This is a genomic window from Prevotella sp. 20925_1_30, assembly GCF_041433025.1.
Classification (GTDB): domain Bacteria; phylum Bacteroidota; class Bacteroidia; order Bacteroidales; family Bacteroidaceae; genus Prevotella; species Prevotella vespertina.
The window spans coordinates 115,343-157,885 of record NZ_JAPWAR010000003.1 but is presented as its reverse complement, the minus strand read 5'-3'; the positions used below and the strand labels follow the sequence as shown (position 1 = coordinate 157,885).

Annotated in this window: 33 protein-coding genes and 4 pseudogenes (1 of these 37 running past the window's edge); 9 read left to right on the top strand and 28 right to left on the bottom strand. The window is 39.3% G+C overall.

Features of this window, described 5'->3' with window-relative positions:
• Positions 1-131 precede the first annotated feature (131 nt).
• The gene (locus O3603_RS02685) at positions 132-2,321 is read right to left on the bottom strand and encodes a S9 family peptidase (protein WP_371520308.1); all 2,190 of its coding nucleotides are present in this window, start codon (positions 2,319-2,321) and stop codon (positions 132-134) included.
• A gap of 56 nt (positions 2,322-2,377) precedes the next feature.
• Here O3603_RS02685 and O3603_RS02680 point away from each other — a divergent pair, with 56 nt between their 5' ends.
• Positions 2,378-3,283 carry a TIGR01212 family radical SAM protein gene (locus O3603_RS02680; RefSeq protein ID WP_314520131.1) on the top strand — a complete coding sequence of 302 codons (906 nt, stop codon included), beginning with the start codon at positions 2,378-2,380 and terminating at the stop codon, positions 3,281-3,283.
• A gap of 623 nt (positions 3,284-3,906) precedes the next feature.
• Here O3603_RS02680 and thrS read toward each other — a convergent pair.
• From thrS to O3603_RS02655, 5 genes are all read right to left on the bottom strand, one after another.
• Entirely contained in the window at positions 3,907-5,856 is a 1,950-nt protein-coding gene (gene thrS, locus O3603_RS02675; RefSeq protein WP_371520304.1) for a threonine--tRNA ligase, read from the bottom strand.
• A gap of 185 nt (positions 5,857-6,041) precedes the next feature.
• Entirely contained in the window at positions 6,042-6,683 is a 642-nt protein-coding gene (locus tag O3603_RS02670) for a tetratricopeptide repeat protein (protein ID WP_371520301.1), read from the bottom strand.
• A 6-nt stretch (positions 6,684-6,689) separates the two neighbouring features.
• Positions 6,690-7,250, bottom strand: coding sequence for a peptide deformylase (gene def, locus O3603_RS02665; RefSeq protein WP_004382705.1), 561 nt, complete (start codon positions 7,248-7,250; stop codon positions 6,690-6,692).
• Between the two features lie 77 nt (positions 7,251-7,327).
• Entirely contained in the window at positions 7,328-7,747 is a 420-nt protein-coding gene (gene ruvX / locus O3603_RS02660; protein WP_009434622.1) for a Holliday junction resolvase RuvX, read from the bottom strand.
• The gene (locus tag O3603_RS02655; protein WP_371520297.1) at positions 7,748-8,245 is read right to left on the bottom strand and encodes an SPOR domain-containing protein; all 498 of its coding nucleotides are present in this window, start codon (positions 8,243-8,245) and stop codon (positions 7,748-7,750) included.
• Positions 8,246-8,468: 223 nt separating this feature from the next.
• On the opposite strand from O3603_RS02655, the gene O3603_RS02650 reads away from it, so the two are divergent.
• The 4 genes and pseudogenes from O3603_RS02650 to O3603_RS02635 form a co-directional block, all read left to right on the top strand.
• Positions 8,469-8,684 (top strand): YtxH domain-containing protein, encoded by a 216-nt coding sequence (locus O3603_RS02650; protein WP_004382708.1) that lies wholly within the window; start codon positions 8,469-8,471, stop codon positions 8,682-8,684.
• A gap of 9 nt (positions 8,685-8,693) precedes the next feature.
• Positions 8,694-9,047, top strand: a complete 354-nt coding sequence (locus tag O3603_RS02645; RefSeq protein ID WP_371520294.1) for a phage holin family protein — start codon at positions 8,694-8,696, stop codon at positions 9,045-9,047.
• Between the two features lie 4 nt (positions 9,048-9,051).
• Complete coding sequence (locus tag O3603_RS02640) at positions 9,052-9,363, top strand: hypothetical protein (protein ID WP_004382710.1); 312 nt, start codon at positions 9,052-9,054, stop codon at positions 9,361-9,363.
• Between the two features lie 807 nt (positions 9,364-10,170).
• A pseudogene (locus O3603_RS02635) lies at positions 10,171-10,457 on the top strand (transposase); the annotation flags it as partial.
• Positions 10,458-10,559: 102 nt separating this feature from the next.
• Here O3603_RS02635 and O3603_RS02630 read toward each other — a convergent pair.
• A pseudogene (locus tag O3603_RS02630) lies at positions 10,560-10,661 on the bottom strand (HlyD family secretion protein); the annotation flags it as partial.
• A gap of 604 nt (positions 10,662-11,265) precedes the next feature.
• Positions 11,266-12,363, bottom strand: a complete 1,098-nt coding sequence (locus O3603_RS02625) for a leucine-rich repeat domain-containing protein (RefSeq protein WP_371520291.1) — start codon at positions 12,361-12,363, stop codon at positions 11,266-11,268.
• 237 nt (positions 12,364-12,600) lie between these two features.
• Here O3603_RS02625 and O3603_RS02620 point away from each other — a divergent pair.
• A pseudogene (locus tag O3603_RS02620) lies at positions 12,601-12,936 on the top strand (virulence protein); the annotation flags it as partial.
• Between the two features lie 25 nt (positions 12,937-12,961).
• Here O3603_RS02620 and O3603_RS02615 read toward each other — a convergent pair.
• From O3603_RS02615 to mtaB, 11 genes and pseudogenes are all read right to left on the bottom strand, one after another.
• Positions 12,962-13,446: pseudogene (locus O3603_RS02615) on the bottom strand (transposase); the annotation flags it as partial.
• 250 nt (positions 13,447-13,696) lie between these two features.
• Positions 13,697-14,905: a glucose/galactose MFS transporter gene (gluP, locus tag O3603_RS02610; RefSeq protein ID WP_009434965.1), complete on the bottom strand. Its 1,209-nt coding sequence runs from the start codon at positions 14,903-14,905 to the stop codon at positions 13,697-13,699.
• A gap of 76 nt (positions 14,906-14,981) precedes the next feature.
• Complete coding sequence (locus tag O3603_RS02605) at positions 14,982-15,911, bottom strand: 4-hydroxy-3-methylbut-2-enyl diphosphate reductase (protein ID WP_371520288.1); 930 nt, start codon at positions 15,909-15,911, stop codon at positions 14,982-14,984.
• A 25-nt stretch (positions 15,912-15,936) separates the two neighbouring features.
• On the bottom strand, positions 15,937-21,510 hold the full coding sequence (locus tag O3603_RS02600; protein WP_371520285.1) for an alpha-2-macroglobulin family protein: 5,574 nt from the start codon (positions 21,508-21,510) through the stop codon (positions 15,937-15,939).
• A 70-nt stretch (positions 21,511-21,580) separates the two neighbouring features.
• Positions 21,581-22,228, bottom strand: coding sequence for a radical SAM protein (locus O3603_RS02595; protein WP_371520282.1), 648 nt, complete (start codon positions 22,226-22,228; stop codon positions 21,581-21,583).
• Entirely contained in the window at positions 22,213-22,905 is a 693-nt protein-coding gene (locus O3603_RS02590; protein ID WP_371520280.1) for a membrane receptor RagA, read from the bottom strand. Before O3603_RS02590 ends, O3603_RS02595 begins: the two co-directional genes overlap by 16 nt.
• On the bottom strand, positions 22,902-23,612 hold the full coding sequence (locus tag O3603_RS02585; RefSeq protein WP_371520277.1) for a membrane receptor RagA: 711 nt from the start codon (positions 23,610-23,612) through the stop codon (positions 22,902-22,904). Before O3603_RS02585 ends, O3603_RS02590 begins: the two co-directional genes overlap by 4 nt.
• Positions 23,613-23,642: 30 nt before the next feature.
• A complete protein-coding gene (locus O3603_RS02580; protein WP_371520274.1) occupies positions 23,643-24,320 on the bottom strand; it encodes a membrane receptor RagA in 678 nt (225 codons plus the stop codon).
• Positions 24,321-24,573: 253 nt separating this feature from the next.
• Positions 24,574-25,386: a gliding motility protein GldB gene (locus tag O3603_RS02575; protein WP_273541609.1), complete on the bottom strand. Its 813-nt coding sequence runs from the start codon at positions 25,384-25,386 to the stop codon at positions 24,574-24,576.
• A gap of 107 nt (positions 25,387-25,493) precedes the next feature.
• Positions 25,494-26,534 (bottom strand): glycosyltransferase family 2 protein, encoded by a 1,041-nt coding sequence (locus O3603_RS02570; protein ID WP_371520271.1) that lies wholly within the window; start codon positions 26,532-26,534, stop codon positions 25,494-25,496.
• A complete protein-coding gene (gene mtaB, locus O3603_RS02565; protein ID WP_371520268.1) occupies positions 26,531-27,895 on the bottom strand; it encodes a tRNA (N(6)-L-threonylcarbamoyladenosine(37)-C(2))-methylthiotransferase MtaB in 1,365 nt (454 codons plus the stop codon). Before mtaB ends, O3603_RS02570 begins: the two co-directional genes overlap by 4 nt.
• 319 nt (positions 27,896-28,214) lie before the next feature.
• On the opposite strand from mtaB, the gene O3603_RS02560 reads away from it, so the two are divergent.
• Complete coding sequence (locus tag O3603_RS02560; protein ID WP_371520265.1) at positions 28,215-28,409, top strand: entericidin; 195 nt, start codon at positions 28,215-28,217, stop codon at positions 28,407-28,409.
• A 764-nt stretch (positions 28,410-29,173) separates the two neighbouring features.
• On the opposite strand, the gene O3603_RS02555 is transcribed toward O3603_RS02560, so the two are convergent.
• The 3 genes from O3603_RS02555 to O3603_RS02545 form a co-directional block, all read right to left on the bottom strand.
• Positions 29,174-29,956, bottom strand: a complete 783-nt coding sequence (locus O3603_RS02555; protein ID WP_371520262.1) for an MBL fold metallo-hydrolase — start codon at positions 29,954-29,956, stop codon at positions 29,174-29,176.
• A complete protein-coding gene (murB, locus tag O3603_RS02550; RefSeq protein WP_371520259.1) occupies positions 29,953-30,957 on the bottom strand; it encodes a UDP-N-acetylmuramate dehydrogenase in 1,005 nt (334 codons plus the stop codon). Before murB ends, O3603_RS02555 begins: the two co-directional genes overlap by 4 nt.
• Before the next feature lie 126 nt (positions 30,958-31,083).
• Positions 31,084-31,938, bottom strand: a complete 855-nt coding sequence (locus O3603_RS02545; protein ID WP_371520256.1) for a DUF4348 domain-containing protein — start codon at positions 31,936-31,938, stop codon at positions 31,084-31,086.
• Positions 31,939-32,077: 139 nt separating this feature from the next.
• On the opposite strand from O3603_RS02545, the gene pheS reads away from it, so the two are divergent.
• Entirely contained in the window at positions 32,078-33,115 is a 1,038-nt protein-coding gene (gene pheS, locus O3603_RS02540; protein WP_371520253.1) for a phenylalanine--tRNA ligase subunit alpha, read from the top strand.
• Between the two features lie 589 nt (positions 33,116-33,704).
• Here the strand turns inward: pheS and O3603_RS02535 are convergent.
• The 6 genes from O3603_RS02535 to O3603_RS02510 form a co-directional block, all read right to left on the bottom strand.
• Positions 33,705-34,292, bottom strand: coding sequence for a hypothetical protein (locus O3603_RS02535; RefSeq protein ID WP_371520250.1), 588 nt, complete (start codon positions 34,290-34,292; stop codon positions 33,705-33,707).
• Between the two features lie 4 nt (positions 34,293-34,296).
• Positions 34,297-35,604, bottom strand: coding sequence for a cell division protein FtsZ (ftsZ, locus tag O3603_RS02530; RefSeq protein WP_371520247.1), 1,308 nt, complete (start codon positions 35,602-35,604; stop codon positions 34,297-34,299).
• Positions 35,605-35,759: 155 nt separating this feature from the next.
• Positions 35,760-38,207 carry a DUF262 domain-containing protein gene (locus O3603_RS02525; RefSeq protein WP_371520244.1) on the bottom strand — a complete coding sequence of 816 codons (2,448 nt, stop codon included), beginning with the start codon at positions 38,205-38,207 and terminating at the stop codon, positions 35,760-35,762.
• 4 nt (positions 38,208-38,211) lie between these two features.
• Complete coding sequence (locus O3603_RS02520) at positions 38,212-40,128, bottom strand: DUF262 domain-containing protein (protein WP_371520241.1); 1,917 nt, start codon at positions 40,126-40,128, stop codon at positions 38,212-38,214.
• Positions 40,129-40,164: 36 nt separating this feature from the next.
• Positions 40,165-40,656: an exonuclease domain-containing protein gene (locus tag O3603_RS02515; RefSeq protein ID WP_371520238.1), complete on the bottom strand. Its 492-nt coding sequence runs from the start codon at positions 40,654-40,656 to the stop codon at positions 40,165-40,167.
• An 11-nt stretch (positions 40,657-40,667) separates the two neighbouring features.
• Complete coding sequence (locus tag O3603_RS02510) at positions 40,668-41,228, bottom strand: DNA-3-methyladenine glycosylase I (protein ID WP_371520320.1); 561 nt, start codon at positions 41,226-41,228, stop codon at positions 40,668-40,670.
• Between the two features lie 150 nt (positions 41,229-41,378).
• On the opposite strand from O3603_RS02510, the gene O3603_RS02505 reads away from it, so the two are divergent.
• On the top strand, positions 41,379-42,543 hold the beginning of the coding sequence (locus O3603_RS02505; protein WP_371520235.1) for a 3'-5' exonuclease. It continues 1,526 nt past the right edge of the window; only the first 1,165 of its 2,691 coding nucleotides appear in the window; the start codon lies at positions 41,379-41,381; its stop codon lies beyond the right edge, outside the window.

Below are 42,543 nucleotides of genomic sequence, written 5' to 3'. Positions count from 1 at the left end.
TAAAAGAAAAAAGACAGAAGAAGGCTAAAATCTTTAAAAAGAGACAGGAAGTAAAGAAAGGATAAAGGGTGGAAATGCAGAATAAAGAAGTAGGGATAGATGCTAACATCTACCCCTATTGACTCACTTATTTAAAGATTCTCAATAAACCAATCGGCAACTTGGCGCAAGAGGTGGTTGCGGGTATTGCCACCATATATAGAATGGTTGCGATTCGTATAGAAGAGCTCACGGAAATCCTTATCAGCCTGCACGAGAGCTTCAGAATACTCAAAGGTGTTTTGTGGATGAACATTATCGTCAGCCATACCATGACAGATAAGTAACTTACCTTGCATCTGATTTACACGATTGATTGGATTAATAGCGTAACCCGTTGCATTCTCTTGTGGTGTACGCATATAACGCTCCGTGTAAATAGTATCATAGAAGCGCCAGTCCGTTGGAGGAGCTATCGCCACACCTGCTTTGAACACACCTCTACCCTCACTCATGCTCATTAAGGTGTTAAAGCCTCCAAAGCTCCAACCCCAAATTCCTATGCGAGAGGCATCCACGTAACTTTGCTTACCTAACCATAACGCTGTTTCTACCTGATCTTTTGACTCTAAATCGCCTAACCGCATATAAATACTCTTCTCAAAATCAGCACCACGAGCACCTGTTCCTCTACCATCTACTGTAACAACGATATATCCTTTCTGGGCTAAATAGTAATCGAACATACCCCCATTCCCCATAGAACCAACATTCCAATTATCTACAACCTGCTGACTTCCTGGTCCGCTATATTGGTGCATGATAACAGGATACTTCTTATTTGCATCGAAATCAGACGGCTTAATCATCCATCCATTGAGCTTGACTCCCTCGGATGTAGTAAAAGAAAAGAACTCAACGCCCGCATTATTATACTTCTGAAGCTTCTCTTCTAACTCCTTATTATTAAGCACCTCACGCACTTCTTTCCCTCGATTATCATAAATGGTATAAACAAATGGATGATTACTATCGCTCCATGTATTTAAAAAGTATTTATAATCGCCAGAGAATGAAGCTGCATTCCAGCCTTCATGAGCTGACAAACAAGTCATTTTTCCGCTCTTATTTACAACATACACCTCTCGTTGCATAGGTTTTCGAGCCGCTGCTTGGAAATAAGTATTGCCTGTTTTCTCATCATATCCATAGATTGCAGTCACATCATAATTGCCCTTATCAATCTGACGCAAGAGTTTTCCGTCCTTATTATAAAGGTATAAGTGCATAAAACCATCACGATCAGAAGGGAAAAGGATGTGATCTTTCATGATAGAGATACCTTCCATCGCTGCCTCTTGAACATACTTTGAGATATGTTCCTTTATCAGTAATGAGCAAAGTCCCGTATGCGGATTCGCCGCATAGAGATTCAATTCATCTTGATGACGATTCATCGTATAGATAACCACACGATTAGGATCGGTTGTTGTCTTTATGCGTGGAATATATCCATCAGCCGCTAAAGGTAAATTGATTTGACGTACAGATGCACCCTCCAAAAAATATGACCAAACTGACACTTTTGAATTGTCTTCGCCTGCCTTCGGATATTTATAACTGTATTCTCCAGGATAAACACTATAAGCATCAAGTTGAGGATGAGAGCCACGGAATAGCTGCAAAGAATAAGTCTTTACCTTGCTTTCATCATATCGAATCCAACTCAAAGTCTTACTATCAGCACCCCACGCCAACGCATTATTAAATCCAAATTCCTCTTCGTTTACCCAATCTGGCAAACCATTAATGACTTTATTAAACTCGCCATCGGTTGTTACCTGCGTCTCTTTATCGCCATCCGTAATATAGATATTGTTCTTATGAACAAAGGCGATCTTTGTTCCATCAGGAGAAAAGGTTGGAATCTGCTCGGCACCCTCCTTTGACAGACGCTTCAACTGCTTTGTCTTCACATCATAAAGATAGAAATCAGCCGTGAACGAACGACGATAAATACGATGTGTATTGGTTTGCAATAACAATCTATTTCCATCTGCCGACACCTGATAATCATCAAACGATTTGAGATTTTCCCCCTGGGCATTAGCCAAATCAAAGATAACTCCCGTCGGCTTTCCCGTCACAAAGGAGTATTTCACAACCTGTCGACCATCCTCCGAGATGCGAGCATACTCCGATGTTCCCTTTAAAGAGTTAACACCTGATATACGCTTTGCAGCAAAAACACCAGCTGTGATATCACGTATAGATATAGGTTCACCAGCCATTAATTGGAGTGCAGTCAAGATAGTAGCACACATAAGGATTATTCTTTTCATAAAATCAAGTTTAAACATCGCAAAAGTATAAAATATTCTGTACATTTGCAACAAGAATGGAACAATATTATCGTGACTTTGGGAACTGGCTTCGCGAACAATTCCCTTTTAAGGTTCAGAAGATTTCTATCAATGCTGGCTTCACATGTCCTAATCGGGATGGACGTGTAGGGCGAGGTGGCTGTATCTATTGTAATAATCAAACGTTCAATCCTACGTATTGTGATAAGCAAAAGAGCGTAACCGAACAGTTGGAAGATGGCAAAAGATTCTTTGCTCGCAAGTATCCTGATATGAAATATCTCGCATACTTTCAGGCTTACACGAATACTTATGGCACCAATTCGCATTTGAAGGCTCTCTATGAGGAGGCATTAGCAGTGGAGGATGTTGTCGGATTAGTCATCGGAACACGTCCAGATTGTATTAATGACGACCTGCTCAATTACTTTGAAGAGTTGAATCAGCGCACCTTCCTCATCGTCGAATATGGTGTTGAGACCTGTAACGATGCTACCTTACGCCTCATCAATCGTGGGCATGACTTCGATTGTGCTAAGCAAGCAATCGAACGCACCGCCAGTCGTGGTATTCGTGTAGGTGCACATATCATACTCGGATTACCTAGTGAGGATGAAAACGAGAGTCTCCGACAGGCGCCCATCATATCTTCTCTCCCTCTCACAACCTTGAAAATCCATCAAATGCAGATTATTCGTGGCACGAAGTTAGCTAAAATGTATGAGGAACATCCGTTCCATCTTTACAGCGTGGACGAATATATTCATCTGATAGCCGAATACATTAGTCGATTAAGAGCCGACCTTATCCTCGAACGATTCGTTAGTCAGAGCCCGCCAGAACTACTCATCGCACCAAAATGGGGACTAAAAAATTACGAATTTACTCATCGTCTCAACAATTACATGAAGGAGCATTGCACGAAAAAGAAGGAGATTTAAACTTACTCACTATTAGAATTTAGCAAAAACAACACTCATAAACTTCTAAGATAAAAGGATATGTCATAAGAAAGGCATATCCTTTTTTTGTAATAAAATACAGCTAATTTCAGAACTTATAATTACGTTTTTCTGAAGCGTATTGATCTTTGTTCGCAAATACGGGAATTAGAGAGCAAAATATCATCATATTTATAACAATCTGATTAATAAGTATTTATAGAAATAAAGCATAATTTTAAAACAGAAAAACAGGTAAAAGACATGAAAAGGAGGCACCTTTTACTCAAAAATATAGTACTTTTCACTAAAAATGGAGGTACATTTTACCAAAAACAGAGGTACATTTCACTAAAAACGGAGGTACGTTTCATCAAAAACGGAGGTACGTTTCACCAAAAACGGAGGTACGTTTTATAAAAGACCAATATTTCGTACTTAAATTAGTATTATGACTCCTAGAATGAACCTATATCAAGATAATGTTTTGTAAATAGTTTTCCGAACAACACGTTGCTTCTATTACATAAACGAAAAAGGAGGATATACCTCAAATGGTATATCCTCCTTGCTTATTTATCCCTCATTATCGGTTGACAATGGGTTTGAATCGTTGCTTTTGATTAATCCAATGTCTTGAGCTGTTCAGCAACTTCATCGTTAATGCGCTTAGCAAACTCTTCCATTGTCATGGTAGCTTGCTCGCCTCCACCCTGCTGGCGCATAGAAACTAAGCCTTCGGCTGCCTCTTTCTCACCAACAATGACCATGTAAGGTACACGCTTTAGCTCGTTATCACGAATCTTTCGACCAATCTTCTCATTGCGATCGTCCATGATTGAACGGACATCGTGAGCATCAAAGTAGGCCTTTACCTTGCGAGCGTAGTCATTATACTTCTCAGAGATTGGAAGAATTGCCACCTGATCAGGTGTCAACCAAAGTGGGAAATGCCCTGCTGTGTGCTCAATGAGTACAGCTGTGAAGCGTTCGAGCGAGCCAAATGGTGCACGGTGAATCATCACAGGAGTCTTCTTTGTATTATCTTCTGCTGTATATTCGAGTTTGAAACGGTTAGGAAGATTATAGTCTACCTGGATAGTTCCCAACTGCCAACGACGACCGATGGCATCCTTTACCATAAAATCGAGCTTAGGACCATAGAAAGCCGCCTCTCCAAGTTCTACACGCGCCTTGAGACCTTTCTCTTCACAAGCTGCCTTAATAGCGGCTTCGCTCTCTTCCCATACCTCATCAGAACCGATGTATTTCTCTTTATCGTTAGGGTCGCGGAGTGAAATCTGTGCCTCGTAATTGTCGAATCCAAAGGTTGCGAATACCTTTAGAATAATATCGATATTAGTTTCGAACTCTGCTTTTACCTGATCTGGGCGAACGAAGATGTGCGCATCATCCTGTGTAAATGTGCGAACACGGGTCAATCCATGCAACTCACCGCTCTTTTCATAGCGGAATACCGTTCCGAACTCTGCAATTCGCAATGGAAGATCTTTATAAGAACGTGGCTTGTAAGCATAAACCTCACAGTGATGAGGGCAGTTCATTGGCTTAAGCATGTACTCTTCATCCTCCTCTGGTGTATGAATTGGCTGGAAAGCATCCTTGCCATAGTGAGCATAGTGACCAGAAGTTACATAAAGGTTCTTACCACCGATACCTGGAGTGATAACCTCCTGATAGTTGTAAGGACGGAGAAGACGGCGCAATAACTCTTGCAAACGTAGACGAAGTTGCGTACCCTTTGGTAACCAAATAGGTAAACCCTTACCTACACGATCAGAGAACATGAAGAGTTCCATCTCTTTTCCAATCTTGCGGTGGTCACGTTTCTTAGCCTCTTCGAGCATAACGAGATATTCATCAAGCATCTTTTTCTTTGGGAAAGAGATACCATAGATACGTGTCATCTGCTCACGCTTCGCATCGCCACGCCAGAAAGCACCGGCAACGCTGGTAATCTTAATAGCCTTGATAGCACCCGTTGATACAAGGTGCGGACCACGACAAAGGTCGGTGAAACTACCTTGTGTATATGTTGAGATGGTTCCATCCTCGAGATCCTGCTCAATATGCTCTACCTTATACTCTTGTCCATCAGCAGTAAACTCCTTAACGGCATCTACTTTAGATATATCATGACGCACAACTTGCTCGTTCTTCTTAGCAAGTTCACGCATCTTCTCTTCAATCTTTGGGAAATCGTTCTCAGAGATAGCCTGACCCTTTGGTGGCATTACGTCATAGAAGAAGCCATTTTCAACAGCAGGACCGAAACCAAACTGTATACCTGGATAAAGTTCCTGTAATGCTTCTGCAAGAAGGTGGGCAGAAGTGTGCCAGAAGGTGTGCTTACCTTCCTCATCATCAAACTTATAAAGAGCAATCGTTGCATCCTCATTGATAGGACGATTGAGCTCTACTGTTTCGCCATTTACACCGCAAGATACAACGTCACGGGCGAGAGCCGGCGAAATGCTCTCGGCGATTTGATAACCAGTTACGCCCTGTTCGTACTCACGAACGGAACCATCTGGGAAAGTGATTTTAACCATACTACAAATTAGTTTTATAAATCAAAGTTGCGGCAAAGGTAACACTTTATTATGAGAATGAGGAATATAAATGTGATTTTCAACAAATCAATTGGTAATAGAGATTCGCTAAGTGCTATCAATTCGCACTTAATAGTCTATGCTGACTTAAAGATTAGGTGTATAATCAATCAGACGAGGAATGGTTATGGGAGTTTGCTTTGCTTATTCTCACCATCTGTTACTTGTTTCATTAACCAAGGACTCTTATTTAATGGTCGAAGATGATTGATATCGAACTGAATCGGCTTAGAAGGGCGTTGCTTTGGCTGTCGTCCTGCTTTGATATCAGCTCGGAGTTGTTGAGCTGCACTAAAGTCTTTCCATCGCTTTAGCATATAATCTAATTGGGTAAGCGCTGTTTGCTTGTCTCCTACCCTATACAAACAATAAGCTCGATTAAACCAATAATCACGATTGTCAGGCGAGATATCTATCGCATGAGTATAAGCAACAATAGCACTATCGTAACGTTCTTCACGAATATTAGTCATTCCATAAAGTTCATAGATATCAGCTATATAAGGTTGTAGCTCTAAGGCACGCCGACAATCGCTATCGGCACCTTTATAATCTTCTAGATGATACTTGGATAAAGCCATAAGATACCATGCTTCATAAAGGTTTGGCTTTAAACCAACAATACGAGAGAATATTTGCATGGAAGTAACGTAATATCCTTGATCTAGCGTTCGCCTCCCCTCTTCCATCATCTTATTGATGTTATACTGGGCTGCTGCTGGCAATGTCAAGAAACAGAGCAAGGATACTACGATACCACGCAACATATCACTCTACTTACGTGGAGGCTTCACACGATAGTTACAACGCACCTTTCCTTGCAAAAGGGCTTTCAACTTACTATTTATCATCTGCTTGCGGAATGGGGAGAGATGATCAGTAAATACTTTGCCATCGAGATGATCGAACTCATGCTGAATAACACGGGCAAGGTAGCCCTCAATCCATTCTTCATGTTCAACAAGATTCTCATCAACATACTTCACATAGATGCGCTTGGCACGTGTCACAGACTCATGAATACCTGGCAATGATAAACATCCTTCTTCTAAAGTTTCAGTCTCTGAATCATCGAACTCTAAGATATGTCCGTTGATGAAAGCATGACGAAAACCTTTATACTCAGGGAATGTATCTGAAAGAACATCCAAATCAATAACTACCACACGAATAGACTTTCCTATCTGTGGAGCAGCCAACCCTACACCATCACTGGCAGTATTGGTCTCAAACATATTTTGTATCAGCTGCTGCAGATCAGGATAGTCAAGAGGAATATCCTCTGCTACTTTGCGCAACACAGGCTGACCGTATGTGTAAACAGGTAATACCATATTACTTCTTTAATTAATTATTGGGTTTTAGGTCTTATTGCATTAATCGAGTCGATTAAACAAAGCACACTCATCGACTAAAGTCCTTTAGACCTCATGTAATCCTGAAGAATAATTGTTGCAGAAATCTCGTCAACAAGCCCTTTGTCCTCACGACGTGTCTTTTTCTTCACACCACCAGCAATCATCGCTTGATGCGCTATCACAGAGGTAAATCGCTCATCATAATAATCGATAGGCATCTCTGGATGTAGTTTACGCCAACGATTAACGAAGTTTTCTACACGAGCTAGATTCTCACTAGGTTGACCATTCGGCTGAATAGGCTTACCTATTACCAATTGATCTACTGATTCCTTGGCAACATATTGTGTCAAGTAATCAAAAATATCGGATGTGGGAATAGTCGCTAACCCATTTGCAATAATACGCAATGGGTCAGTGACTGCCAATCCTGTACGTTTCTTTCCGTAGTCTATTGCTAGAATCCTACCCATTTACTTTGCGAGCAACCAAGCATCAGCATAAGTTGCACGAAGCTGATTACGGCTTTGTACTGCAGCAGCTTTACTGTCAAATGTAGCAGCGACAACACGATACATATTATTACCAGAATTGAAAGCTACCTGTGCTGAGTAACCTGCATTCTGCAAACGTTGCTGCAAACCTTCTGCATTAGCCTTTACACCGAAAGAACCAACAACAACGCTATAAGCCTTCAAGCCAGCACCATTCACAACTGAAACATTCTCACGACGAACAGGCTCATTGTCATAGTTGTCGACAACTGGAGCTTGATTTACAGGCTGCTGCACAGTCTCAACAGGAGCAACAACAAGAGCTTCCTGCTTATTGCTATCATCATTATCTGTAGATGTCTGCTCTTGGGCTTTTGCCTTTTCATAAGCCTTCTTGTATGCACTCTCACTAGACTTACAACCAGTGAATGACAATGCCACACACATTGCAGCACCCAAAACCATCATTTTTTTCATAATCCGTTAGTTATTTATTGGTTATACTTTTTATTCTTTTATCGTGCGAAGTTACGAAATAAGCTGCAGAAGTTAAAAAATAACGTAACTAAAGTTTGTTAAATAAGGTATTTGCAATATTTTTAACACAAAATACAAGCCATTATATTGTCAGTACGCGAAACTTTGACTATATTTGCCAATGAATAGATTATGTTTAACTAACATTTTAAAGTAAGAGATTATGAAGACATTAGGTTACATTGGGGCATTCCTCTGCGGTAGTATTACAGGTGCAGCACTTGGACTTTTGTTGGCTCCAGAAAAGGGAACAGACACACGAACAAAGATTGCTGATGCTGTTGACGACTTCTGCAAGAAGCACGATCTTAAACTTAGCCGTAAAGAGGCTGATGAATTTGTAGAGGACATCAAGGACGCAGCAGCAGAGACTATCTAATTTGTTGAAATGTTTTCTAACGATAACAACATTGAAACAATAGCGCAACTCGTTGAGGCGTTAAAGCATTACATCGGGCTTCAATCAGAATATCTGAAGCTCGATGTGATTGAGAAGATTGTGCGGTTATTGACTGTAATTACTGTATTTACAGTTTTTAGCGTAACTCTTCTCATCTCATTGGTTTATTTTTCTTTTGCAGCAGCTTATGTGTTGCAAACATTGATGGGTTCGCTTATCTTGGCTTTCCTAGCCGTTGGTGCTTTCTATTTAGTACTACTCATTTTCTTTATCTTATTACGTCATCGTTTAATCGAACGACCATTAGTAAGATTCTTAGGAAGCCTTTTAATGTCAAAATAAGCTTATGACTGACCAGAAAACTATCACTGATTCTGAATATAAGTCGTTGAATGACATTCGACTTCGGAAAGCTCAGTTGCTTACCGACTTAACCAAAGACAGCAACAAAATAGCTGACTTATGGAATCAGCTCATGCACAAACCCAAGAATAATAATACACCAACACAACGCTTCTCTGGGCTTATCAATACTGGAGCCGGCGTATTAGATGGACTTATCTTGGGCTGGAAGCTCTATCGAAAGTTTGGTGGTATGAAGACTTCCCGCTCCTCTGATAAAAAGAAATTTGGCTTATTCCACAAAAGAAACAAGTAATAGCAGTTTTTCAAGACTGACTTTAGCAAACAAAGAAATAAGGTGTATCAAAAAGCAAATAGCAGTATCGATACACCTTATTTCATATTCAATAGGGAAATCACAAAATCACAATCACAAAATCACAAAATCAATTATGGTAGTATCATGCTTTTTCTTTATGTAGATAATGTTTCATTATATATTATTATTTATTAATAAGGTATTATATTATATTAGGAATCCCTTTTACACATTGAAAATCCTTTTTGTGATTTTGTGATTGTGATTGTGTGATTGATGTGATTGATTGAACTTTATCCCATTAGGCAAAGGGCAAAAAAACAAATCATTCTGTCTTATCGTTCCTCATTCTTCATTTGTTTATCTCTCTGTAACACAAGTTGTTACACAGCCATTTGCAATACTTGTTATCCCAGTACTTCGAAAAACTAATGTTTTCTTAAAAATTCTACTTACCTTTGCAGCACAGAAAAGAAAAAGAAGCCCCATCCTCTACCTCCAACCGCTGCCTCTTAGCCTCTACCTAATGCATGAAACAGCTACAATGGAAGAAAGTCGTAAGTTCAAATGTTAATGATTAAAGTTCAAAAAGGTTAGCATTAATAGGCTCAGAGGTTAGTGTTAACAGGCTTAAAGGTTAGTATTAATGACCAATAGGTAAAATAATGAAATTCAAAGACCAACGCAAGAAACCTATGTCTAGGTTTATACAGATATTAAAAACTGATTTCATCCATTCAAGGGCTTCCACAGAGTCATAATAGCGAAAAGTAAACACACGGCAAAAGGGCTTGATTTATCTAACTTGGATTTAAAGGCTACATCGAAAAGAGCCTCTTTCAAAGGCATTTCGTTGACGAAATACAGTTTATTACTAAGTTGAAAAGTAACATAGAAGGAGCTTTAATGAGTGTTTCTGACAGACTTTTACTCAAAAAAGAGCTATTATAGAAACCGTGAATGATGAACTTAAGAACATTGCGTAAGTAGAGCACTCCAAACATAGATGCTTTGACAATTTTATCGTCAAATTGTTAGGAGTCATTGCCGCCTATTGCCTGTTTCCCAAGAAGCCGTGCATCAATGTATAAAGAACCATTGACACACAGCTTTCATTGTTCAGAATTCGTCGAACTCACGTTAATTACATTTGCCTTTCTTCTTTCACCGCTTTATTACGGTTAAAAAGGAATTTATATGCTGTTTGTTATTTGCCTGACTATCTTCTGAAGCACGCCTTCATTGCTTACGAATATAGATGCTGTGCCTGTCATTCCGCTGAAGAGTTTATACTTATTGTGTCTATTCAGAAATTTACCATTGTCATGGAGGAAAGCTTTCAATTGTTTCCTCTGTTTTCTTTTGCACCATAGATTTGTAGTGTTAATCTCTTATAGGCTATTTCCCAGATATTTACATTCTTCAGCAAAAAAAATGTAAAGACCGACAATCAAGATGCCATTCTCATTGTGGTGTAAACTATAGTGGTCAACAGCAATGATGATTTTCTGGAATCTATCCAATACATGAAAAAGCATCCGGTTCTTAGTTCAAATTTTCCTTTAAAGTCAAAACTTATACAGACAGCGTATGAAATTATAAAGTCCTCTGACCCTATTATGAGTCAAAGGACACTTGTTTAATTTGAACAAAGCTGTAAAAGAACCATTGTCACAAGAAAAGGAGATTTGAACTTTACTTTAACCTTAAAGGTGTGCTGATAAATGGTTATTTCTAACTCTTTCAAACAAAAGAATATTATTAAATTAGCCATAAGCAACAATTTATAAATTAATAAATTATGCTCTGGCTCTTAGGCTCACACATATCATAGATTTTCCATGACAACGCAAAATTACATAATTTTCTTGATTATAGCAAACAATAAGAACACTTTTATTAATAACCAAATAGTTCAGGATCCCAGTTTGGACCAGGATAATCCCCATACATACCATCAGTCATTGCATCCCATGCATCTTCATCTGTCCATTCATACCCACTATCGCCACCATTCTCATAGCAGTCATAAAGTTCATCATCATAATCTTCTTGGGAAGAATAAATCGTTGATAGATATTCTTTTTCCGAATCTAAACATTGTATATCTGAATATTCGTGTGACAGTTTACCAAGAATGTCTGTATTGCACAATATAGCACTTAACGACTTATCGTTCTTAAAAGCATTCAAAGCAATATCCGTACAGTTCCTAATATCTATGTAACTTAAATCATAACAATTCACAAATGCCTTGTTACCAATTTCTTCTATAACTTTCGAATTTTCGATATCATATAAAGAAAAACAGTTTCTAAAACAATTAGATCCTATTGACTTACACCTATGATTAAGTTTGACAGATTCTAGGCTTTTACAGTACCTAAAAGTATCACTATGTAAACAACTAACATCTTCTGGGATTTCTATAGACTCAAGAGAGATACAGTTTTCAAAGCAATGTGATCCTATTTCTTGAATACTTGTTGGCATCGTTATCTTTTTCATATTTTTATAACCCCAAAACAGATTACTGGAAAGTTTTACGATACCATCTGGTATTATAATGTATTCTTGTTCAAACAACTCATGAGTTGCTGAAAAAATAGTTGTTTTATTTTTATCACATAAGAATCCCTTATAGAGCAAAAAGTAAGGAGACTCTACGATTATATTTTCTACATTAAAGCAACCACCCAAAGGATTATTATCTCCAATATAAGTTACATTAGTAGGTATATTTATTTCTCGTAATTTCGTAATGTTAGCAAAAGCCAAATCTCCTAATGTTTTAAGAGAAGAGGGCAAATGTACAGATTCTATGCTGTCTTGACCTTGAAATTCATTACTTGAAATCGAAACGACATCATCCTCTATGTATAAATCCACTGGTTGATCTTCTTCTTCGAATAACATAGAAATTTCAAGTCCACATCTATTGCGACAACGAATGGGGACTCTATTGACCTTGGTATTTAAGTTTCTAATTTCTCCCATAGATTTATATTTCAATTATTACCTGTGCAAAGATAAGAATTAATTGTGAAGTAACCTAATAAAAATTGATTCAATTCGATAGACTTTTTTCCTATTACGTTCTTCACTTTTGCCTTTATTGATTTACTCTATCATACTATATGTTTTTCCACTCCCTTTTTTAGTACAAATCTGTCTTTTTGACTTCCTTCACTGCCTATTCCTTACAGGAACTTTATAGCCAATGAGCGCAACATTATGCAAGCACTCTCCGAAAGCTTGGAACTTTCCTGTTCTCTTCATAACTTCACTCTTGGAAACAAAAACAGGCATATAATGAAAAGGAACTCAGATAAAGGCAATTCAGAAGGTGGGAACAACAGGTTCAGACCGAGAAAAACTTCCTCCAAAAATGGTGAAATAGAAGCCGACCTCTCCACTCGCTATGAGTTCAGATACAACACTGTATTGGGAAGAACCGAATACCGAAGCAGTGCAAACGGAGATTTTATGAAGGTCGACCGCTATGAAATCAACACGCTCCGCAGGGAACTTGACAACGATGTGGATATCGTTACTTCTTCTGACAATCTGGCGTAATGGACATTTGGTAGACTGGTCATTCCAGCCTACTTTTTGTATTTATAAATCCATCAATAAACTTCTTTCTATTAGTTCCCTTCAATCCATTATGATTATGTAATGCTCTTTTAAGTTGTGAGTTAAATCCTTCCAACAGATTTGTTATATTGGGTATTTGTATATCCGGATGCTCCTCACACGTATAGAGCCATGGCAGATGTGTCTTAATAGAACGTCTTGCCGTTCTCAATCTTCTGTGTGTATAAGTTGTCTTACCCGATATTAGGAGAGTTCGTTCATTTAGGAACTCTTTCCATTTATCACACCATCTATCAAAAGCGGTTATAAACTCTTCTTTTCTCATAGAGAACATCCTTCTCATTAATGCCAATAGTTCAACGCCTGCAGGCAAATGTGGTTGTTAGTAAGGAGTCTTCTAACTATCTGAAATTGGTGAAATTGACACATTTGTACGGGACAGAAACTTATAGCTTGTAAAAGCCCCATGTGCCCATCACACAGTCCTTTCCACGATTCTTATTATCGTTGCTTCAAACATTTCTATTTTGAAAAGTATGCAAGCTGCGTCGCCATCTATTTCTAAAAATTGTTTCTCCAAAGAAGCCGTGCATCAATGTATAAAAGAGCATTGACACACAGCTTGTATTGTTCAGAGTTCGTTGGACTCACGTTAAGTAAGGATCACTAGCTCAAAAGGGGTATCTTTAGAGGAAATCAAATCACTTTTATTACTTGAACTTTAAAAGACATGTTAGCGCAATTTATAGCCTTTAAAGGCATAAAACAAAATATAGCCGAAACAGATAAAACATAGTCCGTAGGCGTAACGAACATCTGATACATCTTTTAGTAGCCCAAACAATACTGTTATGACAGCTCCTCCGATAAGCCCCATCGTTAAGAGAGATGAACCTTTCTTAGTAAACTTACCTAAATCCATCAATGCTAAAGGCCAAAAAGCAGGCCACATCAATGAACAACCTAAAGCCACAATACCAATAGAATATATACTATATACACCTGGTAAAATCACAACAAGGAAAGTTCCTAGCAATGCAATAAAGGAGAATATCTGTAGAGCACGTGTTTGAGAAAGAAACTTCGGAATTAGTATAATACCAGCTATGTATCCAACACTAATACAGATAGGACTTATCCACGAATAATTTTCAGGATGTGAAAGACCTAATTCTGCTGCATAGTCTATAAGCGTACCTAAAACGATTGTCTCAACACCTACATAAAAAAATATTGCAATGGCTCCTAATACAAGATGTGGGAACTGGAATATGGAGTGTTTACTGTTCGCATAAGCTGAAACTTCCTGGTCTATTTCATTATCATCTTCACACTCCTCACCTGCTGCTTTCACTTCAGGTAAAGGAGACAAAAGGGCAACAACAGCCAGGACAACGAAGATACAGATAATCATAAGAAATGGTTTCTGCAACTCTTCAATCCCAATATGACCAGCATCTCCTACAAAGAAAGATATAAATAAAGGGGAAACAGGCCATGCCAACTTATTAATCATTCCCGTGATCGAAATACGCTTTGCTGCACTCTCTGTAGGTCCTAAGATTGTAACATAAGGATTAATGGCTGCTTGTAAGAATGTATTTGCCGTTCCACAGAAAAAAGAAGCCGCAAGAAATAAGAGGAAGTTCTTCACATCCACCGACAAGACAAATACACAAAAAGCAACTGCAAACATTCCAAAGGCTGTTGCCATAGTACGCTTATATCCAATCTTACTAATCAATATTCCTGCAGGATAACCAAAGATAAGGAAAGGTAGGAAGGTTGCACCAATAAGCATATATGCCTCCATAGAGGATACACTCAGTGAGACTTTCAATACTGGAACCAACAAAGAATTGATTCCTAGTGCGAAGCCACATGTGAAAAACATTAAGCCTAAGAATGACATGGCTACAAAGAAGTTCTTTTGTTCTTTCATAATTCTATTTATAAAATTGTTATTTAATATTCTTCTTAACTCTAAAAATATTCAACGACCATCTTAAATAAGATCATCAAGTATGCCGAAGAATCTCATCACGGCACTCTTCCATCAACCATTTCGGTGTACTGGTCGCTCCACAAATACCTACAGTTTGTACACCTTCAAACCACTTCATATCTATTTCGTCAGCACTCTCTACCTGATGGGAATTTGGATTCACACTTAAGCACTCGTGGAAGAGAACCTTACCATTTGAACTCTTACGACCTGCAACAAAGAGAATCAAATCATGGCGAGCTGCAAATGACGATATATTTGGCATGCGGTTAGCCACTTGTCGGCAAATAGTATCAAAGCTCTGGAACTTTGCTGTTGGTGAGATATGACTCTGTATATAATCAATTATCTTATGAAACTCGTCCAAACTCTTTGTTGTTTGCGAATAAAGATAGATGTCATGATTAAAATCTAAGCTTTTCACATCCTCAAACTTTTCAATTACAATAGCGTGACTATGCGTTTGCCCTACCAGACCAAGCACTTCGGCATGCCCGTTCTTACCAAAGATAACAATGGAAGCCTCTCCCCCACTCTTACTACTTGAAGGAGGAGTTGTAACAGTGTCCTCCTTGTCTAAAGATCCATTAATTGATTGATAACCTTTCTCATATTGAGATTTAATACGGCGTTGAAGTGCAAGTACAACGGGGCATGTTGCATCAATGATCTCTATGTTATTACGCTTAGCAAGCTCGTATGTCTCTGGTGGTTCTCCATGTGCTCGAAGTAAGACCTTCACATTATGTAGGTCACGCATCTGCTCATGATTAATGGTGATCAGTCCCTTCTTTGTAAGGCGTTCCACCTCCATACTGTTATGTACAATATCACCTAAGCAATAGAGCTTTGTGCCCTTTGCCAATTCTTCTTCGGCTTTCTTAATAGCAGTGGTCACACCGAAGCAAAACCCACTGCCGTTATCTATTTCTATTTGAAGCATCTTTCTAAGGAGTTTTCCAACTTATCTACTCGTCCACTTTCATAATTATTGCCCCTGTACGACCGCTATATTCTGGTGCATAAGCACATTGAGCAGTACAGGTTCCTGTGCGATATACACCAGCACGATCAATGTAATATTCGGTTTCTATCACGTGTTTACCCTTTGCCATTACGTCGAAGTAATAGGAAGTTGTGTAGTCTTTTGGTGCGATGTAATAGCCCCAATGATATCCACTCAACTGATTAACTGGCTCTAAACAAGCTGTACGCTTATCGACAATCTGCACAAAATCATAATCACGATCAGCAATAATCGTCAAACGAATACGAATCTTGTCGCCCACTTTCAAATTATTGAGATTCTTTGTCAGAGTGCTATCAACCAATACTTCTCGCTTGATTTTCAAACCAGATGTGGCATCAGTAACCTCAGTAGCAGGCTGGAAGAATTGCGCATAAACAGCTCCCCAACTAGTACCCATACTTGTCTTTTGAATCTTCAATTCTTGTTTGTCAGAAGCAGACTGCGTTCCCATTGGCTCTGTCACCTTAATATATCCAATTCCAGCTGTAGGCTGTAATGTGTTTAGAGGGTGATCATTCAACGTAAGTTTAGCATTCTCACCATTCTCCATCACCCATTTACCATCATTCATAAACGCCCATATAGCATCTACGGCATTCAAAGGAGTATCCCAACTCTGCGTTCTCTTCTCTTGTAAGAGCCAGCGTTGCATATTCATTAACGTCTGTTCGTCATTTGGCGTAATGCGTTTCACTGCTTCAATCGCTGCTACTTCTGTTGATATCTTATAGTCGAACCAACTATATTGCGCACGTTTCGTATCGAAGTAACAACCCTTCTCTTCTGTACAAACCATATACTCCTTAATACTCTGCAAGTACTCTTTTGCTTTCTCCACCTTATTATATTGTTGGAGGATAACAGCCGTGCGAGCCTTACCATAGATAGTTAAGTCGGCAGGTTTCTTAGACAGTCTATCCAAGAGATAGTTAATGTCCGGCGTTGTCTTACGCCCTGCCAAAGCATTTGAATATAAATAATCACAGAGGTCATCCATAGGGAAGAGCAACGTCTTATACTTCTTCTCTGTCTTCTTCATATTGGCGACTTCCTCTCCTACTCGCTTATCCAAATAACGGAAAGCAGCATCAACGATTGTTGAAGTCTCCACCTTATCAGTTAGTGTTTGTAAGCGAACAAGGCTCTTGACAACCGAAACAGTCATATATAAACTACCCTTCATTCCTGGACACCAAGAGAATGATCCATCAGGATTCTGTAGCTTCTTCAGACTGGTTAATGTCGTTGACAAGCGACTTTGCAATTGGTTTCCATCAAAGAGACGAACTAACATCTGCTTCTGTTCACGTTCGTTATTAGCATCTCTCAACCATGGAGTTTCTTCCAATGCCAACGTCTTCAAGTCTTGGTTCTTTTCTAATGCTGACATCATAGAGGTTTCTTTTCCAGTTTCTAAACGCCACTGGTTAATCGTCTGTTCTATCTTTGGTGAAGTAGAGATAATCTTCTTTGCCAGACGATTAGCATAGTAAGCCGAAACAAGACTGATGGCGTTCTTTTCGTTTGCCTCTGCCACATAAGGCAGTGCCTGAACCATCAACCAATTTGGATTATTCGTATATTCAATAGTCAATCGTTGTGCTGTACTATTCTTTGGGAATAACTTATTAACATCAACGACCTTCTCCCCTGCCCCATTCTGAGTAAATGGTAAGGTGTTAGTAACATACTCCTTATTTTGAAGAACAGGTAGATAATGTTGCTCACCATCAGAGAATCCATCGCCTTCTACCGAGAAGCGAGCAATCAACAAAGACTGATCAGCCGATAACTGATTAGCTTTCTCTGATAATAAAGAAGATAAGTTATAAGTTGCTAAACCATTACTTTGCGCCTTCAAAACGACCTCTTTACAATCTGTAAACAATACCTTTTCAGTTGCAGGATCAATGATTTCAATCTTTGCATTGGCATTGACCTCCTTATCCGACTGATTAAATAATCGTGCAGAAACCATTGCTTCATCACCGATACGCACAAAGCGAGGCATATTCGGTTGAATCATTAAACTCTTCTTTGCAATTACTTCATCTGTCAAATAGCCATGATTCATATCTTCATCATGCGAGATACCAATAAAACGCCACGTTGTCAAACCTTCTGGAAGCGTAAACCTAATACTTACATTACCCTTTCCATCCGTCTGTAACTGTGGATAGAAGAAAGCGGTCTCATTAAGATTTTCACGCATAGATGGTGTCACCTTCTTGTCTTCCTTCTCCTCGTCTGTCTTTATCTCTTCATCTTTCTTAATGACAGGGGCAGTGTATTTCACTGCAGCCCTATCGGTTCTCATCGATGGCATCTGCTCTGCCACACTAAACACACGATTCTCTGCTGAATCAGACATAGGCATTGACTTCAACTCTACCGCACGTGACATTAGAGCATAATTACGTGATTTCATCTTTCCATAACGGAAGCTAAAAGGAGAGTCCCAAGAGCCTAAGTAGCGATTATCAAACTCTGATAAGGATAGTTCAGGCACCTCTCTCTTATCGATATCAGCATAGGCAGACAAAGTCAAAGAATTAACCTCAGCACCTTCCCAAAGCACACTTGGCTGACTAAGAGAGAAATAAGGACTTAACATCCAAGAGTGTGCAATGATTGCATCGAGGCTCTTGTCATAGAGAGTAGCCATCAGTTGAGCATCTGCCGCCTTGCCATCTGGACGTTTAATACTTACTATCCATTCCTCTTTCTGACCCGGTGTTAGCTTGTCACGGAAGGTAGACCACTCCGTAATTAATCGTTTATCAGGCAATGGGCGAGCGATACTCTGCATGTGAGAATATAATACACCATCCTTCACCCACGCATAATTCAAGGTAATGCCATCACCATATTCTTCTTTATAGAAGAGCTTCCTTGTCTTAATACTATTACTTTGATCAAATGACCCCGTCTCTATTACCTTATTACCAGCATAGATAGAATAAACCACATGTTGGTTTTTATCACTCGATCCAACCTGTAGATAGATAGGCGAACCATCACGTGGGAAGAAATTATCACTCAAGTAGAACCAATCATGAGTAGTAATTACTGGTTGCTTATCATCCATTGAGAAGAGAACAAAGTCTGTATTAACAGTATCAGTTCCACAGATTGCATGCAAGCGATAAGCACCTGAAGACATTGGATTCAAAGTAACATCCTCATTGGCTTTAGCTGTTGCATAATTGTTATAAACATATAGTTTCTCATCCTTCTGTTGTGGAACTATCACATACTTCACCGTCCCGTCAATAGGTTGACCAGCCATATTGAGGTAATCGAACTTGATTGTTTTCAAGCTATCACACAAGTTCTTATCAGGAATATCACATGCCAACGTGGTCGGATTAGTACCAAGAGGAAGCGAGACAGAGCCTTCTCGGCTCTCACCACCAGCATCTGTCACCTCAGCCTCAACCTCAAAGTGATAGAAACGAGGGCGGAAAGAACGATTAGAAACCATTTCTTTCTCTACTTCTTTCGATAGAACGAAAGGTACAGAGACTATGAAATCACCCTTCTCATCTGTTACCACATTACCAATCTTCACATCCTCGTCACTCTCATAGCTGTCCCACCACCAGCGCATGGGGCGTCGCTTAACCCAATAAGTTACTTTCGCATTCTGCACAGGAACACCTGCAAAACTCTTGGCATGTCCTTTCAGTTGGATAGTATCACCTATTGTGTACTTCTCCTTGCAGTCATCAAAACTTACTTCAAAGGTTGGACGCTTGTATTCCTCTACTTTGAAACGAACTTGTCCACCTCCTTTACTATTTGTGATAATCGTAAAATCACCAGTAAGTCCACTACTTGGTAACTCGAAATCGACTGCTGCTGTACCAAAGCGATCAGTAGTTACAGCCTTTCGACTCACCTCTTTTCCATTCGTATCACGTAGTATCATATCAAATGAAACGCCAGCTTCTGCCTTCATCTTAAAGCCTTTTTGCGTCATTAGATATACAATAGCAGAGGCATGAACGGTCTGTCCAGGACGATAAAGAGAACGGTCAGTATAAAGGTTTACTTCCTCACCATTCTTATCAGCTTCATAGTAGTCATAATTACTTTTAAGGTCCATTGCAGGGAAAGCCTGGTCTTTGCTTGTGTAGACATAGACATCTGAACTATAACCAGGATCGGTTATAAATGCCTCTCCTTTACTATCCGTTGTAAGTATCTTTGTCAATGGTTTACTACTCCAATTATCCTTTCTGTATTCTATGCGGATGGTCGCACCAGGCACAGGTTGCCCCTCATTAGCATCAACCACAACATAACGATTGCGCTTATCAGGCTGTTCCTCCGTCATAACAAATAGGTCGCTGACATAATAAAGAGAGTAGTCTCTTGCTAAACGACTATCTGAAGGAACAAATTCTAACAAGTAAACACCCACTGGAAGGGCGGGTAGATTAAAGGAATCTTTCAGTATTTCATAGTCCTTATAATCCTTATATGTACGCTGAATAACCTGCTTAGAGGATGGTATCAATGATGCTTTAATAGCTTTCAGATCGTTCTTGTCTTCTACATCATACAGCGTATTACCCTTTAAGGATGTGCGAGTAATATTTAACGTAAGACTTGGCACATTGCGAACTTCCATTTGCACCGTATTATCCTTATCCTTACTTGTTACCCGATCTCGCTCTACTTCAGCCGTAGACATGGGTGCCGTCAATTCCTTACGTTCGTTACGAAGCTGTTCTATAGGTGCCCATGTAGACCAACGAGAGAGGGCATTATCAATGAAAGCAACAAGTTTTTCTGCTGGTTCTTCATCTTCTTTCATACAATTATACTTGCTTATTGCCACCTCACCACATATTGGTAGATCGCCATAAACACGCATCAAAGAGTCGAGCAATTCGCTTTTATTATCCTTCTCATCAACCGCAAGCAAAGCTGTATAGCATGCCGCCTCACGATTGCCATGCTCTACATAGTAACGATTCAGCTTGTCAAAGTTCCTTGCCTGCATACCAATGACATGGAGCAAGTCGCCTCCAAAGATATGATCATCCTTGCCTATCTTCACTAAAGGAGTATAATTAGCAGCCTTCTGACGTGCAAGTAACGACGGATTAGACAATGCTTTCTTAAAGTATTCGGCACTATTACCATCAGATTTACCCTGTTCTATCCATCCTAAGACACAGTTATATATTGCAGACAAAACTTCATCTTTGCGTTCAGCCTGCTGTGCTTTTGCCTTCAACTTATTGAGTTCGACATCCATAGAGTCAGGCGATATCTGTGTCTGAATACTTGAGGCTAAGAAGTTAGCAGCCAATAGTTGCCCATAAGCCTTCTCATGTTGAGCCTTCTTCTCTATCTTTCGTAAAGATACAATTGCTGTCTTTGGCAAGTCTTTCCGACTTGCGGCTTCTACCTGCTTCCACAATTCGTCATAGCTTTGTGCGGCTATTTTCATTGGGAATAACAGAAGTATAAGTGGAATAAAAACAAGTAACTTCTTCATAATTATAACTCTTTAGTGATTGCAAAGATAATGATTTTCAGATAGAGAAACGCCCTATCTACCTTATATATTATAATTGTTTAATATTAGAAGTGAGGTGTGCTAAGGTGTAAGTAAAGTGGTCAAAGTGATGAAAACCCATATTCTTTAGTGCTTGCTCACTAACTTGTCGATGCGAATCAGCATTATACTCAGGTATTAAAGGAAGCCGAATAATGACTTTATCAGCATATCCATTCTCTGCTAACCACATTAGGTTGCGAATAACAGACGCATTTTCTTTCCCCGTATAAGCCTTATAAATATCAGTATTTAGGTCTTTGACATCAACATACCACGTATGGATCAAAGGAGCAACACGCTCAACATCTTTCAGAGGAACATTAAGAGCTGTCTCAATCGTTAGTTTCCAAGCTGGATTCATAATATCCGCAAAAGCCTTGATAAAACTTGATTGTAAGAGAGGTTCGCCTCCGCCAAAGCAGATGCCACCCCCTGTTGCCATGAAATAAAGGTCGTCTATTTCTACTTCTGCATATAATTCTCCAGGAGTCAACACCTGCCACACACCATCAGATTGTAAGCATTGAGGATTCAAACAATACTTACATCGTAACGAACAACCATGGAAAGCCACCAGTGTTGTTACACCTTCTCCATCTGTTGTCAGCCTATGCCGATTGATAGCTATTAGTGGGGCGGTTACTTCTGATTGCATTTCTCTTTGTGTGATTGCGGTCTATTATATTCAACACTCTGCTTAACATTATCATCAATCTTAATCTTCCCCATTTCAAGATTAGTCCTTCTTAATCGAATGAGCAATTCTTTATTAGGACTCTTAACCTCTTTGACCAATAGATCAAAGCCTACATAACTATCAGAAGTATCTGTTATCAGGAGTGTATCTGTAGGATTCACACGCACCGCGAAACGCCCATCAGTGAATGTAAGAGACTTCTTGCCAGATCTTGTAAACACCTTTATTGACGAAATTGGCTTATTAGTTTCGCCATCAACAACCAATCCACTAATAACAACAGAATGTTCTTTATCGGTAGAGATATTCTCTACTTTTTGTAAAGCCTCTCCCGTCTGCGGACTTTCAATAGCCTTTGCAAAAGTACTCTTGGGCGTATTGCTACAGGAGACAAGAGGGATGGTTGCAACGCAGAAACCCGCTGCTAATCCTGCAACTTTCATACTCCAACCCCTTCGTTTACGTATTCTCAACTGCTCCTCCAAGTATCTGATCTCTTGTTCACAAGCAGGACAAGTACCAGAGCAATCGCCCTCGTGGTGACATTCACAAGGTTGATAACGAATGTTATTCGCATCAGCTATCTGCTGACGAACACCTTTCAATGTTTTGCAAATATCCTTTCCCCTTGTCATACCATTACCTCCTTTTTGATAGAACAACTATTATTATTCTTTTCTACATGTGACGTAGGACTATCAGAATCACTTATTCGCTCACAACTTGAGGCCGCAATTTTACCCAAAACATTGCCATTACTTTGTATAACTACCCTCCTGCGCTTTCGTTTTAACAAAGACCTCACTTTAAAATCCTTAGTAACAAACCCCAAACGAGAGATTCTCAAGGTTGCATCTATTGGTACTTTCACTGCAAAATAGCCATCTTCATTTGCAAAGACATGCTTATCGGTTCCAAGCAATTGCACGTCAGCAGCGATCAAAGGGTCTTTTGCATCAGACGCAATAAGCTGTATTTTAATAACGACAGCATCACATCTACCTTGTGACCAGTCGACTACTTGCAGGTCATCTTGACTTACCTCGTGTATAACGCTAGCAGGAGTTGTATTACACTTAGAGTCTTGTGCAGAGACTGCCAAGGGCATCATTGTGGCACAAATACTTGCAGCAAGACCAATAACCTTCGTGTTTATACCTTTATGGCTACGCTCTTTTAGTTGGCTTTCAATATATCTGATTTCTTGTTCACAAGCAGGACAAGTGCCAGAGCAATCGCCCTCGTGGTGACATTCACAAGGTTGATAACGAATGTTATTTGCATCTGCTATCTGCTGACGAATACCTTTCAATGTTTTGCAAATATCCTTTCCTCTTGTCATACCATAACCTCCTTTTTGATAGAACAACAATTATTTATTCTTTTCTACATGTGACGTAGGACTATCTGAATCGCTTATTCGCTCACTACTAGGGGCTGCAATTTCACCAAAAATATAACGATACATTTCTAATTCGACGATTCTCTTCTTTAGTTTTAACAAAGATCTCACCTTTAAAACCTTAGTTTCAACTCCAAAACGAGAGACTCTCAAGGTTCCATTTATTGGTACTTTCACAGCAAAATAGCCGTCTAGACCTGTAGAAGTATGCTTATCTGTTCCAAGCAATCGTACGTCTACAGAGGTCACAGGTCGCTTATTATCAGACGCAATAAGCTGTATTTTAATAACAACAGCATCACGTCTACCTTGTGACCAATCGGTTACTTGCAGGTTACCTTGACTTACCTTGTGTACAACGCTAGCAGGAGTTGTATTACACTTAGAGTCTTGTGCAGAGACTGTCAAAGGCATCATTGTGGCACAAATACTTGCAGCAATACCAATAACCTTCGTGTTTATACCTTTATGACTACGCTCTTTTAGTTGGTTCTCAATATATCTAATCTCTTGTTCACAAGCAGGACAAGTACCAGAGCAATCGCCTTTGTGGTGACATTCACAGGGTTGATAATGAATGTTATTCGCATCTGCTATCTGCTGACGAACCTCTTTCAATGCCTTACAAATATCCTTTCCCTTTTGCATAATGATGGTCTTTAAGTGTCGAAATATTACTATCCAATATGCAAATATACGAAAAATAATAGAATAGCAAACACTATTATTGATACGAATTAAGTATCATAACATTTGATAAGATATAATAAGTAAGAAAACAAGAGACGCCCTCTTGCGTTCAAAGAGACGCCTTCCTTGTCACGAAGAAAGCCTCTTCTCACATCAAGGAAACGCCCTTTTCAAATAGATAAAAGCGGAAGGACTTATCGTCCATCCGCTTTTATCGCTCGATAACTTTAAACTCTGAGAAGTCAGTCTTACGTAATAAGTCTTCGTAAGAGAGCTTGGGATGCTTCTTCATATAGACTTCCACAGCATCTTCATACCGACTATGATAGATGCGTTTCGTCATGATTTGATTCACAATCCATTGAATCTTTCCTATCTGTAAGTCGCGCTCTATCTGTGGACGTGACTCAAAGTTCTCTAGTGGATAGATACTCATCAAATAGAAAGTTAAGCAATCCGGAAGGATGTATTCACGCGACATTTGCTTGCGTTGAGCAGGTGAATAAAACCTTGCATACAATGGATAATTAGCACCAAGATACTTATCTAAAGAGACACCTATCGTTCCATTACCTACAACAATACTCTGATCTAAAGCGGAGATCTGCGCATAGACCTTTGGAATCTCTATGTCAGGAAGAACTTGCTTCAGCCTACTAAAAGAGGTGCTAAGCTGTTTATCAATGTCATCCGTATTAGCGTATTCAGATTCAACTGCCGCTATCAACGTTTGAAGAGTTGTGTCTTGGTAGAACTTCAAGAACTTACTATTAATGTCAGGATCGGTTGTCTCCCCTATTTTAACTACATCCTCTATCAGCGTACGGGTCTCAATTGGATATTCTGTATTCATCTGCTGGAGCGCAGAGAAGTCGCCCGTTGTGAGATAACGATACTCTAACCGGTCATAGCGATCCAACTCTAATAACTGAGACTTATCGTTCTCGTCATCAGAAGAAAGCTTAAACTGGCAACCAACACAGGTTACCAGAACCAGAAATAATATGTAGTATAGTTGCTTCACAAGCTTTTTTACAATAATTATAGGTGTCTTTGCAAATTTACTAAAAAGTATTTTTTTATGCAAGTGTTCTACTAAAAAAGTGTAAAATACAGCTCTTTTTATAGCTTCTATTCGCCAGGTAGCCTATCAAAATGTTTATTACCATGCACATAATACTGCCATAAAATAGAGTACATCCTACGCCCATCAGGAGCACAATTAGATAACGTATCTGACGAGTTCACAGCCATATTAGACTTATTATCAGGACGTTTAAACTCATTACGCCACCTTTTGAAAGCTCTTCGTGCAGAAATGATAGCTTTAAAATCTCCCCAATTACGATTAAAAAGGAGCGTTTGAAAAGCTGCAAGATAATCTAAGAAGCATCGCATCCGCATTACATGCTGTAACTCATCATCAGGCAAATTCTTCCACAACATGGTTAAGTTATTACGGAAGTTAAGGAATGTCTTACGAGGATTCGACTTCGGTAATGTCCCTCCACCGACGTGATAAACCATGCTTTCTGGGAAACAGAAGATATGTTTACCCATACGATGTAGACGCCAGCAAAGGTCGATTTCTTCGTTATGAGCAAAGAACCTGCCATCTAAACCACCTGCATTCCAATAGTCTTTAGCACGTATCATCATGCAAGCACCTGTTGCCCAAAGGACTTCTTTAGCATCATCATATTGACCATTATCATCTTCCACAACATCAAAAACACGTCCACGGCAGAAGGGATAACCATAGCGATCAATAAACCCACCCGATGCTCCCGCATACTCAAAAGCATCACGATTTGTCATGGAGAGGAGCTTCGGTTGACAAGCAGCTATTTCTTCATGGGCATCCATCTCCTCTATCAAGGGCGTCAACCAATGATGCGTCACTTCAACATCACTATTTAGTAGTACATAATACTCACTATCCACTTGTCTTAGTGCCTGATTGTAGCCTTCGGCAAAACCATAGTTTTGATCCAACGGAATAACTCGAAGATGTGGATAATGCTCAGATAACCATACTACAGAATCATCCGTAGAAGCATTATCGGCTACTATTACTTCCGCTTCTCCACGTGAATATTCTACCACGGAAGGGAGATATTGCTCCATCATCTTCCGCCCATTCCAATTCAAAATGACAATTGCTACTTTCATAGAAGTTCTGCTTTTAAAGAACTTTGATCGAAATTAAAGCCCCCTAAGCGTACACGGATAATTTGATTATCATATTCTTCTTTCGCCTGATTAGGGGATAGTTCCACACGAATGTAATTATCAGTAAAGCCATGCATTGCCTTTCCTCTAGCTGCTTTCTCAAAGAGAACATCTGCTTCTTGACCAATATGTGCAGCATAGAAAGCACGCGTCTTCTCATCTGATAACTTCAATAACTTATGTGCACGATGCTTCTTTTCACGAGCATCTACCACGTATGGGATGGAAAGGGCTGATGTACCAGGACGCTCAGAATAAGGGAATACATGTAGTTGTGTTACTGGAAGAGATGCTAAGAAGTTATAACAATCTTCGAAATATTCTGGTCGTTCTCCACGTGACCCAACCATTACGTCAACTCCTATAAAGGCATCGGGCATCTTCTCTTTAATAAGCTTTATCTTATGGGCAAAAAGCTTCGTATCATAACGACGGTGCATTAACTTTAATACTTCATCTGATCCACTTTGGAGTGGGATATGGAAGTGTGGCATGAATGCACGTGATTGTGCACAATATGCAATGAGGTCATCATCAATCAAGTCGGGTTCTAACGAACTAATACGGAAGCGTTCTATACCTTCCACCTTATCAAGTGCCTTCACGAGATCTAAGAATCTTTCTCCTGTCGTTTCACCAAAATCACCAATGTTAACACCCGTCAAGACTATTTCTTTTCCACCCTCCTTTGCAGCTTCCTCAGCTTGCTGAACGAGTGATTCAATAGAAGGGTTACGAGAGAATCCACGTGCATAAGGTATCGTACAATAAGTACAGAAGTAGTTACAACCATCCTGTACCTTCAAAAAATAACGAGTCCTATTCCCACGAGAACAGCTTGCTTGGAAACTCTTTATATCCTTTGTCTTAACAGAGTGATATGTTCCTTTACCCTCCTCAGAAGATTTATCTCCTATAGATTCAATATCAGTTTTATTCCATGCATCACTAAGATATTGTATCAAATCTGCTTTTTCATTACTACCTAAAACTAAGTCAACACCTTCTATTTTAGCTATCGTTGCGCTCTCTAACTGAGCATAGCAACCTGTAACAATAACAAAGGCTCCAGGATTCTGGCGTACCATTCGATGGATAATCTGACGACATTTGTGATCGGCAACTTCTGTTACCGAGCAGGTATTAATCAAACAGATATCTGCAGACTCGCTTTTCTTCGCTTCTCTTACACCCATATTATATAAGGTACGAGCGAAGGTACTCGTCTCAGAAAAGTTGAGTTTACAACCCAACGTATAGAATTTGGCGGTCTTGCCTTGGAATGCTGCTGTATCTATCATATAGCTTGCAAAGTTACACTAAATCACACATAAAACCAAAGGTTACCCTGCTTTGTTCCTATTAAGAATAAGTTTAACCCTATAACTAACTATTAAAACAAGCCATAAGAAGCCCTAAATTTACATTGTGCAGGTACACATTAAAATCATTAACATTTATTTAATGTTTATATATAACTGATTTTCAATAGATTACAAAATAGTTACAAACAGGAACAAAAAAAGTCTTTAAAAAATTATTGCCATATCAAAAAAATACTTACCTTTGCATCGTTTTAACAAACAAATGATTGTTTTACAGATTTAAAAAGCAAAGAAAATGAAGAAATTAGTTTTAATGTTCGTAGCTATTGCAGCTATCTCTTTCGCATCTTGTAATGGTAACTCTAAGCCAGCAGCTAACGTTGATACAACTGCTCAGGATTCAGCTGTTGATTCATTGAACCAAGATAGCACACATTCTGATTCTGCAAAGGCTGATTCTGCAAAGGCTGATTCTACTGTTAAGAAGTAATCAGAAAGCGAACTGAAAAAGAGAGAAATTGACCGTAGAGCTTAGCTCTGCGGTTTTTTTGTGCCTATTTTGAAAAGCAGACCACCAAAATTAGCTGTACTTGAATGAAATCTCTTTTCATAGCCCATCATACTTTCTCTACTTACAATCTACTGCCTACCAATTGCATTTCCTTAAATATTCATCATGCCAACAAATGAAATGAAACTATTGCTGTCAGATACAACTTAGATAGCAGATTCTTCATCTCAAATCTACTAAAGCATACACTATATTTCTTGACAAATCTTTGTCTTCAAAAAGATTCATTCTAGCGTGAGAAGCCAAGTATTATGGACGAAAAATGAGTAAAAAATAGGTTTTTCAAGAAACATATATATGTTCTGCGCAAAACTTATATATGTTTTACGTAAAAGATATATATGTTTCATCTAAAAGATATATAGTTTTTCGATAAAAAATATATGATTTTTCAGTCAAAAGTACTATATTTTTCAATAATAGCGAATATTTTTTCCATCGGGAAAGGCAGAGATTTATGTAACATCATGTATATCAAGAAATTGCAGAATATCGTCTAACATACCCCATAACTCACATATTTAAATCAAAGTACACGCCTCGTCGAAAATAACGCAATTATAAGCCCAGAATTAGGTAGTATTTTATTACAAAGCATTAGAAAGGCTCCCATCTCAAAAATAATGCGGAACCACCTATATAAAGGCTATTCCGCAAGGATTTATATGTCTCTAAAATTCTAACTAGACCGTAATAACCAATCCATCATAAGCAAAGAAGAAGCCATCAGGAAGACGCTGTTGTGCCTCAGCATATAAACCTATTTGGTGAGTCAAGTGAGTTAGATAAGTTCTCTTAGCTCCAATCTTCTTACTAAATTCAATGGCTTCTGATATTAACTGATGAGAATGATGCTCACGTTCCCAGCGCAAACCATTGACAACTAAGGTCTCAACACCTTCTAAATAGGAAAGTTCTGACTCTTCTATTGTTTTCATATCGGTGATATATGCCAACTTACCTATTCGATAGGCAAAGATAGGTAACTTTCCATGCATAACATTAATCGGTACTACATCAAAGTCACCTATCCGAAAATGAGAATGAGGCTGTATAGCATGAAGCTCCAACTTTGGCACACCTGGATAGAGATGTTCTGTAAAGCAATAAGGGAAATTATGCCGTAGACCTGCACACGTGTCCTCATTGGCATAAACATCAATATCTCCTAACTGGCAATAAGGGCGGACATCATCAATACCACCGACATGGTCATAATGAATATGTGTTATCAGTAAACCATCGATCTTACGGAAAGGTTGTGGTAGCATTTGTTGACGGAAATCAGGACCACTATCAATGATAATGCGAGTATTCTCTGTCTCTAACAAAGCTGAAGTACGTAAGCGTTTATCTCGTGGATCAGTACTTCTACAAACCTCACAATTACAACCAAGAACAGGTACTCCATTTGAAGTACCTGTACCTAAGAAAGTCAAATATCTTATAGGTTCTGACATCTTCATCTCACATTTACTTCGGGATGAATCTCAATACCAAACTTCTCTCTCACATCATGCTGGATAGTCTCACAAAGGCGTACAACATCAGAGCCAGTAGCACCGCCAAGATTTACCAATACTAATGCTTGCTTTTCATAAACGCCAGCATGACCTAGAGCTTTCCCTCTCCAACCGCATTGATCAATCATCCATCCTGCAGGAATCTTCTCATGGTCATCATCGATCGTATAATGTGGCATTCCCTCATATTGTGCAGCCAATTCTAAATACTTATCCTTTGAGACAATCGGGTTCATAAAGAAACTACCAGCATTACCTATCCGCTTAGGATCAGGGAGCTTTGCATTACGGATATCAGTAATTACTTGTCTGAGTTCTGTAGCTGTTGGGTTATCTATTCCACGCTCAGCTAACGCAGCTCGGATATTGCCATAATCAAGTCTTGGCTCATAAGTCTTAGATAGTTTATAAGTAACTGATGTAATCAGGAACTTATCACGCCATTCATGCTTAAACTTACTCTGGCGATAGCTATATTCGCAATCAGCATTAGAGAAGTGACATACCTTTCCCGTCGCTATCTCTACAGCCTCAACCTCCTCTATCAAATCTTTTGCTTCTGCGCCATACGCTCCAATATTCTGAACAGCACTTGCACCGCATTCTCCTGGAATAATAGAAAGATTCTCTGCGCCATAAAGATTATGACGAACACAATAGTCGACAAAGTCATCCCATACATATCCAGAGCCACAACGCACACGTCCATCCCCCAATTCTTCTATAAACGAGATACCTGAATGAAGTACTGTTCCTGCATAATCGCCCGTTAATAGAAGATTACTACCACCACCAAGTATTAATAGAGGTTCATCATCATCTTTCAAAGAGTGCACAATATCTTGTGCCTCCTCTACAGAGTTATATTCTACGAAGCGTCGACATTTAGCATCAATACCAAACGTATTATGTGGAAGTAAACTATACGATTTTAAATCTTTCATATCAGATGACACTTTATGAGTGAAAGGGATAAAAATGATGGTTCCCTCGGATATTTATAAATATTGGGTGATGAGGATTAGCCTTTCCGCACACCTTCATCACCCAAACAATAGATTCTATTACAATTAATAAGCATTTATCTTCTCTAAACGCCACTTCTGACCATGACGTTTGAAGATGAGCTGTGTTTCTACTCCATTAGAGAGACCACGGAAAGTTAATATCTTACGATTAGTCTCGGAGTACTTCTGCCCGTAAAGGATATTATATATCATTCCTCCAGGAACCTCTGGTAAGAAGGTAGACCACTCCTCTGCTGGTATCGTACGATTTACCGTTGTAGTCTCTTCACCATCAGGGTCTGGACCAGAATAAGCTAATGGATTCTTTATAGCACCTGCGCCTCGTGTAGTGAAGAAGTTAGACAGGAACTTAAAGAAAGAGGCATTATAGCTATCCTTGAACGATATGTTACGTATCTCATTCAATCTCCATTTACCTTCTTGATGGTCAAACCAATATTGCTCGATAGTACCCTTCTTCAGGTGAATCTTCTCAACGATAACACTATCCAAATCAGTTGATTTCGGATACTTCATCTGCTCTTCGTTATCAAATACCAATGTATAATAACCTTGAGGACGGAAGAAGTGATCAGTCTTCCATTGACCTTTCTGTAATTCAACCTTCTTATTTCCAGTTAGAACTGGCAATGGGAAATTAATACGACTACGTTGCAACTTCTTATTGGCAATGAAGTTGAAGAAGAAATCATCAAATAGTTGGTCAGCCGCTTTAGGCATTGGCGTTGAAGCTATCACCTCTGTCGCTGAATCAACTTCGTCGATCGTGTCACTATCTACCTCCGTAGATTCAGTGTTTGTACTATCAGCCGATTCTACCTTTTTATTAGAACAACCTGTGCCTACAGTAAGCATTGCCACGCAGACAACTACAGCAAGTAAAAATACCTTTCTCATATTCTCTTTATTCGTCTCAAATTTCTTGCAAAAGTACGATATTTATTTCTAATAAGGTAGCAAAAGTATAAAATTATATTATGGTAATTTCTCCGTTCCGATTATAAATCGTACCTTTGCAGGAAAATAATCAAGCAGTATGTTATTAGACAAGATACAAGAACTTCTTAATGAAGTGAGCACACTCACGGCCAAAAGCGCAGATGATGTAGAGCAACTACGCTTGAAATATCTAAGTAAGAAAGGTGAAATCAATGCGTTGATGGGCGAGTTTCGCAATGTAGCAGCTGACCAAAAGAAGGCAGTTGGCATGAAAATCAATGAACTCAAACAGGTCACACAGAACAAGATTAATGACCTCAAAGAGCAACTTGAGACAAGTGAGGCACAGAGTGACGATATTGATTTGACACGTACCGCCTACCCTATCAGCCTTGGTACACGTCATCCACTGACGCTGGTAAAGAATGAAATCATTGACATCTTTGCTCGAATGGGCTTCACGCTCTACCAAGGACCAGAGATAGATGACGACCAGCACGTGTTTACAATGTTGAACTTTGCTGCTGATCATCCTGCACGTGATATGCAAGATACCTTCTTCATTGAGCGTAGCAGTACGATGGATGTTACGAAGAATGTTCTGCTCCGTAGCCACACTTCTAATGATGAGGCACACTATATGTCTACACACGAACCTCCAATCCGTGTTCTTTGTCCAGGTCGTGTCTATCGTAATGAAGCCATATCAGCCCGTGCACACTGTTTCTTCCATCAGGTAGAGGGTCTTTATGTTGATAAGAATGTTAGCTTTACCGACCTAAAGCAGGTTCTTCTTACCTTTGCACGTGAGATGTTTGGTGCAGATACGAAGATTCGTCTTCGCCCAAGCTACTTCCCATTCACTGAGCCAAGTGCAGAGATGGATATCAGCTGTAACATCTGTGGCGGTGAAGGTTGTGGTTTCTGTAAGCACACAGGATGGGTTGAAATCCTCGGTTGTGGTATGGTTGACCCACACGACCTTGAGGCTTGCGGTATTGATTCGAATGTTTATACAGGTTATGCCTTCGGTATGGGTGTTGAGCGTATAGCCAACCTCAAGTATCGTGTTAGCGACCTCCGCCTCTTCTCTGAGAACGATACTCGCTTCCTTCGCGAGTTTGAAGGTGCATAGTGTTGGGTGATGGGTGTTAAGTGTTAGGTGTTGAGGGTCACTTAGGTGATGGGTGATGGATAATGGGTGTTGATGAATTGTCCTTTTACTAACGAAATTCCTCTGCTATACGCTATATTTACTAAAGATTTTTGTTGAGTTTGAGTGATAAATAATGGGTGTTGATGAAGCTTTATGCTATTCATCAACACCCATTCTCTTTTCTATATATTCTGCTTAACGAGTAGTTTCAGATATTGTATAAGTCCTAATTAGGTAGAAGTTCTCCACAAACTTTGAGTCATCAAACCTCTTTCTAACGGCATATATCACTCGTGTTACTAACGTTCTTTCATGTGGTTGACGTCTAATAAAATACGTGTGAAGGCTTAGCCCATGTGTGCGGAGCCTTAGCACAACACGTGCGGGGCCTCTGCACGTTCGTTAAAGAGGGCTGTGACCCTTATTCTTGTCATTCTTTTTATTTAAAAACAAGGCTGACTAACCTTGGTGAAAAGCCCATTATGCTCAGTATAAATACTTACCTCCAATACTTCTCGCGTAATATTTCATTGCCACTCAACATCTGTCGCCTACCACGTAGAACCATTTACTCGCTCCAAACAACCAACTCTCGTGGGAGGGTAATAATCTTCAAGCGTTGATACCAGATACGGGTAGAATTGGAAAGCTGCCGTTTGCGATGGCTACTGACGATATAATAGCTTGCAAGATATTCATCCATTACATCGCAGAAAGCCTTTTTGATGCGTGAACACTTCTCGTTGATGGCATTATCAAGTGGATTGATGAGATGCTCGATACTCTCTTCAATCTTCTCTTTGTCAGAGAGTCGAGTTGTTTTACAATAGAGTTCTAATAGCTCTTGTCGGTGTTCTGATAGCCGTTTCAGCTCTATTCCCTCTGGATGATGTAGGAAGAAGAGATACACAGCCTTATGTACTGGGGGCAACTCGACCTCTTTCTCCATCTCAGGTAACAGGAAACGATAGTCGGAAGTGATGACAAGAGGAGATAGCCGACTCTTTGCTAATTCTATGCGCAGCTCCTCGATGACCGCTGAGCCACCTAAGCTTTTTAAGAGAAGGTCGTAACGACCCAAGCCAATCAGCCGTTGACTTGCATGCTGCACAATGTCGGCTAACTGTTCGGGGGTTTGCATGATTGGGTCAGACATAAGCCTACTCCTCCCCTCCTTCAAGCATTTCAGATGTCAGCTGACGCATACGAGCCTTCAACCTGTCTATGAATGACAGTCGACCAGATGGTTCCTGCGCTGCTGGTTCAGGCTCTGGACTGACCAGCTTTACCGCAGGTTCAGGTACTATCGTTGGTTCTACGATAAATTCGGGTTCAGCCTCTTTAGGCTCGGTGGACTCCTCCTTTATTGTAGGAGGAACTGTTGTCTCTTCAGCAACAGCAGGTTTACGCCTCACAGGTTTGTACAGTTTGTTGATAATCTCATCATAGTGTTCACTCATCTCCTCGGTCTGCTCGTCCGTTTCATGTACGTTACTCTTATCAAGACCAGTAGCGAGAATTGTCACCTTAGCGTCCTCACCCAAGCTGTCATCGGTACTTGTGCCCCAAATAACATCTATATTCACATCGAGAGTGTCCATGAAAGCGTCAATCTCGTTCATCTCTTCGACAAGTAAAGGCTTATCGTTACTGGTGTAGATATTGAATAGAATGCGCTTAGCCTGACTGATGTCACTGCCATAGAGGAGGGGAGAGTCGAGTGCACTCACAATGGCATTCTCCACACGATGTTCCCCTTTTGCACGCCCCATAGCCATGATAGCACTGCCACCACTACGTAAGGTGTTCTCAACATCACGAAAGTCAAGGTTGATGTCACCCTCCACTGTAATCAGTTCTGAGATACTTTTCGTAGCATTCAGTAGGATGTTATCGGCACGCTTAAAGGCCTCTTTGATAGGAAGAGGTGAGTCGCTATACACATCGCAAAGCCGTTCATTATTGATAATCAGCAAGGCGTCCACATTCTTACGCATCTGTTCGACCCCTTTGATAGCCTTGATAATCTTGCGTTTCTTCTCGAAGTAGAATGGAATAGTTACTATGCCGATAGTAAGAATACCCATCGATTTAGCCACACCAGCCACGACAGGGCCCGCACCCGTCCCTGTTCCGCCACCCATACCAGCTGTCACAAAGACCATCTTCGTGCCGTCGCTCAATAGTCGTTTTATATCTTCAATATTCTGTTCAGCCTCCGACTTACCCTTTTCAGGTACTCCTCCTGCTCCCAGTCCTGTACCTAACAGAATCTTGACAGGTACGTTAGAGTGTGCAAGCGACTGACTATCAGTGTTACAGATAGCAAAAGAGACGCTGCTAATACCTTCGTTATACATGTTCTTAACAGCGTTACAACCGCCGCCACCAACGCCAATCACCTTAATAAGACGCTGTGTCTTGTCCTCTGGGATATCGAAATCAATAGGGATATATTCTTCTGTCATAAGACTTAACTTTTATTTACTTATTCTGAATGCAAATATATACATAAAGTAAATGATAACAAAATTATTGCAAGGCTTGCAATAATTTTCATTATTGGTAATCCACCCTGTAGAGGTGAATTACCAATAAAAGTTTAATAGAGATTGAAAGAGCCTTATGAGGGGATTCTTTTATATTCATCAAGAAGTCTGTCAAGTTGTGCAGTGGTATTTTCCCCTTTTTTATATTTGAAATAGTAGTACTTGTCTTCAAGTTCTGTCTTGGTGTCGTTTCTTACAGCGCGATTACTATTTTCATCTTGAGGTATAAGAAAGATATAGTCATTACGCTCCCAACAATATTTATTTTCCTTATATTTAAACCTAATATCAGAACCGAAAAGGAACTCGTTATTACCAACTATAACTTTTTCTTGTTCAACTGTTACCTCTTTAGTATGTAGTAAGAAATCATCTCTATCCTTTGCGTTTAAGAATATTCCACAGCCGCTTGGGTAAATTGCAAGATGTTCATGATACCATCTTATCCAGTACCAAGGTGCATTATTACTTAGTATTATGTAATCAAGTAAACCTGTACAGCATAGTTGATATAAAATATTTAGCTTATCATTACTGTTAGGACTTAAAGGGGATAATTCTTCTCCCATAAGTAACGAATGGACTGGCAAAGATAATGAATTACTTAAAAGGAAGTAAAGCCATGTGCGGGGAAGGTTGTTGAAAACCCTATGTTTCCACCACAATTTTTGTTCAAAGTTCTTAAGAGTAAACCTACTGAATAATATTTTGAGAGGTTCTGAACTATCTTTATTGAGGGCAGATTCTTTTTCATTACTTTCCTTCTTAAAAAGTTTCTTTGTATTTTCCCATTTCTTGTCAAAGTCATTCCAATCAACTTCTCCCTTTGCATTGTGAAACAAGAAGCGAATAGAACCTTTGAAGAAACTCCAGTCCTCAGCATCATTGATAATTTCCTCCCATGTTTGATAAGAGTTACTATCTTCTTTTTTACAAGTACCAAGATATTTACGGACTTTATCACCATCCATAATTTGATGAGCTTTCTCAACTTCTTCGTTCCAGCGTTTAGCAATGTCAGTAGAAGAGTTTACCTCTTGGTTATCAATAAGAGAAAGATACACGTTATGACTATCTAATCTGTCAATATACTCTATCGCTTTACGTACTGCAGGTGTACTTCTGATTTGATCTTCTCCATCCTCACCCTGTCCTGAGACAATGTTGCGAACAATACGCATCCACCGTTTTAGGGAAGTTTCTTCAGCAGGACCCTCTCTAAAGTATTTACAAACAGCAAAGAAGACAATACGTTGTAGTTGAGAAAGTTTGGATATAGGGATATCTGCAATAGTTTGTTTATCTTCTTCATAATTAGGAATAAACTTAAAGCTTTCTAACCATTTAATCTTAGGAAGTTCTGTTTGATACTGAATAAAATTATGTAATATTTCCTGTAAGTCTTCAAAGAACTTCTGTGGAATACGTCCATGGTCATAAAGATAAGGGGTAAAACTCCCATAAGCATTATACGCTTCTTTATTAAGATAAAGGTATGAGTGGTTTTCATTCTCTATCGTATTCGTTTCGTTGCCGTTAGTAAGTACACCTTTCCCAACAGGAAGTAACTTTCCTTCATTATCATTAGCAGTGAAGAGTTCGTTCCAAAAGAATCGGTTCATAAAGGCATAATAGATTTCGTCTACACGATTGTTATTTGATCTGTGTTTCCAAAAGATATCCATCCATTCTGTATCTAATAGGATAGGAATGCCTTTTTTCGCATCTAAGAGTTTCATCCACTCTTTATTTCCATCTGCAGCTTGTCTGCGAATATAACCAATCAGGTCTGCTTTGAAGTTCTCAAAGTTTGTCAGTTGTTTCCCACGCGCATTCATTTTTATATACAAATCATCTGAAAGTTTAAATTCTTTCATAGATAGGTGATAGAATGCAATTGGGGAATCATCAGAGATTAATTTTTCCCAATAGGATACGAAAGTTGTTGTTTCAACATTGCCAAATAGCTCTTCGATACCATCAACAATATCCTCGCCAAACTTGTCATTAATAATAGTTCCACTTAACATCCTTAACATAGACTGGATGGTTGGGTCTTGCTTCCAAGCAGAATAAAACCATGTACGAGTAGTGATGAAGTCAACAATACTATTGTCTGCTGTGAAATCATTAAAATGCTCTGGAACACACAAGCAATTAAAAAACTCACGTGAAGATATTCTTGTTTCATAGCTAAACTTTTTTAGTTGTTCTACGGCTTCGATAAGTTTCCCAGCACGTAAAGCTATGTACCAGTGTATTAACCACAGTGTTGTTAAGCGTTGCTGTCCATCAAGTGGCTGCAGCTTGTCATTTTCAATTGTGCCATAGACAAAATCAAGTTTAAGAATGGATTCACCATCATCTAATTCATTATCTAAAGCTCGTTTGAGCTCTGTAAGAAAATTACGACGTAGATACTCTTTACCATCTCTACCTTGTGCATAGTCACGTTGTATAATAGGGATTTCGATGTTATTTTTAGAAATAAAGTTCCAAAAAGAAGTTTTATTTGTTATCATAAATTTATTCCTCCAATTTTTCAATGCATTTCATAATGTCTTCTATATAAGCTTCTGCATCAGGACTCTTTGTCCAATAATTATTGTCTCCAGTCATCGGAGAATAATATTTCATAAAAACATGCTTCGTGCATGGTGGTACAAAAGAGGATGTTGTCTTCTCTTCTTTTTCTAAAATAAATTGTTTTTGGTCCTTAGAAAGCTTAGGTATTGGAATTAAAATTCCTCTATCTTTGCTAATAATGATACGACGTTTAGCAGAGAATATTGCATTTCCATAACTGCGATTGGTTGAAGCGTCGAGTAGTGTGTAATTCCATAGACTATTCTTTTCTTCCTGTTCCCATCTGTCTGGTTGTGGAACATTAGCCTTAATCTCATTAAAAATATCTTCCCTTTCGGAGTCGGACTTTACTTCAAAGTATTTCTGGATAAGCATCTGAATAGATTTAGAAACACCCAAGAAAACATTTGTTAACCATTCCTTCTGTGTCTCTATATCATTTTCTTCGTTATATGTAAACGAATTTATATGCTCCACATCCCAGTTTTCCAATTTGTAAAGATGAAATGGGAATTTATAGAAAGTTCCTAATTTGTACTTATCATTGTTTATTTTATTTTCGTTTTGGTTGATTATTGTCTGAATGTTATGGAAAAGTAGGACTGGTTTATATTTCCTTTTAGCATTACCATTAGGATCCTTAGTTTCTAAACAGTTGTCAATGATTTTCTTTATTTCACTCTTCAAGTAGCTAACAAAAGTGTTCTTGTTTCTTTCCTTACTCCATTTATAAAGGAGTTCTCCTGCATTATTGTAATTACTTGTCTCTATGAGGAACCCTACATAATGATAGAGTTGTAAATCATCATACCATTCCATAAATGTATGGAAATAAGATTTAACGGATGACCAGCAGTAATCTACGTTAGATTCTTTCTGCTTAAAATATTCTGTAAAGTAACGAAAAGTTCTATATTCATCACTACCAATTCTCTCTAAACTCTCTTGGGGTAGATGAAGATAGTTTTGGTAACAAAGAATATCGAAGATGAAGTCTATACGAGTAGGATGTGAATAATCCTTTTCATGAAGGAAAAGCCAGAAATCATCTTTCTGTAAAGTGTATTCTATATTGTCCCATTCGGAGGCAATCTCTTGTTGGCGGAGTCTTCTTGCAAAGTCATCAACTTTCTTAAAATTTTCTCGGTTCAGCATCAGCGCCTTGATAAGTTCTGCATTAGTCAGGCTAATTTTACCAATGTTTAGACGAGTAAAAACCTTTATCGGATTTTCGTTTACAGATTCATACCAAATAAAACGTACGTTGTTAGCAACATCCTTCGTTTGTTTACTTGAATTGTCCTCATCATCAATTTCATAAGATAGCAATGTTTCGCAGAATCTTAATTTGCACTCTCTATTCTCTTCAAACCATTTCTTGATATAAAGAAAAGCAGTGGTCATGTGATAATAATCAACTGTGGTATAGTCTTCTTTATCACCCATTGTCTCAATAGAATTAAGAAATCCAGCCTTCTTGTTTGCATCGCGTTGGTATTTTATCTCATAAACTTCAGTAGGTTTACCAGCTACTTCTATAATTTCTTTTAATGATTTTAATATTAAAAAAATTGTGGTGAGGCGTTGTTGCCCATCAATAACTTCGTTCCAACTTTCATTAGGATCAAGGTTATATTTTATTTTCTCCTCAGTGGTCATAGAACGAACGACCAAGGGCTGCAGACAATAGAATTCTCCTGGTCCTTTCCTCTTTTTACTGGCAAATTCATTAATATCTTCAAGTAGCTCTTTAACTTGTTGTGTCGTCCATCGATAACCACGTTGGTAATCGGGAATAAAGAACTTCATATTAAGAAGTTCAGATACGGACTTAATTGTAATTTTGTTTTCTGTCATTTATTTATAGGTTATATAATATGGTTTATATGATTTCTATAAAATCTCACGTGCTATCCACGCACAAGCTTCCGCATCTGCGAGGGCGTGATGGTGGTCGGTTAGTTCATAACCACAGACAGAAGAAACCGTATGTAACTGATGGTCGGGGAGGTGAGGGAAGTGGCGTCGTGCAGCCTTCAGTGTATCGAGGAACTCATAATCAGGGTAATCCATTTGGTAGGTATAGAAGGATGCCTTCAGACAAGATTTGTCGAAAGATGCGTTATGGGCTACAAGTGGTAAGCCTTCAATCATAGGTTCTATCTGCTTCCATACCTCACAGAATACGGGTGCGCCGTCAGTATCTGCACACGTAAGCCCATGCACCTGCGTACATCGCCAATGATAGTAATTCGGTTCGGGCTGTATAAGTGAATAGAAGCTATCGACAATCTCTCCTCCTCTTACTACTACCACGCCCACCGAGCATACACTGCACCGCTCAAAGTTTGCTGTCTCAAAGTCAATCGCTGCAAAATCCTGCATAGTCTTCTATTTTAAATTAGGGTTAAAAGGAAACAGTTACGCTGATGGTCGTTGATGACACCGATTCCCTGCAGATGGCTATAGACTATCACCGAACCTATATACTTAAAACCTCGCCGCTTCATATCTTTAGCCACACGATCACTCAGTTCATTGCGTACACACGGTTCTTTCTGATGTTCGGGATAGACCATTGTCTGACTATTGGTAAAGCTCCAGATATATTTATCGAATGTTCCAAACTCTTCACGCACCTTACAGAACGCACGAGCATTCGCTATCATTGCCTTTACTTTCCGCTCGCTATGTATCATTCCTTCCTCCGCCGCTATACGACAAGCCTCATCATCTCTGAAGGTTGCCACCTTGTTGTAGTCAAAGTCAGCAAAGCATCTCCGAAAGACCTCCTGCTTCTTCAACATTAATAGCCATGACAAGCCACATGACATCGCCTCCATCAGCAAATACATATAGTGTTTACGATCATCATGAACGGGTCTGCCCCACTCTTCATCGTGATACTTCTGCAGCAATGGGTCTGTGTCTGCCCATACACATCTGTTCTTTTCCATCATTCATTAAGCACTTAAGCAAAACATCTAATCCTTAAGTTCGCTTGCAAAGATACCATTTTATTCTTATTCCATAAGTTGCTTGCACGCTATTTCCAATCTTTTTCTTACTTTTGCAAAGGCTTCTAACGCCCATAAAGATAAGAACCTATGGAACCCAACAATTCGTTTACGTTATTAGATAAGTATCAAATACCCGTAGTAGAGGCAAGCCACGGGTACCATCTTGTACTGGCTTCACCAGGATGTGGTAAGACACATATACTGGCAGAGAGAATAAGATATGCGAGAGAAAAGGGTGTGAGATACGAGGATATGCTCTGTCTTACGTTCACAAATCGTGCTGCAAGAGAGATGACGAATCGTATTCAGAAGGTTGTTGGAGGCGATAGCACAGAGCTGATGGTGGGTAATGTACATCGGTTCTGCTCTAAGTTCCTTTTCGAGCAAGATAAGATTCCTGCAGACTCAGCTATTATTGACGATGAGGAAGCCGTGAGTATCATTGCAGACTATCGTAACGAAGATGAGGAAGGAGTAACAAGAGACTTCAATAGATATAAAGGCTATCAGACGATTATCTTCTTCCAGCACTTCATCTATCAGATGGAACACCAGCATCCGTGGAAGTATTACCTCCACCCAGAGAGTTTCACGGATGATGACCGAGAGGCTATCAAGCAGATATGCAAGTCGCAGAAGAGAGAATATAACGAACAAGCTGTGATTGACATCTATCATCATGTACAGCAATACATGGACGAGGCCAACGTGCCAGGACTTGATGCAAAGACTGCCGATAGGATTCGTGTGTTGCTTTGGAAGATGTATTATGCTGCTTGTTATGCTCAATACAAAGAAGAGAACCATCTGCTCGACTTCGAAGACTTGTTACTCACGACTTACGACATTTACAGTACCGATGATACATGTAAGCGTTATAAGTGGATTCAGGTAGATGAAGTGCAAGACCTCAATGGTATGCAGCTCGCAATTATTGACCTGCTCACTGTCAAAGATAATCCTATGGTGATGTATCTGGGAGACGAACAACAAGCAATATTCTCTTTCATGGGTGCCAAAGTGGAGACTCTTACACTGCTCAAGATGCGGTGTAAGGGTAATATTCATCACCTACAACGAAACCATCGTTCACCAAAGTACCTGCTTGATGTCTTTAACGATTACGCAGAAAAACAACTGAAGATAGACCGTGAGTTACTTCCTGCCTCTGACAATGATGTGAAAGCTAAGCCCGATGATTTACGAATCATACATAGTAGTACGATTGACTCGGAACGACAAGAGGTTACAG

What these genes read in the sequence shown, in the direction of transcription:
- O3603_RS02685 (WP_371520308.1), bottom strand. Translation starts at nt 2,321, where the DNA reads ATGAAAAGAATAATCCTTATGTGTGCTACTATCTTGACTGCACTCCAA.
- O3603_RS02680 (WP_314520131.1), top strand. Translation starts at nt 2,378, where the DNA reads ATGGAACAATATTATCGTGACTTTGGGAACTGGCTTCGCGAACAATTC.
- thrS (WP_371520304.1), bottom strand. Translation starts at nt 5,856, where the DNA reads ATGGTTAAAATCACTTTCCCAGATGGTTCCGTTCGTGAGTACGAACAG.
- O3603_RS02670 (WP_371520301.1), bottom strand. Translation starts at nt 6,683, where the DNA reads ATGTTGCGTGGTATCGTAGTATCCTTGCTCTGTTTCTTGACATTGCCA.
- def (WP_004382705.1), bottom strand. Translation starts at nt 7,250, where the DNA reads ATGGTATTACCTGTTTACACATACGGTCAGCCTGTGTTGCGCAAAGTA.
- ruvX (WP_009434622.1), bottom strand. Translation starts at nt 7,747, where the DNA reads ATGGGTAGGATTCTAGCAATAGACTACGGAAAGAAACGTACAGGATTG.
- O3603_RS02655 (WP_371520297.1), bottom strand. Translation starts at nt 8,245, where the DNA reads ATGAAAAAAATGATGGTTTTGGGTGCTGCAATGTGTGTGGCATTGTCA.
- O3603_RS02650 (WP_004382708.1), top strand. Translation starts at nt 8,469, where the DNA reads ATGAAGACATTAGGTTACATTGGGGCATTCCTCTGCGGTAGTATTACA.
- O3603_RS02645 (WP_371520294.1), top strand. Translation starts at nt 8,694, where the DNA reads ATGTTTTCTAACGATAACAACATTGAAACAATAGCGCAACTCGTTGAG.
- O3603_RS02640 (WP_004382710.1), top strand. Translation starts at nt 9,052, where the DNA reads ATGACTGACCAGAAAACTATCACTGATTCTGAATATAAGTCGTTGAAT.
- O3603_RS02625 (WP_371520291.1), bottom strand. Translation starts at nt 12,363, where the DNA reads ATGGGAGAAATTAGAAACTTAAATACCAAGGTCAATAGAGTCCCCATT.
- gluP (WP_009434965.1), bottom strand. Translation starts at nt 14,905, where the DNA reads ATGAAAGAACAAAAGAACTTCTTTGTAGCCATGTCATTCTTAGGCTTA.
- O3603_RS02605 (WP_371520288.1), bottom strand. Translation starts at nt 15,911, where the DNA reads ATGCTTCAAATAGAAATAGATAACGGCAGTGGGTTTTGCTTCGGTGTG.
- O3603_RS02600 (WP_371520285.1), bottom strand. Translation starts at nt 21,510, where the DNA reads ATGAAGAAGTTACTTGTTTTTATTCCACTTATACTTCTGTTATTCCCA.
- O3603_RS02595 (WP_371520282.1), bottom strand. Translation starts at nt 22,228, where the DNA reads ATGCAATCAGAAGTAACCGCCCCACTAATAGCTATCAATCGGCATAGG.
- O3603_RS02590 (WP_371520280.1), bottom strand. Translation starts at nt 22,905, where the DNA reads ATGACAAGGGGAAAGGATATTTGCAAAACATTGAAAGGTGTTCGTCAG.
- O3603_RS02585 (WP_371520277.1), bottom strand. Translation starts at nt 23,612, where the DNA reads ATGACAAGAGGAAAGGATATTTGCAAAACATTGAAAGGTATTCGTCAG.
- O3603_RS02580 (WP_371520274.1), bottom strand. Translation starts at nt 24,320, where the DNA reads ATGCAAAAGGGAAAGGATATTTGTAAGGCATTGAAAGAGGTTCGTCAG.
- O3603_RS02570 (WP_371520271.1), bottom strand. Translation starts at nt 26,534, where the DNA reads ATGAAAGTAGCAATTGTCATTTTGAATTGGAATGGGCGGAAGATGATG.
- mtaB (WP_371520268.1), bottom strand. Translation starts at nt 27,895, where the DNA reads ATGATAGATACAGCAGCATTCCAAGGCAAGACCGCCAAATTCTATACG.
- O3603_RS02560 (WP_371520265.1), top strand. Translation starts at nt 28,215, where the DNA reads ATGAAGAAATTAGTTTTAATGTTCGTAGCTATTGCAGCTATCTCTTTC.
- O3603_RS02555 (WP_371520262.1), bottom strand. Translation starts at nt 29,956, where the DNA reads ATGAAGATGTCAGAACCTATAAGATATTTGACTTTCTTAGGTACAGGT.
- murB (WP_371520259.1), bottom strand. Translation starts at nt 30,957, where the DNA reads ATGAAAGATTTAAAATCGTATAGTTTACTTCCACATAATACGTTTGGT.
- O3603_RS02545 (WP_371520256.1), bottom strand. Translation starts at nt 31,938, where the DNA reads ATGAGAAAGGTATTTTTACTTGCTGTAGTTGTCTGCGTGGCAATGCTT.
- pheS (WP_371520253.1), top strand. Translation starts at nt 32,078, where the DNA reads ATGTTATTAGACAAGATACAAGAACTTCTTAATGAAGTGAGCACACTC.
- O3603_RS02535 (WP_371520250.1), bottom strand. Translation starts at nt 34,292, where the DNA reads ATGTCTGACCCAATCATGCAAACCCCCGAACAGTTAGCCGACATTGTG.
- ftsZ (WP_371520247.1), bottom strand. Translation starts at nt 35,604, where the DNA reads ATGACAGAAGAATATATCCCTATTGATTTCGATATCCCAGAGGACAAG.
- O3603_RS02525 (WP_371520244.1), bottom strand. Translation starts at nt 38,207, where the DNA reads ATGATAACAAATAAAACTTCTTTTTGGAACTTTATTTCTAAAAATAAC.
- O3603_RS02520 (WP_371520241.1), bottom strand. Translation starts at nt 40,128, where the DNA reads ATGACAGAAAACAAAATTACAATTAAGTCCGTATCTGAACTTCTTAAT.
- O3603_RS02515 (WP_371520238.1), bottom strand. Translation starts at nt 40,656, where the DNA reads ATGCAGGATTTTGCAGCGATTGACTTTGAGACAGCAAACTTTGAGCGG.
- O3603_RS02510 (WP_371520320.1), bottom strand. Translation starts at nt 41,228, where the DNA reads ATGGAAAAGAACAGATGTGTATGGGCAGACACAGACCCATTGCTGCAG.